The organism is Kamptonema formosum PCC 10802, from assembly GCF_000332335.1.
In the GTDB taxonomy this organism is placed as follows: Bacteria; Cyanobacteriota; Cyanobacteriia; order Cyanobacteriales; family Oscillatoriaceae; genus Oscillatoria.
Genome location: NZ_KB235949.1, coordinates 52909 through 107372, shown reverse-complemented (window position 1 = coordinate 107372; position 54464 = coordinate 52909). Strand labels below are relative to the sequence as shown.

The 54464-nt window shown below is 53.2% G+C and carries 43 protein-coding genes and 1 pseudogene; 17 read left to right on the top strand and 27 right to left on the bottom strand.

The features are described 5' to 3' along the window. The 3 genes and pseudogenes from OSC10802_RS51660 to OSC10802_RS51655 form a co-directional block, all read right to left on the bottom strand. Nucleotides 1-691, bottom strand: a pseudogene (locus OSC10802_RS51660) (hypothetical protein); the annotation flags it as partial. Between the two features lie 106 nt (nt 692-797). Continuing rightward, complete coding sequence (locus tag OSC10802_RS55965; RefSeq protein WP_255349209.1) at nt 798-926, bottom strand: hypothetical protein; 129 nt, start codon at nt 924-926, stop codon at nt 798-800. A 45-nt stretch (nt 927-971) separates the two neighbouring features. Beyond that, nucleotides 972-1241, bottom strand: a complete 270-nt coding sequence (locus OSC10802_RS51655; protein WP_155968927.1) for a hypothetical protein — start codon at nt 1239-1241, stop codon at nt 972-974. Between the two features lie 37 nt (nt 1242-1278). Between OSC10802_RS51655 and OSC10802_RS0131045 the strand changes: the two genes are divergently transcribed. From OSC10802_RS0131045 to OSC10802_RS51645, 4 genes are all read left to right on the top strand, one after another. Beyond that, on the top strand, nt 1279-5250 hold the full coding sequence (locus tag OSC10802_RS0131045) for a S8 family serine peptidase (protein ID WP_155968925.1): 3972 nt from the start codon (nt 1279-1281) through the stop codon (nt 5248-5250). Between the two features lie 442 nt (nt 5251-5692). Further along, nucleotides 5693-6571, top strand: coding sequence for a DALR anticodon-binding domain-containing protein (locus tag OSC10802_RS42700; RefSeq protein WP_017720664.1), 879 nt, complete (start codon nt 5693-5695; stop codon nt 6569-6571). Between the two features lie 112 nt (nt 6572-6683). Then, nucleotides 6684-6827, top strand: a complete 144-nt coding sequence (locus OSC10802_RS51650) for a hypothetical protein (protein ID WP_155968923.1) — start codon at nt 6684-6686, stop codon at nt 6825-6827. Then, nucleotides 6824-6979 (top strand): hypothetical protein, encoded by a 156-nt coding sequence (locus OSC10802_RS51645; protein WP_155968921.1) that lies wholly within the window; start codon nt 6824-6826, stop codon nt 6977-6979. Before OSC10802_RS51650 ends, OSC10802_RS51645 begins: the two co-directional genes overlap by 4 nt. Nucleotides 6980-7332: 353 nt before the next feature. Here the strand turns inward: OSC10802_RS51645 and OSC10802_RS55960 are convergent, their stop codons facing one another. Continuing rightward, entirely contained in the window at nt 7333-7461 is a 129-nt protein-coding gene (locus OSC10802_RS55960) for a hypothetical protein (protein WP_017720661.1), read from the bottom strand. Nucleotides 7462-7516: 55 nt separating this feature from the next. Between OSC10802_RS55960 and OSC10802_RS0131020 the strand changes: the two genes are divergently transcribed. Together OSC10802_RS0131020 and OSC10802_RS0131015 are read left to right on the top strand one after the other, a co-directional pair. Beyond that, nucleotides 7517-7837, top strand: coding sequence for a nucleotidyltransferase domain-containing protein (locus tag OSC10802_RS0131020; RefSeq protein WP_017720660.1), 321 nt, complete (start codon nt 7517-7519; stop codon nt 7835-7837). Then, the gene (locus OSC10802_RS0131015; protein WP_017720659.1) at nt 7834-8229 is read left to right on the top strand and encodes a HEPN domain-containing protein; all 396 of its coding nucleotides are present in this window, start codon (nt 7834-7836) and stop codon (nt 8227-8229) included. Before OSC10802_RS0131020 ends, OSC10802_RS0131015 begins: the two co-directional genes overlap by 4 nt. 510 nt (nt 8230-8739) lie before the next feature. Here OSC10802_RS0131015 and OSC10802_RS0131005 read toward each other — a convergent pair. Further along, nucleotides 8740-9276 carry a pentapeptide repeat-containing protein gene (locus OSC10802_RS0131005; RefSeq protein ID WP_017720657.1) on the bottom strand — a complete coding sequence of 179 codons (537 nt, stop codon included), beginning with the start codon at nt 9274-9276 and terminating at the stop codon, nt 8740-8742. Nucleotides 9277-9418: 142 nt separating this feature from the next. After that, the gene (locus tag OSC10802_RS0131000; protein ID WP_017720656.1) at nt 9419-9673 is read right to left on the bottom strand and encodes a hypothetical protein; all 255 of its coding nucleotides are present in this window, start codon (nt 9671-9673) and stop codon (nt 9419-9421) included. A 2-nt stretch (nt 9674-9675) separates the two neighbouring features. Between OSC10802_RS0131000 and OSC10802_RS0130995 the strand changes: the two genes are divergently transcribed. Then, nucleotides 9676-11199 (top strand): SagB/ThcOx family dehydrogenase, encoded by a 1524-nt coding sequence (locus OSC10802_RS0130995; protein WP_017720655.1) that lies wholly within the window; start codon nt 9676-9678, stop codon nt 11197-11199. A 179-nt stretch (nt 11200-11378) separates the two neighbouring features. Here the strand turns inward: OSC10802_RS0130995 and OSC10802_RS0130990 are convergent, their stop codons facing one another. Then, the gene (locus OSC10802_RS0130990) at nt 11379-11639 is read right to left on the bottom strand and encodes a PhoD-like phosphatase N-terminal domain-containing protein (protein WP_082218465.1); all 261 of its coding nucleotides are present in this window, start codon (nt 11637-11639) and stop codon (nt 11379-11381) included. Then, nucleotides 11546-11812, bottom strand: a complete 267-nt coding sequence (locus OSC10802_RS53470; RefSeq protein ID WP_232731886.1) for a hypothetical protein — start codon at nt 11810-11812, stop codon at nt 11546-11548. Before OSC10802_RS53470 ends, OSC10802_RS0130990 begins: the two co-directional genes overlap by 94 nt. Before the next feature lie 436 nt (nt 11813-12248). Here OSC10802_RS53470 and OSC10802_RS51640 point away from each other — a divergent pair, with 436 nt between their 5' ends. Both OSC10802_RS51640 and OSC10802_RS42695 read left to right on the top strand, forming a co-directional pair. After that, the gene (locus tag OSC10802_RS51640) at nt 12249-12437 is read left to right on the top strand and encodes a hypothetical protein (protein WP_155968919.1); all 189 of its coding nucleotides are present in this window, start codon (nt 12249-12251) and stop codon (nt 12435-12437) included. A 54-nt stretch (nt 12438-12491) separates the two neighbouring features. Then, the gene (locus OSC10802_RS42695; RefSeq protein ID WP_017720651.1) at nt 12492-14309 is read left to right on the top strand and encodes a serine/threonine-protein kinase; all 1818 of its coding nucleotides are present in this window, start codon (nt 12492-12494) and stop codon (nt 14307-14309) included. Between the two features lie 266 nt (nt 14310-14575). On the opposite strand, the gene mnmE is transcribed toward OSC10802_RS42695, so the two are convergent. The 3 genes from mnmE to OSC10802_RS51635 form a co-directional block, all read right to left on the bottom strand. Further along, complete coding sequence (gene mnmE / locus OSC10802_RS0130970) at nt 14576-15970, bottom strand: tRNA uridine-5-carboxymethylaminomethyl(34) synthesis GTPase MnmE (protein ID WP_017720650.1); 1395 nt, start codon at nt 15968-15970, stop codon at nt 14576-14578. Nucleotides 15971-16339: 369 nt separating this feature from the next. Beyond that, nucleotides 16340-18610: a calcium-binding protein gene (locus OSC10802_RS56220; protein ID WP_017720648.1), complete on the bottom strand. Its 2271-nt coding sequence runs from the start codon at nt 18608-18610 to the stop codon at nt 16340-16342. A 1093-nt stretch (nt 18611-19703) separates the two neighbouring features. Then, the gene (locus OSC10802_RS51635) at nt 19704-20018 is read right to left on the bottom strand and encodes a hypothetical protein (protein WP_232731885.1); all 315 of its coding nucleotides are present in this window, start codon (nt 20016-20018) and stop codon (nt 19704-19706) included. Between OSC10802_RS51635 and OSC10802_RS0130955 the strand changes: the two genes are divergently transcribed. The 3 genes from OSC10802_RS0130955 (at nt 19902) to OSC10802_RS42685 (ending at nt 28602) form a co-directional block, all read left to right on the top strand. After that, a complete protein-coding gene (locus OSC10802_RS0130955; protein WP_017720647.1) occupies nt 19902-22106 on the top strand; it encodes a tetratricopeptide repeat protein in 2205 nt (734 codons plus the stop codon). The genes OSC10802_RS51635 and OSC10802_RS0130955 overlap by 117 nt on opposite strands. 334 nt (nt 22107-22440) lie before the next feature. Then, nucleotides 22441-24642, top strand: coding sequence for a serine/threonine-protein kinase (locus OSC10802_RS0130950; RefSeq protein ID WP_017720646.1), 2202 nt, complete (start codon nt 22441-22443; stop codon nt 24640-24642). Nucleotides 24643-25323: 681 nt separating this feature from the next. Next, on the top strand, nt 25324-28602 hold the full coding sequence (locus tag OSC10802_RS42685) for a CHAT domain-containing protein (protein ID WP_082218434.1): 3279 nt from the start codon (nt 25324-25326) through the stop codon (nt 28600-28602). 401 nt (nt 28603-29003) lie between these two features. Here the strand turns inward: OSC10802_RS42685 and OSC10802_RS0130930 are convergent, their stop codons facing one another. The 9 genes from OSC10802_RS0130930 to OSC10802_RS53460 form a co-directional block, all read right to left on the bottom strand. Next, complete coding sequence (locus OSC10802_RS0130930; RefSeq protein ID WP_155968915.1) at nt 29004-30200, bottom strand: ATP-binding protein; 1197 nt, start codon at nt 30198-30200, stop codon at nt 29004-29006. 102 nt (nt 30201-30302) lie between these two features. Next, nucleotides 30303-30620, bottom strand: a complete 318-nt coding sequence (locus tag OSC10802_RS0130925) for a hypothetical protein (protein ID WP_017720641.1) — start codon at nt 30618-30620, stop codon at nt 30303-30305. 11 nt (nt 30621-30631) lie between these two features. Then, nucleotides 30632-31180 (bottom strand): hypothetical protein, encoded by a 549-nt coding sequence (locus tag OSC10802_RS0130920; protein WP_155968913.1) that lies wholly within the window; start codon nt 31178-31180, stop codon nt 30632-30634. A gap of 555 nt (nt 31181-31735) precedes the next feature. Then, on the bottom strand, nt 31736-32497 hold the full coding sequence (locus tag OSC10802_RS42680) for a DUF928 domain-containing protein (protein ID WP_017720638.1): 762 nt from the start codon (nt 32495-32497) through the stop codon (nt 31736-31738). After that, entirely contained in the window at nt 32494-34785 is a 2292-nt protein-coding gene (locus tag OSC10802_RS0130905; protein WP_017720637.1) for a CHASE2 domain-containing protein, read from the bottom strand. Before OSC10802_RS0130905 ends, OSC10802_RS42680 begins: the two co-directional genes overlap by 4 nt. 120 nt (nt 34786-34905) lie before the next feature. After that, nucleotides 34906-36345 carry a DUF1822 family protein gene (locus OSC10802_RS0130900; protein ID WP_026098971.1) on the bottom strand — a complete coding sequence of 480 codons (1440 nt, stop codon included), beginning with the start codon at nt 36343-36345 and terminating at the stop codon, nt 34906-34908. 26 nt (nt 36346-36371) lie between these two features. Beyond that, nucleotides 36372-37757, bottom strand: a complete 1386-nt coding sequence (locus tag OSC10802_RS0130895; protein WP_017720635.1) for a sigma-70 family RNA polymerase sigma factor — start codon at nt 37755-37757, stop codon at nt 36372-36374. 74 nt (nt 37758-37831) lie between these two features. After that, nucleotides 37832-38380, bottom strand: coding sequence for a type III secretion system chaperone family protein (locus OSC10802_RS0130890; RefSeq protein WP_017720634.1), 549 nt, complete (start codon nt 38378-38380; stop codon nt 37832-37834). Between the two features lie 83 nt (nt 38381-38463). Then, nucleotides 38464-38793, bottom strand: a complete 330-nt coding sequence (locus OSC10802_RS53460; protein WP_198525326.1) for a hypothetical protein — start codon at nt 38791-38793, stop codon at nt 38464-38466. Between OSC10802_RS53460 and OSC10802_RS0130885 the strand changes: the two genes are divergently transcribed. Beyond that, entirely contained in the window at nt 38787-41054 is a 2268-nt protein-coding gene (locus tag OSC10802_RS0130885; protein WP_017720633.1) for a TRAFAC clade GTPase domain-containing protein, read from the top strand. The genes OSC10802_RS53460 and OSC10802_RS0130885 overlap by 7 nt on opposite strands. 174 nt (nt 41055-41228) lie before the next feature. On the opposite strand, the gene OSC10802_RS42670 is transcribed toward OSC10802_RS0130885, so the two are convergent. Beyond that, complete coding sequence (locus OSC10802_RS42670) at nt 41229-42611, bottom strand: calcium-binding protein (RefSeq protein ID WP_017720632.1); 1383 nt, start codon at nt 42609-42611, stop codon at nt 41229-41231. A 297-nt stretch (nt 42612-42908) separates the two neighbouring features. Further along, on the bottom strand, nt 42909-43148 hold the full coding sequence (locus OSC10802_RS51630; protein ID WP_155968909.1) for a hypothetical protein: 240 nt from the start codon (nt 43146-43148) through the stop codon (nt 42909-42911). 126 nt (nt 43149-43274) lie between these two features. Here OSC10802_RS51630 and OSC10802_RS51625 point away from each other — a divergent pair, with 126 nt between their 5' ends. Next, nucleotides 43275-43472 (top strand): hypothetical protein, encoded by a 198-nt coding sequence (locus OSC10802_RS51625; RefSeq protein WP_155968907.1) that lies wholly within the window; start codon nt 43275-43277, stop codon nt 43470-43472. A gap of 264 nt (nt 43473-43736) precedes the next feature. Then, complete coding sequence (locus tag OSC10802_RS0130875; RefSeq protein WP_017720631.1) at nt 43737-45908, top strand: tetratricopeptide repeat protein; 2172 nt, start codon at nt 43737-43739, stop codon at nt 45906-45908. A 63-nt stretch (nt 45909-45971) separates the two neighbouring features. Here OSC10802_RS0130875 and OSC10802_RS42665 read toward each other — a convergent pair whose 3' ends face one another. Together OSC10802_RS42665 and OSC10802_RS0130865 are read right to left on the bottom strand one after the other, a co-directional pair. Beyond that, complete coding sequence (locus OSC10802_RS42665; protein ID WP_017720630.1) at nt 45972-46445, bottom strand: tetratricopeptide repeat protein; 474 nt, start codon at nt 46443-46445, stop codon at nt 45972-45974. A 293-nt stretch (nt 46446-46738) separates the two neighbouring features. After that, nucleotides 46739-48223, bottom strand: a complete 1485-nt coding sequence (locus tag OSC10802_RS0130865; RefSeq protein WP_017720629.1) for a protein adenylyltransferase SelO — start codon at nt 48221-48223, stop codon at nt 46739-46741. A gap of 315 nt (nt 48224-48538) precedes the next feature. Here OSC10802_RS0130865 and OSC10802_RS0130860 point away from each other — a divergent pair, with 315 nt between their 5' ends. Continuing rightward, nucleotides 48539-48973, top strand: a complete 435-nt coding sequence (locus tag OSC10802_RS0130860; RefSeq protein WP_017720628.1) for a CAAD domain-containing protein — start codon at nt 48539-48541, stop codon at nt 48971-48973. A gap of 648 nt (nt 48974-49621) precedes the next feature. Here OSC10802_RS0130860 and OSC10802_RS0130855 read toward each other — a convergent pair. Both OSC10802_RS0130855 and aroA read right to left on the bottom strand, forming a co-directional pair. Continuing rightward, nucleotides 49622-50047: a hypothetical protein gene (locus OSC10802_RS0130855; RefSeq protein WP_017720627.1), complete on the bottom strand. Its 426-nt coding sequence runs from the start codon at nt 50045-50047 to the stop codon at nt 49622-49624. A 577-nt stretch (nt 50048-50624) separates the two neighbouring features. Beyond that, nucleotides 50625-51971 carry a 3-phosphoshikimate 1-carboxyvinyltransferase gene (aroA, locus tag OSC10802_RS0130850; protein WP_026098969.1) on the bottom strand — a complete coding sequence of 449 codons (1347 nt, stop codon included), beginning with the start codon at nt 51969-51971 and terminating at the stop codon, nt 50625-50627. A gap of 314 nt (nt 51972-52285) precedes the next feature. Between aroA and OSC10802_RS0130845 the strand changes: the two genes are divergently transcribed. Further along, a complete protein-coding gene (locus OSC10802_RS0130845; protein WP_017720624.1) occupies nt 52286-52777 on the top strand; it encodes a hypothetical protein in 492 nt (163 codons plus the stop codon). A gap of 530 nt (nt 52778-53307) precedes the next feature. Here the strand turns inward: OSC10802_RS0130845 and OSC10802_RS0130840 are convergent. After that, complete coding sequence (locus OSC10802_RS0130840) at nt 53308-53808, bottom strand: BAR domain-containing protein (protein WP_017720623.1); 501 nt, start codon at nt 53806-53808, stop codon at nt 53308-53310. Nucleotides 53809-54464 lie beyond the last annotated feature (656 nt).

Sequence of the window (54464 nt, the reverse complement as noted above, 5' to 3'; positions counted from 1 at the left end):
ATTCCGATAATTCCCACAGACGAGCCGGTTGAGTCACCCGCTGTCGCGGAGATTCCGACAGTCGAGCCGGTTGAGCCACCGGCAATAGGGGAAATTCCGACAAGCTCGGCGGTTGAGCCACCGGCGGTAGGGGAGATTCCGACAATTGAGACAAGCGAGCCGGTTTCACCACCGGCTTTAGGGGAAATTCCGACAAGCTCGGCGGTTGAGCCACCGGCAATAGGGGAAATTCCGACAAGCTTGCCGGTTGAGCCACCGGCAATAGGGGAAATTCCGATAATTCCCACAACCTCGGCGGTTGAGCCACCGGCTTTAGGGGAAATTCCGACAATTCCCACAATTGAGACAATTCCCACAAGCTCGCCTGTTGCGCCACCGGCAATAGGGGAAATTCCGACAATTCCGACAAGCTTGTCGGTTGAGCCACCGGCGACGAGCACCACTCCGATAACCTCGGCGATTGAGCCACCCGTGGTAGCGGAAATTCCGACAATTCCGACAAACGAGCCGGTTGCGCCAATCGCGCCGGTTGAGCCACCGGCAATAGGGGAAATTCCGATAATTCCCACAGGCTCCCCGGTTGCGCCACCGGCTGCAGCGGAAATTCCGACAATTGAGACAAGCTCTCCGGTTGCGCCAATCGCGCCGGTTGAGCCACCGGCAATAGGAGAAATTCCGATAATTCCGACAATTAAAACAATTCAGACAATTCAGACAATTCCGACAAGCTTGCCGGTTGAGCCACCGGCAATAGGGGAAATTCCGATAATTCCGACAATTAAAACAATTCAGACAATTCAGACAATTCTGACAAGCTTGCCGGTTGAGCCACCGGCTGCAGCGGAAATTCCGACAATTGAGACAAGCTCCCCGGTTGCGCCAATCGCGCCGGTTGAGCCACCGGCAATAGGGGAAATTCCGATCATTCAGACAATTCAGACAATTCAGACAATTCAGACAATTCAGACAATTCAGACAACCTCGGCGATTGAGCCACCGGCAATAAGCACCACTCCGACAACCTCGCCGGTTGAGCCACCGGCAATAAGCAGCACTCCGACAACCTCGGCGATTGAGCCACCGGCAATAAGCACCACTCCGACAACAAACCCGGTTAAGCCACCGGCTGTCAGTAGCACTCCGACAAGCTCGCCTGTTGCGCCACCGGCGACAAGCGCAGAAATTCCGACAGCTGACAACCCAGTCGCACCGGCAATTGTTACCGCTGTCTCAACCGCCACTCAGCCAATTCAGCCGGCACCTGTCACGCCACAAGTCTTGACAAATTCTCTAATTTATGTTAATGAAGCGCAACTTACAAATAAGCCGGTTGCGCCGGCGGACACTATGGCCCAAGTGGCGGTTGGCCAGCCCGTTGCGCCAAATAGCGGTACTGCTGATGTACTGACGGGTCAGGCAGTTGCGCCGTCAAATGGCACTTTACCTGCAGGGCAGACAGTTGCGCCGGCAGATGTATTGACAAATAAGCCGGTTTATGGTAATGCAGGCGGATTGACAAATGGGCCGGTTGTGCCGGCTGCTCCAGCTGCAAATGTCCCTACAGTCGGGCTGCCGGTGCAGGACGTTGTTAGTACAAATGCAGTAACTGTTAATAAGCCGGCTGTTTCAGCTGCGGCGATTGCAGACATTATTACCGGCAGCAGTCAAGGGATTGCTGCTAGCGCGAGTGGGGCAGCGCCGGCATCTGCTCCCAAAAAGACGAGTGTCGCTGCGCCTGTCAAGCAGCCGGTGTTCGACTTTCCGAAACAGAATCAGCCGTTAGTGGGTGTGATTGACACCGGTTTTGCTGCGAATAATCCCGATATTGACTATTCGCGGATTACTTTGGGGCAAGATAGGGTGGATGGGGATGCGAATCCGTTGGTGAGTGCCGGTGAAAGCAACAAGCCGGTAAGCCCCGCGTTAGAGATTATTGGGGCCACTCAGAACAATGGCAAGGGCATTGATGGTATTAATGATGATGCGCCTCTGTTCGCAGCGCGTGCCAGTGGTTCTTCTGAGCAATGGGCGCAGTCGCTGATTGAATTTGTGGATGCGGCTAAGGCAGACGCACAACCTAACGCAATTGTCAATATCAATTTGAATTTGACAGAAGTTAAAAAAGATGGGACGATTCTGCCGCGCGAGCTGAAACCGGCTGAGCGAGCGGCAATCGCCTACGCGCAGAAACACAATGTCTTGGTTGTAGTTCCTGCTGGGGATAATCCAGGAAAAATGTCTGCCCTGGGTCAATTGTCCAAGGAATTTGACAATGTGATAGCTGTGGGGGCGGCGAAACGGGTTAACAACGCGGTGGCGCTGTCCAAAGCTTACGCGCCGGCGGATTATTCCGGCAGCGGGGAAGCCCTGGACATCTTAGCGGACGGCACTAGCGGCAACACATCTGGGACTTCTGTGGCAGCAGCCAAAGTAGCCGGTGCTGCTTCCCTAGTGTGGGCGGCAAATCCGAAGTTGAGCTATCGCCAAGTTATTGATATTCTGCAACGCACCGCAACTGATTTGAAGACTCCCAACTGGGACGAAGAAACTGGTGCTGGGTTGCTGAATATTACAGCGGCAGTGTATTTAGCCAAAGTCACCCCCGCAGTCGATGTTGATGTCCCTGTCAGGTGGGTGGACTTTGAGGATAAAAATCAGCCGCTCATTGGCATTATCGACACGGGTTTCAATGGCAAGAATCCAGATATTGACTACAGCCGGATTATTCTGGGACGTGACCTAGTGGATGGCGATAACAACCCCTTACTGGAAACGGGAGAGGGCAACGAACACGGCACCCATGTCTTAGGAATCATTGGCGCGACTCAAAGTAATGGCATTGGCATTGATGGCATGAATGACGATGCGCCGATTTGGCTTGGTCGTGCGGTTGGTTCGGGTAAGTGGGCGGAGTCTCTCCGGGAGTTTGTCGATGCAGCTAAAGCATCCGGTCAACCGAATGCAGTGGTGAACCTCAGTTTTGACTTAACCCAAATTAACCCCGATGGCAGTGTCACCACGCGCTACGAGTTGACACCGCAAGAACGGGAAGCCCTGGAATATGCCCGTCAAAATGGGGTGATGGTTGTAGTGGCAGCGGGGAATGATGGGGGAACCATGTCTGCCCTCGGTCAGGCTTCTCAGGAGTTTGACAATATTATTACAGTTGGCTCAATTGACTATAACGGTAATCGCGCTGAATACTCCAGCTTTGGGGATGGTTTAGATATAGTGGCGCGTGGAGGTACGTCCGATCAGCCTATTGTTTCAACTGTAGGTGAGGGGGCCGATCTTGATGGGTTCAGCAGCAATGACGAGATATCAGAAGATGAAATGTCTGCGATCGCCAACGCTACTTTTGAAGGAATCTTTGGCTCTTCGCTCGATACTGGAGCGTCCGAACCTGACGCAGTGCCACCAGAAGAGCTGAGTTCTGAAGATCGGCAAGTCTTGGAACAAGCGATTGCTGAACTCCAACAGCTATTGTCCGATGGCCTCGATCCAGATAAGGGCTTAATATCTCTGGAATTGCTAGATGGATATTTTAGTGCTGCTCTGGATGCAGTCAGTCAATTCTTAGATGCCTTTGGCGAAGATTTCACAGATTTGATTGTTAACGCTTTAGAAGCTTTAGAAAAAACGGTAGACGATTCAGATGTTTCAACTCTAACTGACGATTATTTTTCCATGTCCTTTGACTTTGGGGTTGGTGAAATGGCTGGCACTTCTGTAGCAGCAGCTAAAGTCACGGGCGCAGTTTCCCAAGTTTGGGCAGCCAATCCAGGTTTGAGCTACATCCAGGTCAAAGAAATTCTCAAAAAGACTGCTGTGGATCTCAACGCGCCTGGTTGGGATGAAGAAACAGGAGCGGGTTTGGTTAACATAGCGGCAGCAGTAGAACTAGCAAAACGCACTCAGCCACAAACCTATCAGCCTCAGCCTCTGCTATCTCCCTTGACTTGGAGCGGAGAAGGTGCAGTAACGCCATCAGAAAGACCTGTAGAAGTTACTCAGTATAACGGCAAGTTTTATCAGTGGGTTCCATATACTGTCCGTTCCGGCGATAATTTGTCGGCAATTGCTTCCCGAACTCTTGGGAACGGCGCTGGTTGGTCTTTAATCTTTGAACGCAATCGTAATGTTATCTCTAATCCCAACCTGATATATCCAGGTCAGCAGATTCTTGTGCCAACAGAAGACTTTGGATATTTGCAACAGCAAGAAGAGGAGCGCCGACGACAGGAGGAAGCACGACGCAAGCAAGAGCAACAGCAAGAAGAGGAGCGCCGGCGACAGGAGGAAGCACGACGCAAGCAAGAGCAAATACAAGCAATTATCAATCAAGTTACGAGAAAAGTAGGCGCATTAGGCAATCCACTCAGAAGCTATCTCAGTAATGGTGTGACTGTCTATCACTTTGGTAAAGGCATTCTGTACGTTCAGCCTGATGGCAGGTATTCTTTCTACCAGACATTGAAGAAAGGTACCCAACAATACAGAACTTTATATGGTCGAGTTCAGAACGTGTACAATGCGATGTACAATGCGAGCTCTAATTTATACAGACTAAGTAAGACAGATCGTATGCTGGTCAGTACCAAAGGGACAGCTAAAGTTGTTTATGAATTTGGCCGTTTTCTCAATAACAAACCTGGATTTGCCAATAAAGCTAACTGGGCCGGCAGGTTTTCTAATTTCGCCAATAAACAGCTAGTTCAAACCAAGGTTTGGTTGCAATTTAAGGCGAGGAGAGCAGTCCTCGAAACCAGAAAATTCTTGCTTGGTAATAAATTTGGAAGAGGGCTCGCAAGTGGGGCTAAGTTTGTAACGAAGTTTGTAAGGAACGTTACTAAAAAGTTTCCTTGGGTTCCAAAGGCTGCTAGAGTGGCTGGCAAGGCAATTAGGTTTTTGGGACCTCTGGCTCATGGCCTAAACTTAGCGTTAACGGTTGGAGATGTATTCACAGCTAAAACCGAACAAGAAAAACGCAGAGCGGTGCTTAAGGCAGGGGCAAGCGTTGTTGCAGGAGCAGTAGGTATGCTTGGTGGTCCTGGTATGGCGCTAACAGCAGCATCGATTACAAGTACGGTTTTTGATTTCGGTTATTGGGCTGCTGACAAGTTGGGTTATAAGGATAAGCTTGATAAGACTATAGAGACGGGCTTTAATAAAGTAACTGAAGCGGCAAAAAGCGTCGGTAATTTCTTCTCTGGCGTTGGCAATAAAATGAAATCATTGTTCGGCTGGTAGCTGAATTTCAAAACTATATTGTCCAGCGATTGCCCCTCTAATATGAAGGACAATCGCCTTTTTATTCTGGGGAGAGCCATCGCCTTTTTGTTCTGTTTATAAGGGAAGCACCTATTTGTTTCTTTTCACGATTCGCTCGCCTTTTTGGAATGGATAGAGCGATCAGATTTTCAAACTTTATTCCGAATAAGATCCCCCAATTATCCTCCCTCACTCCAAAACAACACAATGAACCCAAACCCAACAAACCTACCTCGATACTCTACCCACCCCCCCAGAACAACTCACCTCATCAGCCGACCTGCGCTGTACCCTTACCGACCCCCTCAAAACCCTACTCCAACAAACCAACCACACCCTCATAACCCCTTCCAAACCAACCCCCAACCCCGAAACCTTCCTCGATAGCCTCAAAACCCATCCCAAAATCTACCAAGCCTCGATGTCGCGCCAGTTCGCCGCCGACTTACCCCCTGACATCGAACAAACCACCCTCAAAGACGAACCCAAAGACTGGTACATCAAAACCGGCGACTTTGGCGACGACTGCGACAGAATTCTGCAACACCGCGACGGCGAATTCACCCAACTCCTAGAAGACATCACCCGCTATCACCAAATATTCCAACAAGGCTATGACAAAATCATCCTCTTTCGTCCGCCCATATACACCGGCTATGACATCCAACTCACAGCCGCCATGCAATGCTTAGGCTACACCAAAGAGCACTTTCAATTTATCATCGTTCAGCCTATCAAACTCTACGCCTTTCACCAACCCACCCAGAAAATCCATCCCTTACCCGACATCCCCACCGATGAACTCATCAAAGCGATCGGTATGGATGCTCTGCGCTGGCACAGTTTCCGCGTTCCTTTAACCGGCGTTGCTCCTATCAATATTAGCACGGCGGGACAGCCTACTTTTGAGGATACCTTGTATCGCGTTCAATCTGCCCATGCCCGTTGCTGTACCCTGCTGCAAGAAGCGCACTGGCAAGGTATTATAAAGCTAGACACGCGACACTGGCAAATCGCACCGGCACCCCAACCCCTAAACGAATGTGTCTGGAATTCTGCCGATGCTTCTAAACTTGCCAACCTCCTGCAATTAACTCCTAAAATCCTGCAAGAAAGTGCGGCAGAAATTGCCCCACATTTAATTTGCCAGCACTTAGAGGCGATCGCTCAAACGTGCGCTCGCTCTTTTGCGGACAATATACCCAACCGGCAAGATTGCGCCCTCCTCTTAGCCGCCAAGCAAACGATTTTTGACCTGCTGGAGAATATTCTGGAAATTGCCGCACCAGAATCGCTCTAGAAAGGACGATCGCCGTTGGGGTTTTGGGGCGGCGGGATGGCGGGGAATCTCCGTGCCGGTGGCGGGGTTAGAGGGAAGGGCGGCGCGAGATGCCGGTGGGTGTGAGTGAGGGGTGAGTTCGCCCTCTGAAGTAGATTATTACTTCTCTGCGGTTCATATACTTAATCCGATGACCGGCTATTTCAATGAGCCGGCACCGGCATTGCGGTTTTACTGCAACACCGGCACCCCACAAAACCCCCGCCGGCGGGTGTGAGTCAGGGGTGCGCTCGCCTCGCCTCCCTGGCGCTCCCCCTTTCCCAGATACCGAGCGAGCGCCGGCACTCGCCGGCAAGCGGCTCAAAAAACTCCCCGATTACTTCCTACCCAACCGGCATCACAAAGTCTTTGGTAGACTTCAAGCTATGATAAAGGAGAAAGTCTAGTAATATGAAGTAAGCCCCATGACTGATGAAGAACTCAAGCTACTGGTTGAAAGTAATGCCAGAACCGCCCAAGCGATCTTAGACGCGATGACTGAAGCTCGACAAGAGCGCCAATAACTCCGAGAGGGGATGATGCAACTTCAAAATGCTGTCGTTCGTTTAACGAATGTTCAAGAAGGCATTGCTAACCTACTCGTTTCTTTGGATGACGACCGCCCTACAATTCTTAGGAAGCTAAGCTCAATAGAGAACAAATTGGACAGACTCTTGGAACAAGAAGACACTTAATCCGAGCGCGGGTTATTTCAAGCCGCCGGTGCCGGCATTGCGGTTTTACTACAGCACCGGCACCCCACAAACCACCCTTGATGCCAGCGGGTGTGAGTCAGCGCTCGCCTCCCCTCGCCGGCACTCGCCGGCAATCGGCTCAAAAAACTCCCCGCTCGCTCCCCACCCAACCGGCATAAAAAGGTTATAATTAAGCTACTTCCATCAATCTACAGGCACCCCCTAAACTCTGATGAAAGAAACTCTCAAAACCATCTTAAGTCAAACCAGTCAAGGGATCAAAAAAATTTATGGCCCCCATCTTGACAAAATTATTCTCTATGGTTCTCAAGCCAGAGGTGATGCTGAACCAGACTCCGACATCGATATATTAATCGTCCTAAACCGAGATTTCAACCACGCAGAAGAGAGCAATCGCATTAGTCTTTTCATCGCCAACTTGTGCTTAAAATATAATATTTTGATAAGCTGCGCTTTGGCAAGCAGCCGACAATTTCACGAATATAACAACAGTTTCTTTCGCAATATCCGCCGGGAAGGAATCCCCCTATGACACCAGAACAGCAAAAACTGCTTGACAAAGCCAATCGCAGCCTGCAAGCAGCCAGAGAATTAAACAGCAATGGATTTCCAGATTTTGCCGCCTCCCGCGCCTACTACGCCATGTTTTACATCGCCACAGCATTTTTAGAAGCCGAGGGGCTTTCTTACTGCAAACACTCAGCGGTTATAGCAGCTTTTGGAACGCGATTTGCCCGCACGAAGCGCGTTCCGGTGGATTTGCACCGCTATCTCATCGATGCAGAAAGAACCCGTTTGAGAGCCGACTACAATACCGAACTAGATATCACAGAAGCAGAGGCAGATCAACTCATCTCTCGTGGAGAAGAAATGCTAAATTTTGCTTTAGCTAATATTGATTCACTGCCACCTCCTTCTCCATAAATTATATCATGTCCGGGAGCATCTTGTGTTTGGCCCTCCGTAGAGATAAGGGTTATCGCCGACCGCACATCTTGTATGAACTTTGTATGAATAATCGCATCTCTACCGAGACTCCGGGACATGATATTACATCCGCTTTTCCTCGGTTCGGGGATATTGTCATAGGCTAAATATAAATTTGTCATTTAGTCATATTTATGATGACCTAAGTTGCTAGTTAAAGAGGCAGAGCCTCCAAAGTGACGTTCCCAGGCAGTGCTTGGGAACGAGGGATCTGCGCGTTTTTGCGCAGATTTTGAGATAATCGCTATTCTATGAAAGCCCGCGCAGGCGGGCTTTGTTTGTATAGCCGCGATTTACAATCGCCTGTAAAATAGCAACATAGCCAAAAATATAACCCTTCATCAATTGGCGATCGGCATCATTCCATTCACCGGCAACCTCAATCGCCCGGCTATATTCCCTTCACCCAAACCCGCCCTAATTAATATCAATAAACCTCACACTCTCTCAACCCCCATCCCCCCGATACCCGTCCGGGCGAACCGTTCTGTCATCCAGATAAGCCTCCGAGAAATCCACCATCCTCGCCCGGTAACAGTTGCAGCCACCCATTTGCGCCTTCCCTAACTGAGCCCGCTCTAAATTAGCGCGGCTCAAATCCGCATCCCTCAAATCAGCCTCACACAAATCCGCATCATATAAATTCGCTCCCAGGAGATTCGCCCCCGACAAATCAGCCCCCCGCAAATTGGCGCGGCGCAAATTCGCTCTAGACAGATTCGCCCCCCGCAAGTTAGCGCCAGACAAGTCAGCGTGATAAAGCTTCGCGTCACTCAGTTCAGCCCGGCTCAGTTGAGCGCCGGCAAAATTAGCCTTGCTGAGATTAGCGTAAGGCAAATAGACTCCGGTCAGATTGCTCCCCTTGAGGTCAATTTCTCGCAAATCAGCTTCAAACAGATCCGCCTCCCTCAAATCAATCTCACCAAAGTCCCTTTTCCCACCAGCATACCCATCCAGTAACTCCTTCGCGCTTACCTTTTGCATATTGACTGTTCGCCAAAAGCAGCGACCCCCACCAGCCAGGCAGACTGGATGGGAAACTGCATGTTGCTCCTTCCCTTTTTTCTTCACCTCGCTTTACATTGTTAAGTAACGTTAAGAAAAACCTGGCAAGCTTAATCTTTTTTTAGGTTTTCGGGGGAGCGTCCCACCAAAGCCAAGGCGGAACATTTCTCCTCCCCACTCCCCCCGCCCCAGACCGCAAGGGGGTGAAGTCCCACCCCCCCGCCCCCACCGGCACGCCCCCGGCACCGGCACCCGAGCTGGAGACCGGAGGGACTTTCATGGCCCTAAAGCGTACAGCATCACCGGCAGCCCTGACAAGATTGCGGTCGGGAATGTCAAGATCGAGGCAAAGCAGAAGTGTCCTAAAATTACCCATCTATGCCAGAACTTCCAGTCTCCATCGCTCAGCACTATCACGAGCGCACCAAATATGACCCCCAGACCCTGGCGTCCAAAAGTCAGGGCTTGGACTGGGAAAAACAGCCCGTACCCTTCAAAGAGTACAAGATAGGCACATCCTTCGACCTCAAACCCTATCTCAAAACCGACGTCACTGACCCAGAGGCCAAGTGGTGGCGGCGGCTGTCCCGGTTGCTGTTTTGCAGCTACGGACTGACAGCCCGTGTGCCAACCATGACCGGCAGCCCCATGTACCTGAGAGCCGCACCCTCTGCCGGTGGCTTGTACCCAGCAGAAGTTTATATCATTTCTCGCGGCACACCCCAACTGCCTGCCGGGCTCTACAACTACCAGCCCCTCACCCACTCCCTGATCCATTTTTGGGACAGCCACGTTTGGTCAGCCCTGCAAGCCGCCTGTTTCTGGCACCCCGCCCTAGAGAGCACCTTCCTCGCCCTCGCCACCAGCGCCATCTTCTACCGCTCAGCTTGGCGCTACCAAGACCGAGCCTACCGGCGCATTTTCCTGGACACCGGCCACCTCCTGGGCAACATCGAACTCGCCAGCGCCTTCACCGACTATCGCCCCCACCTGATTGGCGGATTTAACGATGAAGCCCTCAAAGACCTGCTCTACCTCGACAGTGACAGAGAGGGTGCCATCACCGTCATTCCCCTAGCCGACCAGCTGGACTTCCAGCAAAACCTGCCCCTGTTCCGCACCGCCTTACCCTCCCCCACCCAAACCGAATATCCCAAAATCCCAGATGGGGAACTCCTCGCATACTTCCACAGCGCCACCGAACTCACCGCTGACCCCACCGGCACCGCCGGCTGGAAACTAGACCCAGACCCCAAAGAAGAGCAGGACAAATACAACTTCCCATTCTGCACAAAAGTCAGCACCGTCACCCCATCCATTTTCTGGGGAAAAGACCTGCAAGGGCTCGAAAGCACCATCCTCCGGCGTCGCTCCACCCGCGCTTACAGCGGCGCAGCCCTCACCCTGGAAGAACTCAAAGCCCTCCTCGACTTCACCTACCAGCCCCATCACTATATCGACCAGGGATTGGATAGCTCCCCAGACTATTTCGATCTAAACTTGATAGAGACATTCATCGCCGTCTGTGCAGTCACCGGCTTAGAAGAAGGCTGCTACTACTACGCCCCCAAAGCCCAAGAACTGCGGCAAATCCGGTTCAAAAACTTCCGGCGGGAGCTGCACTACCTCTGCTTGGGGCAAGAACTGGGTCGGGATGCCGCCGCCGTGCTGTTCCACACCGCAGACCTGAAAAAAGCCGTAGCCCAGTATGGCGATCGCGTCTACCGCTACCTGCACATGGATGCCGGTCATCTCGGACAGCGGCTTAACTTAGCCGCCATCCACCTCAGTTTGGGCGTCAGCGGCATCGGCGGCTTCTTTGACGACCAAGTGAATGAAGTCTTGGGCATCCCAGCTGATGAAGCGGTCCTGTACATCACCACCCTCGGACGCCCCCGGTAACTTGGAATTTTCAATTTTGAATTTGCCCTGAAGCCTGGGCGGGTTTATTCAGGATATCTGCTGGTGGCAAAGGATATCTGTGAGCCCGCCCCAACTGGAATTTTAAAATTTAAAATTCTTGTTCTTAACAGCTCAATAGATGCTGGTCAATAAACACAATGATCGCCGTAATTGTTGATTTATAAATAAAAAGTTACGTCACAAATAACCGGGAACCAATAAAATCTTTGCTGTAGGGCCCGCAGAGCCGAAAGATAAATCCGCGTGAAGTCGCTGTTCTCCAAGGCAGCCGGCCCGACAGCACGCTGCGCGTTGCGGAAAGATTCTGTGGTATAATACTCTACAATCATGCGTGCGGGACGGTCGCACCAGCTCCAAATCGCAGCGCTGGTGCCGGTGATGTCGCCGGTGGCCACACCGCAGGGGATTTGCGGGCGCATCCTGTCTGAAACGGCAGTAGCGGGAGCGCCGGCGCGCACTCACTGGGATTTTCCCAGAAATTGTCCCGCAAGAATCCCGCTGCCGGCAAGCGCTCTAATTTAGCAGCGAACCAGCGGCGGCTCACCGGCAGAGAAAATTTGCCATCCATAAATTTGAAAGTCGCGGGCTTCAAAGCTAAATTAAATATAGCAGCTCTAAAAGATTTGTGAAATCCTCTCTCTTTTCTTTTCTTGGCGCTAGGGCGTCTTGGCAGTAAAAAATAATTTCACATCAATTAGAGCGCTATGTATTAACTCTAACTTGGCGCGGTCAAGAGAGTTAGGAGAGCGGAAGAAGTCCTGTCGCGCCGGCTGGAACCGCGATGGGGGCTAGCGAAATCGCTACCTTGAGCGGGGGCTGGCAGCAACCCAACTTGAAAAATAGCAGAAAAAAATTGCATTTGACCTCCAAACGGCGGAAACTTTACACAAACTGTAGGGGAATGGCTCAGAGCGAATCCTTCGCCACAGCCCAATTTGTTTTGTTAAGGATTAATATCGGGCAAAATCAGAGAGGGATTGGTGATTGATAGCTTTATGCAGGCGTGATAATTTTTTAGGGATTGTGTGATGCTTGTCACCAGCACGGATAACAGCCAGCAGCAAGCGCCGGCGTCCCCCGAACAGACCGGCGACCTTCAGGGCGGCGCGCCGGGACAGGCTCCCGACGCCCCAGCACCGTGGGGGTGCCGTACCGTGAAGCTTCCCCAACCACAGGTTCCGCGCCTCGGACCCCCTCCGGAAAGCGCTGCGCCCTGACAGGAAGTGCGTATGTTATGTCATAATCAACCCAAAGAGCGTTGGGTTTGTGCTATGGTTGGTCAGTTTTTGCAGGAACGTTATGAAATTGTGCAAGTCTTGGGCAGCGGTTCATTTGGTCAGACCTATTTGGCAAAAGATATCAAGCGTAGCGGGAATTACCAGTGCGTGGTTAAGCAACTGCGCCCCGTAAATAACGCCCCTCAATTCCTCACAACAGCCCGCCGGCTCTTTAAACAAGAGGCAGAAACCCTAGAAAAATTGAGCCAGCACGACCGCATTCCCTCTCTCCTGGCGGCGCTAGAAGAAAATCAAGAATTCTACTTAGTTCAAGACTTCATTTCGGGGCGTCCCTTAACCCATGAGATTTTGCCCGGTCAGCCCTGGAGCGAGGATCGAGTTATCAGCCTCCTGACAGAAGTGTTAGAGATTTTGGTGTTCGTGCACCGGCATGGGGCGAACCACCAGAACATCAAGCCGGCAAATTTAATCCGACGCCAGACAGACGGCAAAATAGTCCTGATTGACTTTGGGGGAGTTAAACAGCTCGGCGCTCAAATGGCACAGGGGCAATTCCTCCGCGCAGTTATCGTTGGCACTCCGGGCTATATGCCACTAGAACAAGTGCATGGACAGCCGCGATTGAACAGTGACATCTACGCTTTAGGAATGATTGCAATCCAGGCGCTCACCGGCATGAGTGCGGAGGAGCTAGCAAGACTTCAAGGAGCTGACAGCCCCAACACCAGCCAGCTCCTCTGGCGGGAGCGAGTGCGGGTGAGCCCCGAGCTCGCAGAGGTTATTGACAAAATGGTGCTCCCGGGGTTCCTGCGGCGCTACCAATCGGCTTCTGAAGCCCTCGCTGACCTGAAAAAAATCCGCGCTAGCTTTAGGATGCCGGCGCTAACGCCAGAGACAGCGTCTTCTGTTTCTTCTGTAGGCTCAGCGCTCCAGTCAGCGATAAAGTCAGCCATAACTTCTTCTATCGACAAGATTCGCGAGCGCGTGACTTGGAGAGAAGGCCGGTTCATTTTGGCCGGTACAGCTGCTCTAATTGTAGTGGGCGGGCTGGTGGCGAACCTGCAGCCCAAGCTAAAGGCTAAAGAGTATTACAGCCAAGGGCTGGAAAAGTTTGACAGGGCAGATAAGCAAGGAGCGTTTGCGGATTTCACCGAGGCCATCGGGCTCAATCCCAAAGACCCTCAAACTTACTACGAGCGCGGTAGAGTCCGTTTCTTCCTCGAAGAATATCGGGGAGCAGTTGAGGACTGGAACAGAGCGATTGAGCTCAACCCCAACTACGCCGACGCCTACGTCCTGCGGTGCAGCGCTCAGCGCATTCTCGGCAAGTATTCAGAAGCCCTCGGGGATTGCACCGAGGCGGTGCGGCTCAATCCCAAGGATGCTGAAGCCTACCTCAACCGGGGAAATACCCTTTACAGCCTGGGAGACTTTAAGGCAGCGATTGAGGATTACAGCCGGGCGATTGGCATCAACCCCAACGATGCCAGATTCTACAGCAGCCTTGGCGCTGCCCGCAATGAACTCCGAGACTACAAGGGGGCAATTCAGGAGTACAATCAAGCGCTGCGGCGAAATCCCAAATATGCGGAAGCTTACAACGGTCGGGGTAATGTCCGCTCCAACCTGGGAGATAAGCAGGGCGCAATTGAAGATTACACCCAAGCGATTCGGCTCAGGCCCAAGTTTGCCAATGCCTACTTTAACCGGGGTCTGAGCCGCGCTGATTTGGGACAGGAATCCAAAGCGATTGAGGATTTTCAGCAAGCCGCAAAAATCTATTCTGAGCAAGGGCTGACCGCTGACTATAACCGGACGCAGTTGCAGCTCACCAAGCTTCAGCAGTATTAGCCAAAACCGATTTTGCGCATGGCGCATTGGGCATGGCGCATTGGGCATGGCGCATTGGGCATGGCGCATTGGGCATGGCGCATTGCGGCGGGAGTGGGGCGCGCCGCTCCTACGGAGCCGCAACGCTTACGCATTGGCCTTAGAGCGTATTTGTCAAGTAATTGTTAAGCCTGATCGGTGGCCTGAAACCGGGTTTCTTAAAGACCCCCGGTTTCTTGTTCCAAACTGAAAGCCATTTTTTATTATAAAACGCCCACTACTTCTAATTATTTCCCAATACAAAACCGGCTGAAAATTCGGTCGAGAACTGATTCAGTCACCTCCTCGCCGGTGACTTCTCCCAAGGCTTGAATCGCCAAGCGCAGGTCAATCGTCCAGAAATCGAGAGGCAGCTGATTCGCAATCGTAGCGCTCACTTGCTGTAGGGACGCTTTGGCGCGAGTCAGAGCGGCAGCTTGCCGCTGGTTAATCGCAAAATCTAAATTAGCGGCTTGCAGGTTGCCGGCGCTCACCGCTTCCAAGATAGCTTTTTCTAGCTCCTCAATCCCTCGGTTGTGGGCGGCGGCTGTCGCCACCACGCAGCCGATGCTGTCAGGGTACTGTACAGATGCCAGATTTTCCCCTGAAGCCAGGTCGATTTTGTTCACCACCAGAATCAGCTTTTGGTGGCGCACCTGTTCATAAATCTCCCCATCTTCCGGCGTCCAACCGGCACCTGCGTCAACCGTCAGCAGCACCAAGTCAGCGCCTAGCGCCACCCGCCGGGAGCGCTCCACCCCAATCTTCTCCACAACGTCCGCCGTCTCCCGAATGCCGGCAGTGTCCAGCACCTGCACCGGCACCCCCCCCACCGCCAGCTGCGACTCCACCACATCCCGCGTCGTCCCCGGAAGCTCCGTCACAATCGCCCGGTCGCACCGGCTCCAGGCGTTCAGCAAACTCGATTTCCCCACATTCGGACGCCCCACAATCGCCACCTTCAAGCCGGTGCGCAGCAATTCCCCCCGATCTGCTGTTGCCAACATTCCTGACACCTCTGCCAAAACCCGCTCGATTTGTGCTATAATATACCCCTCATCCAGCGGCGGCAAATCTTCCTCAAAATCAATCCGAGCCTCAATCTCGGCCAAGATATCCAAACAGGAGGCACGCAACCGGCGGATGGGAGCCGCCAGCTTCCCCTGCAGGCCGGCGAGCGCCGCAAGGGCTGCAGCCGGCGAGCGAGCGCCCACCAAATCGGAAATGCTTTCCGCCTGAGTCAAGTCCAGCCGGCCATTGAGAAACGCCCGCAGCGTAAACTCCCCCGCTTGCGCCAGTCGCGCCCCCCCCTCCAGACACAGCTGCAACACCTGCTGCACCGGCATAATGCCCCCGTGACAGTGGAACTCCACCACATCCTCGCGCGTGTAAGAGCGCGGAGCCTTCATCACCAGCAGCAAAACTTCATCCACCACCTGTTGGGTTTGCGGGTGGCGGATGCAGCCATAAAGGATGCGGTGACTTTCCCAGACTTGCCGCTTGCCGGCGGGGTGAAAAAGGGTTTTGGCAATCGAGAGCGCCTCCGGTCCCGACAGCCGCACAATACCGATGCTGCCCTGTTGCGGCGCGATTGCTGTTGCGATCGCCGCGATGGTTGTCCCTGGTGTAAATGTTTCGGACATCGTTGCCTCGGCTTCTACAAAATCTAATTTTCAGCAAGCACTGCCAAAAACCCCCCTATATAAAAATAGCGACAATCGCCGGCAGCCGGTGAAAAAACAGGGCTAATAGGGGTTTTCAGTTGGATGGAGTACATGCCAGAAACCCGGTTTCTTTAAGAAACCGGGTTTCTCAGTACCTCACCTCGGATGAAAACCGCGCTCAAGCTGTTACGCTTTTAATCTGCTTTTAATAAAAATGAAATGCAGCCTCCATAGCCGCTCTCCCAGACAGAGCCTGGGAGCGAGAAAATAGAGGTGGATAGAGCAAATTAAATGCGCAACCGCTAAGAAATTGTCCAGCCCGGGTGAAACGAGCGAAACGAGCGAGATTTACAGGGGGCTGATTACCGGCCCGCCAAGAGAGCCGGATCTCTCCTCAATGATGAAATCGGCAGCAGTGAGGGCGGGGGAGCCGGTGAGCGCCGCAATTTGACCCCCGTAACCAAAGCCTTCTGCAGAGCCATCCGTGTTGTAGAACAAGTTCCCGCTGCCGGTGCTGTAAACAATCGTCGCACCGCTCGTGGAAGCGCCGGCATCACTTTCGACAGTGGCAAACTCGCCCGCCACGCTAAAACCGGCACCGGGAGCGCTGGTGAGCGCGTAGAAATCCCACTTCGAGAGAAGAATTTTGTCAGCCTCCGCAGCGCTGAAATCGGCAATCACGTCCGCACCGTAGGATTTGAGGCGGAACGAATCGCTGCCGGCACCGCCGGTCAGGGTGTCAGTGCCATTATCCCCACCGTCGAGGGTATCATTGCCTTCCAAACCGCTGAGGGTGTTGCTGTTCGCATTCCCTGTAATCGAATTGTTGAGCGCGTTGCCGGTGCCTCTCACTCCGTCCCACAGGACTAAATTCTCCAGATTCGCCCCCAGGGTCCAGCTGCCGTTCGAGTATACCGTGTCTGTGCCGGCACCGGCATCCTCAATCAATTGGTCAAGCGTGCCGCTGGGGTTGTAAACATCATCGCCGGCACCTCCGATCAGGGTGTGATTCCCCCCATACCCGTCAAGGGTGTCATTGCCTTCGCCCCCGATCAGGCTGTCATTGCCGGATGAACCGCTGAGGTTGTCATTGCCTGCGCCCCCGTCGATGGTGTCATTCCCCGCACCCCCGTTCAGATAGTTGTCGGTGGCATTGCCGATTATAGTGTTATCCAGTTCGTTGCCGGTTCCGGAGATAGGGCCACCTCCGACGAGGATCAGGTTCTCGACGTTGGCTGCTAGGGACCAGATGCTGGTAGAAGACTGAACTGTGTCTGTACCGCTATTGTACTGCTCGGAGATTTGGTCGTAGGAGTAGGAGTAGGATGGGCCACCGCCGTTGGGATTGATGATGTAGAGGTCATCGCCCGCGCCCCCTGTGAGGGTGTCGCTGCCGGCACCTCCGTCTAAGGTGTCGCTGCCTGCGCCTCCGTCTAAGGTGTCGCTGCCTGCGCCTCCCATGAGGCTGTTGTTGCCAGCACTGCCGGTGATGGCGTTGTCCAGGGAGTTGCCGGTGCCGCTGGTGTTATCCGTGCCGGTGAGGGTGAGGTGTTCCAGGTTGTCGCCCAGGGTCCAACTGACGGAAGATTCCACCGTATCGATCCCCCCGCCACCGGCAGGTTGGGGCGGGAGGATGATGTCGCTAGCCGGTGTTGCGCCAGAACCGGCATCGTCCATCTCCACAACGGAGTCACCGGCACTATCGACGATGTAGAGGTCATCGCCCTCACCCCCCGTGAGTGTGTCATTGCCGGCACCGCCGTTGAGCGTGACATTGCCCGGCACGGAGTAGTAGTAATAGTCAAAGTCATTTTTGGAGAGGTAGTCATCGCCAGCGCCACCGTCGAGGCTGTCATTGCCGCCGCGACCGATGAGGGTGTCGCTGCCCTCTAGCCCCTCCAGGATGTTGTCGGTATTATTTCCCCGGATGGTGTTGTCGAGGGCGTTGCCGGTGCCTGAATAGGCTCCCGACCATCCAAGCTCCAGGTTCTCCAGATTGGCTCCCAGGGTGTAGCTGACTTCCGAGTAAACCGTGTCCGTGCCGGCACCGGCATCCTCGGTTACTGTGTCGAGGGTTGTGTCAACCGAGTAGTAGTCATCGCCTGCGCCCCCAGAGAGGCTGTCACTGCCCCCATTGCCGTAGAGGCTGTCATTGCCCTCGCCCCCGATCAGGCTGTCATTATCTTCTCCACCGTCGAGGTAGTCATTGCCGGCGTTCCCGTATAGGGTGTCATTGCCGGCACCCCCAGAAAGCCAGTTGTCGCCGGTATTGCCGGTGAGATTATTGTCTAGTTCGTTGCCAGAACCGCCGATCGGGTCGCTTCCTGTGAAGAGGAGAGTCTCCACGTTAGCCGGCAAGGAAAAGTTAACGGAAGACTCAATTGTATCCGCACCGCTGTCGAGCTGCTCGGTGACTGTATCGTTGGAGTAAGAGTAGTAGGAGTACGGATCTGAGCCGTCGGCACTGATAATGTAGAGGTCATCGCCCGCTCCCCCGTCTAGGGTGTCATTGCCTGCGCCCCCATCTAAGGTATCATTGCCTCCCAGGCCGGCTAGTGAGTCGTCCGACTTCTCGCCCACGAGGTAATTGTCGAATTCGTCTCCGATGAAAATTGCCATTAGAAACTTTCCTTTGATGCGAAATGTAGAGTTAGCTTGAGAAAAATGCGGGATTCCTGCTAATGCACCTCAGGCGGTTTCATCCGTATTTTCGCGTAAGTAATTGCTGAGTTGCGTCACCGGATATCCGTAGTTTCACTATAGCGCTGCGGAAAGCTAACCCCCCATTCTCCGTAATATTTCGGTACATTTGGCACCGGCAATTCTTCTGAGGGTTCAGTGAAGTGTGCGGTGGTTTCGGAGGGGGGTGAGGTGTTTCCCCCTTTCTGAATGCGGCTAAAAGGTCGCAGCTGCAGCCGGTGGTGGGTGCGATATCGCGCTTTGTCGCATCCCCCACTCAGGCAATGTGATGCCAGATTGAGGCGATAAGTAGGCCGGCAAAAATCAAGGGAAAATCAAGAAACCAGGTTTCTTAAAGAACCCGGGTTTCTGGCCTGTTTTTCTGGCCGGATATAGCCTACTAAAGTAACGTGATGTAGCTGGTGGCGCTCTCTTTTTAGAGGCAATCTAAATGTTGATAGCTCTCCATTCATCCCCTAAATACCTTTAGTTTTAAGGATTTGGATGCAAGCGCAAACGATAGGAATTAGTCTAGGGGGCTAGCCGCACGGCTGCGCTTGAGAAAATGGGGAAAGTTCACCAGCCGTTAGAGGCAGTTGACCGCCGGCGGAAAAATCTAACAAACAGGGGAATCTAGCTGGGGGGATAGGGGAGTGGATGGTTTGTGAAGTAGAATTGAAAAGGGGTTAAATATCTGCTCTGTCCGGGGGGCTGGATTGGAAGAAATCGGCTGAATCTGTTCAGGAAATATTGCTAGACTGGTGGCAGGCTGCGGTCGTTGCTGAAGGGGATCGAGCGGGCGCGCGGCACAAAGGGTTCCAGCTTTCCGGGCACAGGCGTCACTTTGAAGTAGTTAGGACTTACGCAGGGGCGGGTTCTGCAGGACGCGCCCGGCGGTATAGCAGTAGGCAGTCAGTTTAGGACACGGGCAGGACGCTGTCGCGTCCCGCTTCGCTATGGGAGGGAAGGCGTAGGGCAGGGGTCTGGCCTGCCCTCAATATCTCTGGGACAGGCGAGACGCCTACGTCCTAATCTAAGTGGCTACTGCTATAAAGTGCGTTTCGCCCAGTCGCGGCGTGCCAAGCGGCTGGGCGCGTTGAAAAGCTGCCTGTCTGCCCCGATCTCTAGCACCACCGGCACCCCCTCCCTTGCTGAGGGCGCGATTGAGAGCGGGCGGGTTGGGCAACAATAGAAAGAGGGAGGGTGATTCGCGCTCCGGCGTCGAGCCGGTGTGGATCTCCCGCAACACAACCGACCTGTAGCAGGCTGGGGTGCCGCCGTGATTGGTAAGCTTTTGGATGGACGTTACCGCATTCTTGAAGTTCTGGGCTCTGGTGCCTTTGGACAAACATATCTGGCAGAAGACATTCGCCGCCCCGGTCTGCCCAAATGCGTGGTCAAGCAATTGAGCCCGATCAGTAACGCTTCTCTATCGCTGCAAGCAGCGGGCCGGCTCTTTAAACGAGAGGCCGAAATCCTGGAAAAGCTGGGGAGACATGACAAAATTCCCCAACTTCTGGCTTATTTTGCGGAAGGGCAGCGATTTTATCTCGTGAAAGAGTACACTCCTGGCCATCCGCTGACGGAAGAGATTCTCCCCGGAGCTAACCTGTCAGAGCAGGCGACGATCGAGATCCTGTGTGAGGTGCTGGAGATTCTGGTGTTCGTGCACGGGAATCGGGCGATTCACCGGGACATTAAACCGGCTAACTTAATCCGGCGCGACTCAGACGGGAAATTAGTGCTGATCGATTTTGGGTCAGTGAAAGAAATCAGCTCGGCCCTGTCTCAGGGGCCAGCGCCGTGGACGATAGCGGCTGGGACGCCGGCTTACATGCCGGTGGAGCAATTCCAGGGGAACCCGCAATTTAATAGCGATATCTATGCTTTGGGTACGATTGCCGTGCAGGCGCTCACCGGCTTGCCGGCGGTTGACTTGCCGAAACTGCAAGACCCCAATACGGGGAAAATTATCTGGCGGCACCGAGCCCGAGTCAGCCCGCAGCTAGCAGATATCATCGACAAAATGGTACACCACCACTATGGCCAGCGCTACCAGTCAGCGGCTGCTGCCCTGGCTCACCTGAACAAGTTGCGCGTCCCCTCGCAGGTGCCAGCGCCGCCATCGACTATCATCACCGAGCACGAGACGATTCCCAGACCCCAGCTGCCGGTGCAGTTCATCGTCGCAGGGGCGGCGGCGCTGATCGTGGTGCTGGGGCTGCTGCTGCTGCTGCAGCGCCCCGACCGGACAAAGGCGGAAGCGTTTTACAACCGGGGGCTGGAGCGGGCGGAGAGCGGGGACCGGCGCGGCGCGATTGGCGATTACACCCAGGCGATTCGCTTCAATCCCAGCGAACCCCGGGCGTATTACCAGCGGGGCAATGCCTACTATGACCTGAAGGAATTGGATGCCGCGATCGCGGATTACACGCGGGCGATTGAGCGCAATTCCAACTATGCCGAAGCTTATTACAACCGGGGTTTGGCCAAGTATGACCGGCAGGACCCGCGCGGCGCGATCGAGGATTTCAACCAGGCGATCCGGCTCAATCCCAAAGAAGCCGGGGCATACTACCAGCGGGGTCTGGCGTACCACGACCTGAAAGACTTCCGGACAGCTATTGAGGACTACAACAAAGCGATCGAGCTGGCTGCGAACGACGCTAAAGCTTACCAGGCGAGGGGTCTGGCTCGCTCTGCCACCGACGACAAGCAGGGAGCGCTCGACGACTACACCAAAGCGATTCAGCTCGATCCCAAAAATGCCGGCGCTTACTACAGCCGGGGCAGAGCTCGCTTTTTTCTGGCAGACTATCAGGGGGCGATGGAAGATTACACCGAGGCGATTCGCCTCGATCCCCAGCACGCCCAGGCTTACAGCAACCGCTGCGGCGCTTATCTCAATCTCAACGACTATCGCAAAGCGATTGAGGACTGCACGCAGGCGATTCAGCTCAATGCTAAAGAGGTTACCGCCTATGACAACCGCTGTGTCGCCTACCTGAATCTTGGAGAGCACCAAAAAGCGATTGACGATTGCACGCAGTCGATCCAGATGCTGCCAAACAAAGCTAAAACCTACAGCAACCGGGGGCTGGCTCGCGCCGCCGGCAATGATAAGGCGGGAGCGATTGAAGATTACACCCAGGCGATTCGCTTGAGTCCCAGCGAGCCTTTGGCCTACAGCAATCGCGCCGCTGCCCAATCGGATCGGGGAGACTACGGCAGCGCTATTGCCGATTACGCTCAGGCGATTCGCCTCAATCCCAGCTTTGCCAGCGCCTACTACGGTCGGGGTGTGGCCCGGGCTCAGCTGGGGGATAAAGCAGGAGCGATGGAGGATATTCAGAAGGCGGCGACCCTTTATCTGGAGCAAGGCCGGCTGAGCGCCTACAAAGACGCCGTGCAGCAGCTCAGCCAGGTGCGGCAGTAATCGCGCCAGCTGTGGGGACAGGGGGCTCTGGCGTCTGGTGCGGGACGCCCAGGGGGTTTCGGGAAAGGGGGAGCGGGGGTAAAATTCTTGTATTCTGCAACCTCTCCCGAATGCGCACCGGCAACCTCAAAGTCCAAAATAGAGATCTAGCACTAGCCACTTAGGGCACGGACGTAGGACAGGCGTCTCGCCTGTCCCAGAAACCTTAAGGGCAGGCGAGACGCCTGCCCTACGCCTATACTTCGTATCAGGGGAATTATATTATACCATTTTTCACGGAATCCGAACATGTCAAATCTAACATCTAAAATCTAAAATCTATTGGGGTGCTGTGATGATTGGCCAACTTTTAGACCGGCGTTACCGGATTATTAAAGTTCTGGGTTCCAGCCCGTTTGCACAAACCTATCTGGCTGCGGACACGCACCGGCCTGGATACCCGCAGTGCGTGGTTAAGCAACTGCGCTCTCCCAGCAACCACCCCAGAACGCTGCAAGTCCTGGAGCTTTTATTTAAAAAAAAGGCAGAAACTCTGGAAAAACTGGGGAAACACGACCATATTCCCCAACTTTTAGCTGTTTTTCAGGAAAATAAAGACTTCTACCTGGTTGAAGAATTTATTGCTGGGCAGACTTTGGCTGCGGAAATGGCGACCGGTCAGCCCCTGCGGGAGGACCAAGCGATCCGCCTGCTGGAAGAGATGTTAGAAATTTTGGTTTTTGTGCACCAGCACGGGATAATCCACCAGAACATTCAGCCCGAGAATTTAATCCGGCGGCAGTCAGACGGAAAATTAGTTCTGCTCGACTTTGGGGCGTTTAAAGAAATCAGCGCTCAATTACCAACTCCCCCGAAAACGCCGCCTTTGTCTGGTGGGAAACCGATTTCTAAAAGTTACAAACCGATTGAACAAGTCCAAGGCAACCCACTGCCGGCAAGCGACATCTATGCCACCGGCATGATTGTCATCCAAGCGCTCACCGGCTTGGGTGCAGAAGATTTGGCCTCCGTGCGAGATCCGGGCTCTTCGGCTGCAGGCGAACTCTTCTGGCGGCACCGAGCTCAGGTTAGCCCCGAACTGGCAGAAGTGATTGACAGAATGGTGCGCTACGATTTGAATCAGCGCTATCAGAGCGCTTCAGAAGTCCTGGCGGATTTGAGAAGAATCAGGCGCAGGGCTGGAGGTAGCCAGTTGGGGCTGCCGCTAACTGTTGTTGAGCACAGTTACTTCCGATTGCAGCAGCACTTGAGGGGGATGGGCAGCCGGCGCATGCTGTCCCCGCTCTTCGCTGTGCCGGCAGCACTGGTGGCTGCCGGCGGATTCGGTTTGAGTTTCTATCTTCAAACTCAGAACATCGCTGGGGATTTGAAAAGCCGTGGGGTGGAAAAAGCTACGCGAGGCGATCGCACCGGCGCGATTGAGGATTACAACCAGGCGATTCGCTTCAATCCCAATGACGCGGAGGCTTATTACAAGCGGGGAAATGTCAACTACGATGCGGGGAAGTTGAAGGAGGCAAAAGAGGACTACTCTCAGGCGCTCCGGCTCAATCCCAACTTTGCTAATGCCTATTATAACAGAGGTTTGGCGAATTACGACTTGAAAGAGTATCAAGCGGCGGTGGATGATTATACGGAGGCGCTCCGAATTAATCCCAATGACGGGGAGGCGTATTACAAGCGGGGTCTGGCTCACTTGGAGTTGCGAGAATATCCGGCGGCGATTGAGGACTGCACGCGGGCGATTCAGCAAAATCCTAATGATGCGAAATCTTATATCAGTCGCGGACTGGCTCGCGCCGCCAGCGGGGACCAGCGGGGAGGATTAGCAGATTTTACGCAGGCGATTCGGATTGATTATAATAATGGGGAGGCTTTTTACAATCGGGGGAAGGTTCGCTTTTCTATGGCGGACTATCAGGGGGCGGTTGAGGATTATTCTGAGGCGATTCGGATTAATCCGCAGTATGCCGGTGCTTACAGCAGCCGCTGTGAGTCGCAGTTGAATCTGTCTGAGTTTGAGAGGGCGGTTGAGGATTGCTCGTCAGCGCTGAAGTTGAATCCGAATGATGCGGTTGCTGCGGAAAACAGGTGTGTGGCTTATTTTAATCTCGGCAACTATCAGAATGCGATTGAGGACTGCACTCAGGCGATTGCGCTGAATCCTAATAATTCTCAAGCGTACAGCGATCGCGGGCTGGCTCGCTCTGCCGGTGGGGATAAATCTGGGGCGATTGAGGATTATACGAGAGCGATTCGCATCAATCCTAGCGATGCGGTTGCGTACAGCAAGCGTGCGGAGGCTCACTTGGATTTGGGAGACAGCAGCAGCGCGATTGAGGATTACACGCAGGCAATTCGTCTGAAGCGCGAGCATGAGGGGGCTTATTATGGGCGGGGGCTGCTCCGCGCTCAAATTGGGGACAAGCAGGGGGCGATTCAGGATTTGCAAAAAGCTGCTAAGCTGTGTTTGGATCAGGGGAATACGGGGTGCTATAATGATGCGCAGTTGCAGTTGAAAAAGTTGCAGCCGTAGGGGGATAGGGGAGTGTGCCGGTGGGGGAATTGTGGGAGGATTTCCCGATAAACCGGCACCGGCAGGTTGTCATTGCTAGTTCCCTGGCGAATAGCTACTTTCCGGGTGATTGGAAAGAAGCTGTTGGCGAATTAAGGGGGGGTTAGACCTACAGCTAGTTCCTCCGCGATTAGCCCAGGTTCCTGGCGATTGGAAATCGCGGCTATACAGACAAAGCCCGCCTTCGCGGGCTAAGAGTATAGCGAGACTCTCAAAATCTGCGCGGTTTTTTCCTGTTTACCTCGTTCCCAGGCTCCGCCTGGGAGCGCTCTGCGATCAGCTCCACCGGCAGCGAGCGAGTTGCAGGGTAGGGCGGGTTTATAGATAAGCAAAGCCGGTTACAGATAGGTTAGATAAACCGGCACCGGCATTCATGGTGTGGGGGCGGGTTTATGACAATCCTGCGTTGGGTGGCTTGTATTTCGGACGAACCCGCCCCTACAGGCATTCGTGGGGTTGGGGCGGGTTGGTGCCGGGGCGGGTTTATGACAATTCGGCGTTGGGTGGCTTCTATTTTGGGTTCACCCGCCCCTACAGGCATTCGTGGGGTTGGGGTTGGGGCGGGTTTATAGATAAGCAGAGTATTGCGGTGGGGGGTGAGTCGGGATATAATTTGTGTCAAATTTCTGCGGAGGTGGCGGTATGGGTGGGCGTTGGGACGGGGATTGGCGTGTGTGGGGAGGGGTGAGGCGGATGAGAGGGGCAAGAGTGGCTGTTTTGGGGATGGCTGCGGTGTTGTTTTGGCCGGCGGTGCCGGTGGGTTCGCGCAGTGTGCCGGTGGGGGGGGAAAGTGGCTTCCACAAAGCGATAGATGGTTCGCAGTCTGTGTCAGAAAATAATCAGAGCCAGTTGGCTCAACAGCAGACTGGGCCTTCCGATAGCACTCGGGCAGCAGCCCAACGAGCCCTTGATGAAGGGATTCGGCTATTTGAGCGAAAAACGCCTGAATCCTTGCGACAAGCGCTCCCAAAGTTTGAAGAGGCACTGCGTCTGTGGCGGAATGTGGGCGCTCGCGATCGGGAAGCTGCAGCCGTCAATCGTATGGGTTTGGTTTACGAATCCTTGGGGGAAAAACAACAAGCGCTCAACTATTTTCATCAGGAACTAGAAATTTGGACAGGTTTGGGCAACCAACCCTGGCAAGCTGTGGCTTTAGACAGAATTGCTAGTGTCTATCTCTCCCTAGGTGAAAAGCAACAGGCGTTAAACTACTACAACCAAGCACTTCCGCTTTATAGAGCTTCGGATAATCGTCAGGGAGAAGCAGTTACCCTGAACAGTATTGGCTCTCTATATCAATCATTCAAAGATGGAAGAAAGGCACTATATTACTACACTCAATCGCTGCCGCTATGGCGGGCTTTAGGAAACCAAGGTTGGGAAGCTACCACACTCAGCAACATCGGTGAAATGTACGCCTCCTTAGGACAAAAACAACAGGCGTTAAACTCCTACAATCAAGCACTTCTGCTATGGCAGGCTTTAGGAAACCAAGGTTGGAAAGCCTTTACGCGCAGGAGAATTGCTGAAATATACGGCACCTTGGGTGAAAAACAAAACGCAATCGACTCCTATAAGCAAGCTGTGCTGCTTTATCGAGAGATTGGTGACAAACGGCAGGAAGCCTTTACGCTTAGTAGCCTTGCTGGAATATACGGCACCTTGGGTGAACAACAGAACGCAATTGACTCCTATAAAAAAGCTGTGCTGCTTTATCGAGAGATTGGTGACAAACGGCAGGAAGCCTTTACGCTTAGTAGCCTGGCTGGAATATACCACACCTTGGGTGAAAAAAAGAACCAAATCGACTCCTATAAGCAAGTTGTGTTGCTATATCGAGAGATTGGTGACAAACGGCAGGAAGCCTTTACTTTTGTGGGCATTGGAACAATATACCATTCATTAGGGGATAAGAAAAATACGATTGAGAACTGGGAGCAGGCAGTGCTTCTCTTTCGCTCCCTCAGAATGGACAATTTAGCTGGGAATATGTTGGTTAATATCGCGGCTATATATAATCTTTTGGGAGAAAAGCCAAAAGGGATTGACTTTTTAAACGAGGCCCTGCCTTTATTACGGGCTACGAAAGATCGAGTTAGAGAAGCAGAAACTATTAGAGCTATCGGGTTATTCTATATAGAATTGGGACAGCAGCAAAAGGCAAGAGAATACCTTAGCCAAGCGGTCGCAACCTGGCAGGCTTCGGGAAGTCGCAGTGGCGAAGCAATGACGCTTTTGGATATTGCTAAACTGGAGCGGAGCTTGGGACATTTAAATGAAGCTTTAGCTCAAATAAAAGCGTCTGTTAAAATTCTTGAAAATGAGCGTCAAAAACACAAGTCTAGTCCTGAAGAACGCGATTTGATATCGGAAGGATCGTGGAAATATTACAACTTCTACATTGACCTATTGATGCAATTGAATCAGCAGCACCCAGATGCCAGGTACAATTTAACAGCTTTTGAAGTAAGCGAACGCGGTCGCGCTCGCACTCTTCTCGAACTCTTAAACGAAGCGCGTGCCGATATCCGACAAGGAGTTGATCCAGCGCTGCGAGAGCAGGAACGCCAGTTGGAACAACAATTGGCTGCCAAAACGCAATACCAATTGCAACTGTTCAGTAGTCAACCTACGGAACAACAAATCGCTGCCATCAGCAAAGAGATTGCACAGCTCCAGCAGCAGTATCAACAAGTCCAATATCAAATCCGCGCCACCAGTCCCCGCTACGCTACCTTAACTCAACCGGAACCTCTCACCCTCAAAGAAATTCAGCAACAAATTGTGGATGCGGACACCATCCTGCTGTCTTACTGGCTGGGTGAAGAACGCAGCTATCTGTGGGCTGTCACCCCCACTTCCATCACCGCTTACGAGCTGCCCAAACGCGCCGATATCGAAACCGCCGCCGAAGAATTCATCAAATACTTGGCACCTCGGTATAGCGGTTCAGCCGACGCCGATGTCAAAGCCGCTACCCTGAGCAAAATAATTTTAGCGCCGGTTGCCGAGCAGTTGCAGCAGAAACGCTTGCTGATAGTTGCTGACGGCGGACTGCAATACATTCCTTTCAGCGCTTTGCCGGTGCCGGTGCAGCCTGCAGCGGGCGAAAGTCCCCAACTCCTGATAGCAGAACACGAAATTGTCAGCTTGCCTTCTGCCTCGACTCTCTCTATTATCAGGCGGGATACTGCCAATCGTCAACCCGCCCCCAAAGCTGTTGCTGTGCTGGCAGATCCGGTGTTTGGCGCTGAAGATCCGCGCGTGAAGGGAACCCCCACACCTCAGACACCGCCGCTGTTAACCCCCAATCTTACCCGAGGTACTGACAGTGAGGGGAAAACTTGGAATCCACTTCCTGGCACCCGCCTGGAAGCGGAAAGAATTTTATCTCTGGTGCCAGATTCTGAGAAAATGCAGGCATTTGATTTTGACGCGAATCTTGACAAAGCAACGGACTCTGTGCTAAGTAACTATCGGGTCGTGCATTTTGCCACTCACGGCTTTCTCAACTCCCAGAACCCGCAACTATCGGGGATCGTTTTGTCTCTCGTCAACCAGTTTGGCGCAGAGCAAAACGGGTATCTGCTCACACCGGCAGTGTTCAATTTGAATTTGCCGGCGGAATTGGTGGTGCTGAGTGGCTGTGAAACCGGCAAGGGAAAGGAGGTTAAAGGGGAAGGAGTTGTGGGGCTGACCCGAGGGTTCATGTATGCCGGTGCCAAACGGGTGATGGTGAGTTTGTGGACTGTGAGCGATGGTGAGGGTACGCCGGAGCTGATGAGCAGATTTTACCAGAAGATGCTGAAAGATGGGCTGCCGCCGGCGCGGGCGTTGCGAGAGGCGCAACTGTCGATGATAGCAGAGGGGAAAAAGCCTCATTACTGGGCACCTTTTATCCTGCAGGGCGAGTGGAAATAGATTGAATTTCTCGTTTGTTGTTCTTAGGCGGGGGCTGGGAGTGAGGAAACATTTAGAAACCCGTAAGGGGCGGGCACAGGGGCACATTGGTGTCAACTTAAGCTCCTGGCGAATGGAATTCGCGGCTATACAAACGAAGTCCGCCTGCGCGGACTAAAAGAAGAACGAGACTCTTAAAACCCAAGCCGAAGCGGGTTTTGTCTGTATAGCTGAGGTTTCAACCGCCGAGAGACTGCCGGACACAGCCCTCTATGGCAGAGAGCTGGTTTCGCGCCAAGGGGAGCGAGAAAATGCCTTCATATCGTCTATCAGAAAGACGGGAGGCAGAGCCTCCTTTGTCCTCGTTCCCAGGCAGAGCCTGGGAACGAGAAATCTTTCAGAAGTTGCAATTCGTGGGCCAGTTATTGCGAATTGGTAGAATTAGGTTTGCCGTTATTATAGAGAGGGGTTTCTTTATCCTGCGATTCTCCCTGCTTGGCTAAAGCTGACTGCACTGTTTGGCGTACTTCCTCCTTCTCTGTTGGGGTTAAATTGCTGGTACGCTGGTTAATACGTTCCGCCTTTTTGCGAGCAATCGCTTCAAGCAAATCTGTCATTGCAACAGCACCCTGTCTGGGATGTTTCCCTTGCTTTTTGGCTTTCAAAGCCACTCGATTTGCTGCATCGAGTACGGCTTCCCGGATTTCTCGCCCGCAGACATCTTCAACTTTGGCCAACTCATCGAGGGAGACATCAGCTGCTAGAGGCAATTCTGCCGGCAGGTGCCGGTGCCAAATCTCGCGGCGGCATTTTTCATCGGGCATTGGAAAGTGGATATGCCGCACCCGCGTCTCGAATGCTTTGTCATAGTTCTCAACCAAGTTTGTTGCGAAAATGACAATGCCGCGAAACTGCTCTAAGCAAATTAGTAGCTGACTCCGCATCGAGTTAATAGCTTGCTCTGAGCCAGAATTGACTTCTGTTAGCCGCTTTGAGAGTAAAGAATCCGCTTCATCAATGAAAAGCAGGGCACCATCTCGCTCAGCTGCGTAAAAGATAGCCTTGAGATTTTTAGGGCCATCTCCATGAAATTTGCTTTCAATATCAGCGTAGCTAGCCAGCAAAATCGGTTTTCCCAGTCGGGCGGCGATAGCGTGTGCAGCCAATGTTTTGCCAGTTCCCGGAGGGCCATAAAAGTTCAGAACTGTGCGCGGGTTTGGCTGAATTTTTCTCAACCCCCACTCATCAAAAACAGTAAACTCCACTTCAATCGCATCCACTGCAGACAGGAGAGTGTCCAGCACTAAGTCAGGAACTACCAATTGCTCAAAATCATACAGTGGTGATTCAGCTTGGTACTGACGCGCACGTTCAGCAATTGAAGAATCATTACTGTCTCCACTTTTGCCAAGATTGGCTGCTGTTTTAAGGTGGCTAGTGACACTGCCGCCATTTGGCATTTGCAATTCTGTCCCGATAACCAGTTTGATATCTTCTACGCCGGTTTGGTCAAGCAGTTCATTAACTGACCTGATTAGTCTTGAGCGGAACACTGCCGCATCAGGTTCTGGTACAATTTCTGGTATGCCGTGAATTCGGAGCTTCCGAGTTTTGCTCATTACTTTAATCCCTTTGTTCATCAGATAGGCAATGGTTCTGTAACACCTTGTTTGGAAAAGACTGGTGAGGAAAGAGAACCCCCCCCACCAGATTTGTGGGTTCTACTGGTAAATAACCAATTCGTCGTAGCGGTGAGCGTCTGCCACCTGATGGTCAACACTATCGGAGTTTATGGTTCTCGCTTCATCCAGGTTCTGAGACTCCGTATCGAAAATACCCTGGATAGTTTTGAATTTATTTGCGCTGATTTTTTGCTGGAGCGTAAATGCCACTTTTCGCTTGTTGATACGGCTTTGCCGGTTGCGAAACCAGGTAGCGATGTCGCTAAACGTGAGGTAAGCGATGTAGACAGTAATGGCTATATTAGCTGCAATCGAAGTAACTAAACTAATCAGCCAAAGAGTTTCCAAAAAGGCCACTGGATTTTCTCCTATTCAACAACAATTAAATTGTCATCACCAAATGCTTCGTTTAGCTCTTTGTCCAATTTCTTCACCGTCAGTTGTCGCCCGTATGGTGTACCATTAGGTTGGCACACCAACTGGTTGTCTTTGTCCAAAAATATCTGGATGAATAGCTGACCATGACGAGAGCGCTGCCGCATAATCGCTCCTTTTTTGACCTTTGGATCTTTTGGGCGCTGAGTTACGAAGTACCGCATCGCGTCGTCATAGGTCATTACGGGAAGGATTTCTGGTTCGGACGGCAGAAAGTTCCGCACCTCTGCTAACAGTTGGTTGATCAAGCCAGTCAAATTCTGGTAGAATTCCTCTAGGGTCTGTTTTTCTTGGGGCTGGGATTTATTTTTCATGGGTGCTGTCGTTTTTGAACTGGTTACATCTATATATCGGGAGTGGTTTAGAGAAATATGCAGGTTTCCCAGAAATTTGTTTTGTTGGGCCAAGCTGCGGATTTCTCCAATGGACTTGCCGGTGTGTAAGACTTTAGCTAGTATCCGGGCGATTAGAAACTCACGCAAAGGCAGACTTTCGCCCGTGCTGAGTGGGGCTAGAATGCAAGAGGGCATTCTCTTGGCCCAGGATTCTGTTTGGCTGTAGCCTTCTATAGATACATCAGGCTGGCTAAACTGTTTTATGCGGGGGGTGGGAAAAAAATTTCTCGAATTGTGGCAAATTCCAAATAGATCCTGGACACTCGGCTTGGCCAATCAGGGTGAAAGCCGCCCAGTCTCTGGGTGGGGGTGGGATTGTGGCGCGGAACGCAGGCGGTAAAAAACCGCAGCCTACCACCGAAAACCCACAAGGCAAGCAGAAGTCCGCGCAGGCGGACTTCGTTTGTATAGCGCCAGACTTCAGTCTGGCGGTTAAAACTTCGGGCGGTAAAAAACCGCAGCCTACCACCCAAAACCCACAAGGCAAGCAGAAGTCCGCGCAGGCGGACTTCGTTTGTATAGCGCCAGACTTCAGTCTGGCGGTTAAAACTTCGGGCGGTAAAAAACCGCATCTACACAAACAAAACCCGCCTGCGCGGGTTAAAGAAGTCCCCGCAAGCGGATCTGCACTGCGGAATTACATCACGGAACAAAAGGCTCTGTGGCCATATCTGCCAACCCAACATCCCCCAACAAATCCGCCCAGTCCTCGGCAAAAGTTTTATCCTCCGGGGAACGGCGGCGGAGTTCGGCCAAAAGTGTCACAGCCTCGTACCACAAACCATTCTCAGCATAAATGATAACGCGGTCGCGTTCCGAGGTGGCTGCCTCTAATTGGCTCTGAACCTCAGGCTTAAGCGCCTCTCGCGTCACCTTCCCTTCCACGAAATCATCTTTCATGCGGTCGGCTGAATCGCAAATTACAGTGAAAACCCACTGGTATGTTTTGCCACTCTCCAGCGGCGGCACTGTTTCCGGGAGGGGGACACTCACAATCCCCTTTCCCGGAACCGGCAAAGTAGTCTGATAAACGTCTTTTTTCCGGTCGTCCCGCAGCACAAACTCTGCCGAAAATCCAGGTTTGGAAGCATAGGGAATATAAAACCACAAAGTCGGGCGCTCTGAGACAGTTAACCCTATGAGTTCCTCCGTAACTAAGGCTGTAATCTGCTTTTCCGCTCCCCGGCAATTATTATCGCCCCGGCTTCCCGCACTTGTTCGGCGGGTCGGGTTTTTCACCGGCGCACTGACAAAGCGCACTCGCTTTCTTTTATTTTGAGCGATTGAGGTGGCGTTGAATAATTCTCCAGGGACAGGCTGTGCCGGCACTCCTGTGGGGGTGCCGGGTAAGTTAATCAGCGCCAAGGTGAGCGTGAGCCGCGTTATTTTGTTGGCCCGGTTCATAACCCCTTTTTTATCGATGCACTATAAACTACCACAATCCCTCCAGTCATTCCCAAGGCCAGCGCTGAGGGAACAAGCGGCACCCAACTGCCCTGTATCAAAAGAATATAGCAGATTCCAGACAAAATGACAAGAGCGCCGGCAATTGCCACCCCTCGATGTAACGGCTTGCGCCACCCCCAAACCAGCGCACCGCCCGCAAATGACCACCCCCAGATCCAGATAGTTTCGCCCCATGCCGGCCAAACTCCCAACAGGGGGCGCTTGTCCAGAACCGCACTGAGAATTTGACTCACCATCTGCGCCTGAATCAGCACTCCGGGCATTGTCTGGTACGGCGTCGGGTGATTGTCAGGTTTAGTTGGGTCAGTAACGCCAATCAGGACAATTCTATCCCTTACCCAATTCGGGTCAAATTGGCCATTCAAAACATCCGCGATGCTAACTCGCCGCGCCACGTCTTTGAAGGTGCGGTAATTCAGCAAAATTTGATAGCCCCGCAAATCCGTATGGCGGTAGCCACCGGCACCGGCAGGCTTGTCTGGATTGATTTGCAAAGGTTTGAAGACAGTCTTCCTTAACGTTAGATATTGAGTGAGGGCAGGGGCGATGCCCTCTTTTTCATCTAAGTAATCAAGTGCCAGCCGCAAACTAAACGAATGGTCAGCGCGACAGGGAGAATTAAACTTTGGATCGAAAAACAACAAGTGCCGGCGGATAACCTTGTCCGAGTCTGGTACAATATCGCTAAAGCCGTGCCGGTCTTCATCAGTCACTGCAGGAGGCGGTGGGATGCCGGGGTCATTCTCTTGAGGAACTTGACAGATGACAATAAGCCGGTCATTTTGCAGCTGTTTGACTAACTCAGCATTGCCAGTTCCCACCGGCACGTCGCGATAGATATCCAAACCAATAACCGGCGGCTGATGCGAACCTATCTTTTCTATCACCCGCGCCAGAATGCCATCGGGTAGCGGAAAGCCATATTTTTTGATATCATCAGAAGTAGCTTCAACCACCAGCAGTCGCGGGTCAGCTCCTTCGTCGGGGCGCACTTGCATGAGTTGGTCAAATGCCTTAAGTTCCAGTGTTTCTAGCCCCCCTAACTGTCGCACCCCCAGCACCAAGCTAGTGGCTGCCAAACTTGCCAGAAACGCCGCCCCAAGTTTGACCCAATTATACCGGCTTCCGCGCTCACCGCTCTTCCCACTCTTCCCATATCGCAACTCCTCCCAAGTCGGAGGCACTTCTGCCGGATTCTGGCAAATCACCGGCATCCAGCTAGCACAGGGAAACTCACGCTCTAACCCGTGCAACCTTTCCCGCGCCGAGCGCACCGCCATATATAAAGACGTGCCACCGGCAAACTCTTCCAAAAAATACTTCAAAAACTCCTGCGCCACTTTATCCGGCACCGGCTCTCGCATCACAATAACTTGCGGAATTTGCAAATCTGCCAGCTGCTGCGCCAACCCCAACCCATCGCAAGAGTTGAAAATCGCCACCTGCAAACCCCGCGCAATCGCTTTTCTAAACCCATTCTTTAACTCGTCAATCGTTAGACTGTCCTCCTGATTAATATAAAGACGCCCCTTTTTGTCTTCAGTGCGGCTGTGCCCCGCAAAAAACAATATCTCCCACGACTGCTCCCAAAGTTTGTCATTTATCTCCGTTAGTGCCGGTTCTGGCAGAAAAACAGGTTCAGTGTTGGGCAATTGCTCCAGCAGCGCCCGGTCTGCTTCGATATTAATGTCGGTGCTGTCCCCTAAAATCGCCAGAATGCGAACTTTCGCTCCCGCCGGTGCCGCTTTTTCTTGGCGCTCATATTTTTGGGCGCTCAAAGAAATTTCCGCCTTGGGATAGCGCTCAAAAAAGTCCCACAAATCCCAGGGAAGTCGCTGCAATCCCTCCTCAGCTTGAATGATTACTCTCACTTCATCAGAGGGCTGCAATTTTTCCAGCAAAGTCTCTCGAATCGAGCGAAAGGGTTCGGAATTCAGCCAATCGCACAAAACCTTCTTCAGCCTCTCGGCAGCATCGCGACAATCCTGGACAGGAGAAATCTGCGTTACTTGCGCGACTGGTTTATCCAGTCTGACCCGCAAACTCAATCGCCGGTACTTGGACTGCCAATCGTCATAAATCGCGGGTATTGTGGGGGCAGGGGGCAACTTGCCGTTGATTTCGGTGTCGGGTCCGCTCCCCTCTTCCCCAATCTGGAGAATCACCGGAAATCCTTGCTGAAAATCTCCCCCCACCAACTTTAAAAAAACTAATTTCCTAGCCATTGCCCTCCTCTAGCGTCCTATTTCTTTATACCGGAACGCTCGCCCTTTGTCAACCCTCAATGTCAACCCTCAAGTTTCGGAAACCCAGTTTCTCCTGTCAACCGGGTTTCCCCAGCGCTTTCAGATAACAAAACTTTCCGAAACACTCACCCCCTCTAACCCTACTTTAACACTGAACCACTCTCCCCGCGTTCCGCCCAACTTGAGCTGAATCCACTCATCAGCATCCCGGGCTTGCACTTCTAGAAAAATATCACCTTGTTCATCGAGTACCGTCAGCCCCAACCCCGGCGGCAGAGAAGTCTTGCCCCCCAGAGGATACACCCGCACGAGAATGGCAAGTTTTCCTTCAGCTTTGGGCAAAGCCGCTACCATCAGTGCTACGGCATGACCGGCTATCTGCATCCCCAAATCCTTTACCCTTCGGACACCCGATGCTGGATTGCCTGGATCTATTTTCCACAAGCTTTCAGCCGCCGCCCAGCGGGTTTCCTCATCAGTAGTTTTGCCCAGCAGGTAAATTAAAGCCTCAACAGCTTGGGGGGAACCCTTTCCAATTTCCCCCAATCTCTGCGCCGCAATTTTAAGCAGCCCTTCATCAGAAGTGGTATCAATCAGGCGAATTTTATTAGCGATGGCTTCAGTACCGCCTGATTCACTGCCTCGACTGCGAAACCCCCGGGCTAAATTGACTTCAGGTACTCCAAAAAGTTCTTCAATGGTCTGCCAGCCGGCCTCAACGACATTCTCAAACCACTGGCTTAAGTTGACTAATGTGCTAGCAGGTGCCGGTGCAACAGCTGCTGCAACAGCTGCTGCAACAGCTCCCGCAATAGCTAGCATCCGCCGCTTATACAGCTGCTGTCTCCAACTCCCATTATCCAGCAGCGCCCCCCACTGCTCAAACCCCACATCCAGGCGAGGCGAATAAGGAGAATGCCGGCTCAATTGCGCCAGCAGATTTTCTGCCGACATTGTATGCAAAACCGGCAAAGACTTCACCGGCACCCTTTCATCCGCACCGACTTCCACCGCCACCCACATCACATTCAGATTTTCAATTGCATCCTCCCGCCGCAAATAATAACACCGCTCCAACTCATCATATATCCCCTTACTTTTCAGCATCTCGTGGGTAGCGTACCCCCACACCCGCAACCAGCCCCCATCCGGGTTAACTTGCACCGCCAAATAATAGTCACCGGCCCAACTCGGAATATCCACCCACTCCTGCGGAACGCAGAACTCTGCAATATCCAGCGCTTCACTCGGAATCAGTATAAACCGCGTTTTATCAAGCGCAACAGCCGTACCATTTACCACTTCCCAAATCCCCGGCAAATCCGCCTCACTTGGCCACACTTTAGCAGCCAATCCACTCTCTTCTTCCAGCCACTGAATCACAAGAGTCAGACACAAACGGTTCAGAAAAGCATTCCAGCGAGCCGCATTATAAGAGTATTCCCCATCATTTGGCCATGCCGCTGACCGCTCCCTGCGGTCGAACTCCAGCCACAGCTGCTCTGGGAATTCTACCATAAGTTCAGGCACTGTAAACATTGAAATTCCTCCGAATTTACTCCAAATTACTCCAAAAAATTGCTCCAGTCTCTCACAAAAGCCCCCAGCCGGTTATCCGCCTGCGGGAGTTGCGACAGAGAAATCTGCAAGCGGGATTCCACATAGAGTTTCAATTCATCCCGCAAGCTGCTGCGCACCTCTGCAAGACGTGCCTTTGCGCCGGCTTCCGAAATTTTCATCTTTGTGAGAGAGGAAGCTAAGAAAGCGGCATAAGGCGCTTTGCAATGCTCTTCCAGCCACAGCTTCATCAGTTGGCCTTTCTTGTCAATCTCTTTTGACTTCTTGCCAAGCTTTGACTTTCCCTCATATTTCCCCAGCTCTTTTAACAGCTGAGTCAAGAGAACCTTGCCCTGCTTTTTCATTTGCCTGGAAAACTTCTCCTGCTCCCAGCCGAACAAGCCAGCCACTTCCTTCTGGGTAAAGCCCAGCCCCAGCCAGAGTTCAAACATTTTACGAATCTCTTTTGGCAGCAATTGGAAGCTTTGAGATAAAATAGAATTGACTCGCTCCCTTTCAAATTCCGGGCTGTCGTCTTCGCTGATATCATTATATATCAACGGCTGGGGAACCGGCATTGAGGGGGTCAGAGCTACCTCAAGGCTGCCGGCTGACGCGGGGGAATTTTGGGATTGCCGGCGAGCCGCATCAACAACAGTATTCAGCAAATTTTGCAGCTCTTCTACACTAACCTCTGCTTCCAATTTTAACTGACCGCGCAACTGGTTGTAGCGACCGGCAATCTCCTCCCACTTGACGGCGCTGGGTGGCTGCAGCTTCCGGCTCCCTTCTGAAGAAGCCGGTGTGTAAATGTCTGTGAAGCAGCGCCAAGCCAGCCGGTAAAGAGCAACCTGCGACTCTGTATAGCCGCAGTTTTCTAAAGCCTCTTCCAGAGAAGTTTTCCTCAGCGAGCGCAGCAGCGCCCAGTCAGAATATTTCTCCGCCTCTCTCCCCCGGCGCAACTCGTCTAGCAGATAACTCCTGAGTCTCATTTGCGCATAAGTCTGGACGCTACTGAGGCGAGAGTCATAGTTAGCAAAGAGTTTCGCGGGATTGCCGGCAAAATCTCTGGCAATTTGAAAGCAATCTGTGGGAGTGTGACCCCTATCAGAAAACTGCAGGCAAATTTTGACAGCTGTCCAATAGCAGGCGGTTTCCAGGTAAGCGGACAAGTGCCCTTTCGCCGGCGGATAGAGGGCAACTGGCACAGCCTCTTTCAGCCAGTGCAGCGCCCAAAAATTTTCGTTCGCCCCTGGATCTAGCTCAACCATCCTCTGCATACTGCGCTTCAATGCCGGCTCATAAACCCACCGGCTGATAGCAAGAGAGCCGGTGCGCTCTCCCACTATAGCAAAAGTGGAAAACTTGTCAATGAGAGTCTGACGCTCGCACATGGTGCACCTCACACTTGTTTTACGCTCGCATCCCATTTTCCCAGACTGGGGTAAACAGCAACTCATCACCGGCATTATCTCACACCTCTTTGCTTGCGAGCGGCGAGCGCTTTTTCCAAATGGGTGAGCGCTCCAGACGGCCACATTTCTTGCAGCGCCAGCAACAGCCGTTCGCCCAATTCCGCCTCACCGGGATCAGTGCCGGTTTCCAGCACCGCCAGAAGTCTCGGCATCGCCACCGAATCTACCAGATAAATCAGACCGTCCAAGCACCGCTCAAACTGCCTTTGAGTCAGGGTATTATCTTCTAAGGGTAACTCAATTGCGGCGCGGATTTCCCCATCCATCGGATTGTACTCCCAGCGCACCATCTTAACCTGCCAAGAAAGGGCCAGCAGAGTTTGAAACAGCACACCTTTATAGATATGCTCTCTGACATTGAGCAGCTGTGGCGCACCGAGCGAGAAATACTCTCCATCTTCCTTTAAGGCGATCGCAAGCAAAAACCGCTCCACGTTTTCCGCTCTCACGCCGGTGATGATGCGGTCATGTTCCGAATCTACCTCGTATGTCCAGTTTCGCTCGTCGAGATAGCGAGCGATCTGCGCTAGGGTCGTGGCCATAATCACCTCTGGATGTTCCTCTTACCTTCTGTATGTTCATCGGGAGAGGGTAGAGGAATTATGCAGCACCCCCCAAAAAATTTTCAAATTGTTTGAAACTGGCATTTGAAACTGGCACCGGCGTCTCCCCCAGGCGTAGGACAGGCGTCCCGCCTGTCCCCCCTGTCCCCGCCGGTCCCTACGTCCCGCCTGTCCCCCCCTGTCCCCCCCCTGTCCCCGCGTCCCGCCTGTCCCCGCTGTCCCCACCTCCCCCCTGTCCCCGCCGGTCCCCACGTTCCCCCTCTCCCGACGTAGGACAGGCGTCCCGCCTGTCCCGACGCATCTTTTAAAATTTTCCAGCTACCCCTTGCATATTTTCCCGCGCGTCTCCCGATAGAGACACAGAAGTCAAACAGAGATTCGCACCATGACATCCAACACCGTTAAAGACTTTCTGGAAACAGTCAAACCCGGACACAGTGGCATCACCTGTCCCGCCTGCGGCTCAATTCTCGGCATCCGCAAACAGGGAACTTACAGCACCATCCTCACAGAAAATGCCCGACTGGAGCTAGATGGCTCTATCACCAACTATCGCAGCTTCCTAGAAGGCATTGAAGATGTCCTCGAACAGGTCAACATTGCCGGTTTTACCTCAATTAAAGCCAACTCACCCTACAAGAAAGACCAAACAGACCATGCTGCCATGCGAGAGGGGGGTGTCTACACCGGCACACTGGGAGCCGAAGCAGTTGAGCAATTCATTCGCAACAACATCGACTATTTCGAGTGGGCGCAAAACTTCTACTCTTTCATGCGGCGAACTGAATTCTCAGAACGGCTTGACCAACCCCTTTCCGACGACAGCAAAGCCTCAATCCAGAAACTCTACAACCGCACCAAAGAGATCCTGGTTGCCGGTCTTGAGCCCCGGTCGATTTCTGGCCCCTTAGTCGATTTAATTCTCGAACAAAAATACGTCTCGCAGTGGATGAAAAAGTGCAGCGCATCGCGCCATGCCTTATACGACCTGCTTCAAGAAGTTTGCCCCAACATTCAGGGGTACTTGATGCAGCTGCTCCAGCTAGACCGGCACCTGAACCAAACCCCTGACCCCAATTTAGAAGAAGGAGTTTTAAGGGTTCAGTTTATTCTGGCCATCGTCCTCGGGCATAAAAGTGCAGCGCACATCAACACAGTGGCAGACTTAAGCATCCAGACCAACGTACCCTTCACCCTTCCCCGCTTAACCCTCGTCTCCCCCAAATTGCTGCAAAAACTGCTCTCTTCGGAAGTAGTTTTGGGCAATCCCAATCTGGGCTGGGATGCTAAATTTGTCGAAGCTGTGCGGCAGGGCAACGCCAACCCCCAACCCAATGGTAGCGTTTTTGGTGCCGGCTTGCAAATCGGAAACGGCTCCCCTGACGCAGTGGATAAAATTATCGAGATCCTTGGCGACCAAATTACCAAGTTTGTCCACTTTACCTGCACCGGCCCAATTGGCGACAAACCCGGCGACACAGCCGGTGCCGAACATACCTCACTCAAGTGTGGCTGGTATCCCAAACCCGAAAAAACTCACTCCGTCATCCTATTAGGAAGTCCTGGCACTGGCAAATCTTCCGTTTTGCTCACCGGCTTTACCGCCTTTTATAACAATGTCTCCGCCTTAGGAGCGACAGTGAGCTTTGATTCCCCAGATGACGAAGCTCGCATGAAGGAATTAAGCGAGAAATACTGGGCCGGCCAAATGCCCAAACCAACCCAGCACGGTGCCCGCACAAGTATCAAACTGTCCATTGAGTTCCCAGCCGAACCCTACCGCCCAACCAACTTTGTTTTCACCGATATTCCCGGCGAAGTTGCCGCGAGCAGCTTAACAGAGTATGGCTCTAACCCCGCAGTTCTCCGGACTCTTAAAAAGGCAGAAACCATTATTTTCTTCTTTGACCTGTCTGTGGAGCCCTGTGTCCGGGAAAAGCTGACAAAAGGCGATGATAGCAACGTTTGGAAAGTATTGGAAGACAACTACAAGCGGGTCAACGATTCCCGGAAACAAGTAGCGGGAGTCAGCCAGCTGCAGCTGCTGCAAAAACTGGTGCGGGATTTAAAACTGCAAAAAGGAGCGGACACCTTGCAAGGAACCAAGTTTATTTGCGTGATTCCTAAGTCGGATTTGTTTGCTAATTCAGAGGAGCCGGAGATGTTCTTCTTAACAGAGTTTTACAAATCTCTCCAGCAGCGGCAGATTTTAGTTTCATCCCGGCAGCACCGCAGCGAATCTTTTGCCGGTCTTTATTCTCTGGGGGGTGCCGGTTCGCAAATTGCTAACAGTCGGGGAGTGGAGTTGCAAAAACAGATTGGGCAGCTGATTTCCCAAGAAGCGCTCTCGTGCCTTGCTAAAATTGGCAATGCGTTAGGAGACGAGCCAGAGCTCGCGCCGCTCAAGAAGTCCCTGTCAGAGACGATAGCTGTGCGTCTTGTCGCCATGCTCAAACAGGCATTTGGGGAGGAAGATGCCGTTTATTTCCTGCCGGTTTCCGCGCAAGGAGAAGATAGCAAATCCATTGAGTTGGGGCATCCGCCCAATCAAAAGCTCTCGGAATATGTGTTCATTTTGCCCATCGCTCTCAGCGCTGAGAAGGTGGCACAGCCGGCAGCAACGCAACAGCAACCCGCATCGCGTTTCCGATAAGCGCACACCCATCCAAAACTGAGAAAAGCCCAGAAACCCGGTTTCTTTAAGAAACCGGGTTTCTCATATCAGATAAACCGGCACCGGCATTCATGGGGTGGGGGCCGGTTTATTGCAATCCTGCCTTAGGTGGCTTCTATTTCAGGCTTGCCCCGCCCCTACTGCATGGGGTTTCTAGACGTAAGAGAAGGAAGAGCTGGTAAGATTTAGATTGGAAACATCTTGCACAATTGCAATCAGCTCATCGGACTCGGAACCAGGTTTGTTGATATAAATCCCTGTGTCGGCTGCGGAACCGCCAACAGAGAACGGTGCGGATGTGAGGATATAGTCATAGGAGCTTCCTCGGAGTTGAATAATATCCTCAAACTTGTTGAAGTCAGCAATTAGAGCGTAGTCACTCGTGCCATTTGACCAATAGTAGTTGTTGCTGTCATCATAGAAGACTTTGCTCTCAGTCCCGAGAACGAACTTATCTGCCCCCAATCCGCCATTCAGGCTGTCAATTTCATAGAGTCCAGGAGTGGCTGCGTTTTGGTCAGCACCAATCAGGGTGTCCGCACCCTCACCACCGTTGAGGTTGTCGTAACCGGCACCGCCATTGAGGCTGTCATTATTATCGCCGCCTAATAGCAAATCCGTACCGGCACCCCCTGAGACTATATCATTGCCAGCGCCGCCATACATGTAGTCGCTGCCGTCGCGACCGTCTAGGGTGTCTGTACCGTCGCCGCCATGCATGGAGTCGCTACCGGCACCGGCAGACAAATAGTCGTTCCCGCTGCCGCCATCGAGGACGTTATTCCCATCGCTGCCATCGAGGAAGTCGTTGCCGTCGCCGCCATCGAGGAAGTCGTTACCGGCGTCTCCATTCAGGTAGTCGCTACCGGCACCGCCTTCTAGGAAGTCCGTACCGCCTCCGCCATGCAAGAAGTCGTTCCCGTCATTGCCTTCTATGAAGTCGTTGCCGTCGCCGCCATCGATGATGTCCATCCCAGCGCCGCCATACAGGTTGTCGTCGCCGGCTTCCCCATTTAGGAAGTCTGTACCGGCACCGCCAGACAGGTTGTCCGCACCATCCCCGCCATAGAGGTTGTCGTCCCCGTCTTGGCCATACAGGATGTCTGTGCCACTGCCGCCATAGAGGTTGTCGTCTCCCGCGCCGCCATCCAGGTAGTTCGTACCGCCGCCGCCATACAGGATGTCGTTGCCGGCACCGGCATTGAGGTAGTCGTCACCTAATCCGCCATCCAGGTAGTCGTCACCCTCTTCGCCATACTGGTAGTCGTCACCCTCTTCACCGTACAGGGTGTCCGCACCTGCTCCGCCATACTGGGTGTCGTTCCCGTCGCCGCCATCCAGGAAGTCCGCACCGGCACCCCCATACAGGGAGTCCGCACCGGCACCCCCATCCAGGGTGTCGCTATCAGCGCCGCCATCCAGGGTGTCGTTGCCGAACAGACCGAAAAGAGAGTCGTTTCCCGCATCACCCACGATTGAGTCATCGAATTCAGTCCCAAAAAGGGTGTCGCTTTCAGGGGTTCCAATGATCGCCATTTTGGTTTCTCCCGGTCGTTTCAGAGATGTCCGCAGAGGTGGCTGTCAGGAGGGCCCAAGTCTGTTTACTTAAATCAAAGCCGTATCGGGAATCTCGCAGGAGGCCCTGTCAGCCGCCTCTCACAAATCCGCAATTCTACTGTTGACTTCTGCGAATTTATGCTTTTCTATTTATGAGTCAGTATTTTTGCGGATTCCGTTCGCTTCTTTTTTGGGTGCTTTCCGGAAAGGTCTTATTCGGATATCCGTACTTGACAAAAGTGAGAGCTAGGTTATATTCGCCGGCGATCGAGGAAATTACTGAGCCGGTCTGAAGGATTGCCACAGCAGCGGGTGAGAGCCGGTGGGGAAAATGCCCGGAGTGGGGAGGCGATGTCTGGAGACACCGGCACCTTGGGGAGGTGCGGTCTCGGAGTGAGTTGCTTTTCGTCTTGCGCACCCCGCTTTGGCGAATTGCCAATTGCCGATAAGAAATAGGTCAAGGGGCTCCCCCCACCGGCACTCCCAGTTGGGCGCAGGGGATATAGCAGTATGCACTTAGATTAGGACATGAGCATCACGCTGGCATCACGCTGGCATCATCGCATTGGTGTGAGTCTTCCCCATGCGCCATACCCCATGCGCATGAGCCCCAGACGCCATGCCATGAATGTCCTAACCAATATGACTGCTGCTATATCTGGCGCTGTGAGACGCCGGCGGCATTTTCAAACGGCCTGCCGCCACCGGCAACCGCCGGCAACAGTCCCCCTTGACAACCGCCACAACACCGGCACCGGCTGCTCGCTCTCCGCCGGCAGGGGATTGAAAGCCTCCTCTCCCGAAAAAGATCCGATATGGCACCTTGACAAATCTCTATAAATGCGCTATCATAAATTGACATTCTGTGATTGGGGAAACTATGGAGCCGGCCTGACGGTCTTGGCCGTCTGGTGGTGAGCCCGCCGGTGGGGCTAAAGCCCAACTGCTTTCCGGGGCTGGAACCATACTACAAACGGGGCTAAAGCCCTACTGCAAACGGGAGCCTCGGCAGAAAGGCACCTCGGCACATAGGGGAAACAGGGGACAAACAAGGGGTGCTCCTGCAACCTAGCTGCGACCTAACCAACGGCAACTAGGGATTTTGTGGCAAAATCAACCCAAAGCTGGTTGGGTGGCTTGTTTGTGATTGGCAAACTTTTAGATCGACGTTACCGCATTCTTGACTTCCTGGGCGCAGGCTCATTTGGAAAAACTTATCTGGCAGAAGATATTCGCCGCCCGGGTTGCCCTAAATGTGTCATCAAGCACCTGCGCCCCATTCGCAACACATCTAAATCGATACTCGCCGCCCGCCGCCGATTTCTCAGAGAGGCGCACAGTTTGGAAAAGCTGGGAAAACACGACCGAGTTCCCCAGCTGCTGGCGTATTTTGAAGCAAAGGAGCACTTTTTCCTCGTCGAAGAGTTCATTCCCGGTCATCCCCTCTCCGACGAGATTGTGCCCGGATCGCCCTTGAGCGAAATCCAAACACTCGCCCTGCTGCAAGAGGTGTTAGAGATTTTGGACTTCGTGCACAGTCAGGGGGTGATTCACCGGGATGTGACGCCGGCAAACATCATCCGCCGCGAGACAGATGGCAAATTAGTTCTCATCGACTTTGGGGCGGTTAAAGAAATAACCGCTGAGCTGCAGGAGGGGGATTACCGGACAATAGCCACCGGCACCCCAGCGTACATGCCGGTGGAGCAATTCCGGGGGCAGCCCCAATTTAACAGCGACATCTACGCCTTGGGCACAATCGCTATCCAAGCCCTTACCGGAGCCAGCGTCAAAGATTTACCGCACCTGAAAAATCCCAGCAATTCCAGCAGCGGTGAAACTCTGTGGCGGCTGCAAGCCCGCATCAGCCCAAAGCTAGGCGATATCGTCGATACAATGGTGCGCGACGACTTCAAGCAGCGCTACCAGTCAGCCAGAGAAGTTCTCGAAGACTTGCAAAACATCGCCCCCACAACCGCCCCGCCCGAACTGCCGGCAACTATCATTGATTTTCCCACAACAGAGCCCCCTTTGGCAGCCCAAGGCAGCCCACTGGGGGAGCAAACAGATTCGCTGCTGCGCAAAATCACCACCGCCGGCGTAGGAATTTTGCTGGCGGGCGGGCTGATTCTGATTTTCCACAGCCAAATCCAGATCCAAGCCAACCAGTTTTACAACAGAGCAGCCGAGCGAGCCAAGCAAGGCGACGCCCAAGGGAGCATAGAGGATTACACCCGCGCCATTCAATTCAATCCCAGCGATGCCGGTGCGTATTTCAGCCGGGGAAAAGTCCGCTTGCAGATGGGAGACTTTCACGGCGCGCTAGACGATTGCAGCGAAGCGATCCGGCTCAATCCCAGCGACGCCTCCGCCTACGAAAACCGCTGCGTGGCGCACCTGCATCTCAAGCAGCTGGAAGAGGCTCTCTCCGACTGCACTCAGGCGATTCGCCTCGCCAGCAACCCCACCGCTTACAAGAACCGCTGCTCAGTTCACTTGCAGCTGGGAGCTTCTCGGCGAGCGATAGAAGACTGCACTCAGGCGATTCAACTCAATCCCCAAGATGCCGGTGCCTACAGCAACCGGGCGCTGGCTCTCTCTGCAGTCGGAGAGCAGAACTTGGCAATTGAGGACTTCACGCAAGCTCTGCGCCTAAATCCCAGCGATACCGGCACGCTTCCCGTCACCAGCGATCCTGCCGGTGCCGGTGCTTACTTAAATCGCTGTATCGCCCAAGTGAATCTCTCCAATTTCCCCGCCGCTGTCTCCGACTGCACCCAAGCGCTACAGCTCAATCCCGATTTAGCCGCCGCTCACTCGAGCCGGTGCGCCGCCGAGATCAATCTCGCGCAGCACCAAAAAGCCATTGTTGACTGCTCCCGCGCTCTTGAATTGAACCCCAGCGATGCCGGTGCCCACAGCAACCGGGGTTTGGCTCGCTACGCACTCGGCGATAAAGCAGGGGCGCTCGAAGATTTCACTCAGGCGATTCGCCTTGGCAGCAGTGCCGGTGCCTACAGCAACCGGGGAAATACTAACTATGACTTGGGAGATTACAGACAAGCCCTTGCGGATTACACGCAGGCGATTCAGCTGCAGCCCGACTCCCAACAAGCTTACTACGGTCGCGCCAAGACCCGCCTCCAGTTTGGGGACAAGCCGGGAGCCATTCAAGATTTTCAAAAAGCCTCCCAACTCTGTCTTGACAAAGGGCTTACCGCATGCTATAATGCATCGCAAAATCAGCTCAAACACCTTCAGAGTCAGGTGAATTAAACCTTAAAACTTAAAAACTCTTCCAATTTTAATATTTAATTTTTAATTCTTTGTCCGGAGCCTCTACTCAATCTCGTCATCCTCACAGGCAAAACCCAGTCCCAACTGTTTGAGCAAGCCACTCAGATTATTCTTCGCCGTGGTGTAGCTGGGGTCGATCTCTAGGGCGTGATAATACGCAGCCATCGCTTCTGCATATCTTCCTAGCTGCATCAGCGCAAAGCCGAGGTTATTCCAAGCTTTAGCCGAATTGGGATCGAGCGCTAGCGCTCGTTCGTAAGCGGTCAGGGCTTGTTCGTAATCTCCCATCTGGCGCAGTGCGAAGCCCAGGTTATTCCACGCTTTCGCATACTTGGGATTGATGGCCAAGGCCCGGTTGTAGGACGCTATCGCCTGTTCGTGGTTTCCTAGCTGCATCAGGGCAAAGCCTCGGTTGTTCCAGGCTTTAGCGTGCTTGGGATTGCTGTCCAAGGAACGGTCATAGACAGCCAGCGCGCTTTCGTAGCTTTTCAGATGCGCCAGTTCGGTGTTGTTCATCGCTCTGTCCCTGGTGTAGAAGTGAGCCCACTTCTATCAAAGCACGGACATCAGTTGCCATGCCACCGCGTTGTTACGGTATTTCAACTGTCCACTGGGGGATAGGGGATCGGGGTTAGGGAATAGGGGTTAGGGGTTAGGGGAAGAGGTTTCCGGTTTGAGACTGCCCGCAGCAGCCGAGAAAGTCTTTTCCATGCGCATGAGCCCCATGCCCCATGCCCCATGCCCCATGCCATTAATGTCCGTTCCCTAAGTGCCTACTGCAATACCACCTCACCCCTCACCCCTGACAGTCAATCCCCAGCCTGTATGCGCTTTAACAGCTCGTAAAATGGCTGCCAGTTATCCTCAACCGCAATTGGCTCCCAAACCGCCTCAATCTCCGGTCTGACTAACAAGGGATAGGGATTTTGCCGGCGCAACCGGCTCGCCATTTCCTCCATCTTAGCTGTTGACAAACCCTGCAAAATGTGGTAATAGAATTGCCGCCAAGGCTGAAATAATTCTGCCGGCTCAGCCGCACTAAAGATGAGACTGGCATCATCCCGCCAAGCGGGGGAAAACTGTTCCCTCAGCTCAGCAAAGAAATCCCCATACCCCACCTGGGTGTCTCTCAGCAGCTGCAGCGTCAGTCGCAGCATCTCCGACCCCAGTTCGGCAGGCAGCGAGGCAAACCCCAGCCGGTTGAGCATCAGCTGCCGGTAAGTGACGTCACAGCGATCGTCAAACTGGGCTAGCGCCGCCTCCATGTCACCTGGGTCAATCGCAGCCGAAAGCGGGCCCTGGAGCATCTCTAAATTTAACCGGCAAATCCCCGGCTGATTGCCGTAACTGTAGCGCCCGTAATAGTCAAAATAGGCGGCGGCAAACCCCGGGTTATAGGTTGGGATAAATGCATAGGGTCCATAGTCGAAACTCTCGCCGGTAATTGACATATTGTCCGTATTCAGCACCCCGTGACAGAAGCCGGCAGCCATCCACTGCGCCGCCAGTTCCGCCACCCGCCGCACCAACTCGGCATAAAACAGCGCGTACCGCTCAGCTTTACCCTCCTTTTCTTCTCCCCCTCTCCCCTTGTGGGAGAGGGGGTTGGGGGGTGAGGGGAAGTAATACTCCTCAATTACATGGTCGAGCAGCTTCTCGATTAAATCCTTGCGGCGGAAAAAGTGCAGGCGCTCAAACGTGCCAAAGCGAATGTGGGAGCTGCTGAAACGCACCATCACCGACGAGCGCGTGGGAGAGGGCTCATCTCCCCGCCACAGCTGCTCGCCGGTTTCAACTAAGCTAAGACAGCGGGAGGTGCGCACTCCCAGCCGGTGCAGCGCTTCCGCCGCCAGCACTTCCCGCACCCCGCCTTTGAGAGTCAGCCGCCCATCCGCACTTCTGGAGTAGGGGGTCCGCCCACTGCCCTTGGTGCCAAAATCGTACAGCTGGCCATCCGCGCCCCGCACCTGACCGTAGAGAAAGCCCCGCCCGTCTCCCAAATAGGGGTTGTATTCGCCGAACTGATAGCCGTGGTAGCGCAGCGCCAAAAAAGGCCGCACCCCCTGAAACTTGCCAAAGGCTTCGATGAAATGGCCATCGGTAACGGTTTTGGGGTCTAGCCCCAGTTGGGGCAGCAGGGCGTCGTTGCGCCAGCGCAAGATGTGATCGGGGAATTCCGCAGCGGCGACTTCATCGAAATAATCGCCGCCGAGGGATTCTAGCGCCGGCTCGTAATCGAGCAACCGCAAGGGATTGGGAGAATTTGAGGTTTCGGGCTGGCAGGGATTGGTCATTGAGGGCAAAGCTTGACTCGTCTCTATCCATCTTGCCAGTTCTTGCCCACCCTGATATGGGACTGGAGTGTGGGGGTGGGGGCTCGGTAGGGGGTTCGGTGCCCTTCCAGAAGATTTGCTCTCTAATTTGGGCCAGACAGCGGCGGCAAACCCTGTCTGATCTTAGAATCGGAGAAGATCCTTCCTCTCAGACGCCAGAGTTGCCGCTTCCCGCAGGGTGCGCATTAAGACATTCCAAGGGCTGAGGCTGTTGTGCGGCTGACAGGGGTAAGATATTCCAGCTATCATCATCGGGGGTGTTACCCGCATATCCATATGAATCCAGAACTCAAACAAGCTGAAACCGAAAAGACAAGAGTGCAAGTCAATGTCGAGCAAGCCGGTGCCATCACCAAAGTCAGCGCTACCGAGGAACCGGCTCAAGCGTGGCAGCGAATCAGAGATCAGGTTCTCCAAATTCTCTCTGAGCTGCCAGAGTACGTGGGCGGATTCTTTTCAGACTACCAAAAGCCGATTATCACTCTCGTCCTGCTCCTGTCGGGTGTGATTTCCGTCAAAGTGTTCCTGGCTGTGCTGGATGCGATTAACGACGTTCCCCTGCTAGCGCCCACCTTTGAGTTAATTGGTCTGGGCTACACCACTTGGTTCGTCTACCGCTATTTGCTCCGCGCCAATACTCGCAAAGAGCTGTCTGAGGAGTTGCAAGCCTTCAAAGAACAAGTCGTCGGTCAAAACTCCCCGAAAGCTTAACAAAACGTAACAGCTGGGGGCCTGCGGCACACCCCACAAGTGGGCCGGTCGCCAGCACAGGAAAATTGCCTTTGTGCCAGAAACCCGGTTTCTTTAAGAAACCGGGTTTCTTCATTGCGCCCCTTGACACTTCGGTTTTTTTATGCGCTCCTATTCAGGGCATGGGGCATGGGGCATCGGGCATCGGGCATCGGGCATCGGGCATCGGGCATCGGGCATCGGGCATTGGGCATCGGGCATTGGGCATCGGGCATCGAGATGCGTTCAAAACACTCAATTCCCCATCCAAAATCCCAAACCCAAAATCTAAAATCCAACATCCAAAATCTAAAATCTAAAATCTAAAATCCAACATCCAAAATCTAAAATCTAAAATCTAAAATCCAACATCCAACATCCAACATCCAACATCCAACATCCAACATCCAACATCCAACATTTATAGCAGCAGTCATATTGGTTAGAACAATAGAAGCTTCGGGAGCTCTAGAGCAAGGGAGGCCGGAATGTAGGTTTCCTAAATGCTTACTGCTATATAGACGTAGGGCAGGCGTCCCGCCCCCCCTGAAGGTCTAATGTTCTAACCTAAGTGCATACTGCTATAAAATCTCCCAATGCCCAATCCCCAATGCCCAATGCCCACCCCTATTAAGTTGGGTTGATGGCCAGAAGTTGGTGATTCAGAAACTTGACAAATTCTTCCACCGTAGAAAAGGCAGACACGTCAACCCGCTCGCTGATATCCACCCCAAAACAGCCCAGAAAATCCTCACACAAATTCATTTGCCAGTCGAACCAGCACACCAGTGTGAGCTGCAAATCTTGCTCGAGCCGGTCGCAAGGTCGCAGCCGCCCAATCTGCAAGCCGGAATATTTTTCCAGGTAGGTGTAAACAAAGGCGACAACCGGCCTGGTCATCCCACGAGGTCGCCAAAAAAAATCAAACCACTGATCTAGGTTTAGGGCTTGGCGATCGCGCAATGCCTGATTTACCTGCCGCCTAGCCTGAACATCCGGAGTGAGCTCTGTGTAGGTGCTGAAATTGAGAGCGATTTCTTTGAGCTTGCGCCACATCTTGCCGGTAACACCAACCGCATGGATCTGAGGGTTTTCTCTAGTGTTCCCAACTCAGCTTTGTGCTATCGGGGCACTGGGCACTGGGCATCATCGCATCATCGCATCATCGCATCATCGCATCATCGCATTGGAAGCCCCATGCTGGGTGCAGATGGGACGCCAAGCCCTCAAATTTAGAAATATCCGAAAGAAAGGTTTTTACAAAAACACGACTGCAGACCGGTTTTGTATATATGCTTTCTTCCGGAAGTTATAAATTTGTATCGCTTTTTCACCAAAGAGTCATGGGCCATCGGCTGAAATTTGGCCCTTGGACACTGGATCTATGCCCCATCCTGGGTGTTAGGGGACGCCAAACCATCTAATTTTGGGATATCCGGAAGAAAAGTTTTTACAAAAACCCGACTTTAGACGGGTTTTGTATATATGCTTTCTTCCGGAAGTTAGAAAGGTGTGCCAGGGTTTCACAAAATAGCCAAGGGCAGTTGGGTGAGATCATCCCAATGCCTCATGCCCCATGCCCGTTTGCGCCATGCGCCATGCCCCATGCCCCATGCGCCACGCCCCATACCCGCTAACCGCAAATTTGTTGCAGGGTGGGGGTGAAGTTGGGGTAGGAGATAGCCGCAGCTTCGGCGCGGTTGATGGTAGTGGTGCCGGTGGCCATCAGACCGGCGATCGCCAGACTCATGGCCACGCGGTGGTCGTCCTGGCTGTCCACCTCGGTGCCGGTCAGGGGAGCACCGCCGGCAATCTCCAGTCCGTCGGGCAATTCCGTGACGCGAGCACCGAGCCGGCTCAGCTGCGCCGCCATCACCGCCAGCCGGTCGCTCTCTTTCACCCGCAACTCAGCCGCATCTCGAATCACTGTGGTGCCTTTGGCAAAGGCAGCCGCCACCGCTAGAATCGGAATTTCATCAATCAGTCGCGGTATAATGTTACCGCCAATTTCACAAGCCTGTAGCTGCCCGGATCTCACCCGCAAGTCCGCCACCGGCTCGCCGGCGACAAGGCGCAGATTTTCCTGCGCAATATCGGCACCCATCATCTCCAAAGCATCGAGGATGCCGGTGCGGGTGGGATTGACGCCGACATTTTCAATCAGCAGCTCAGAATCGGGCACAATAGAAGCAGCAACCAGCCAGAAAGCCGCTGAGCTGATATCACCTGGCACAACCACCGGCTGGCCAGCGAGCCGGGCCGGGCCGGTGACAGTGACGCTGTGGGTTTCCGGATCAGTGCTGATTTCGGCACCAAAAGCCTTGAGCATGCGCTCGCTGTGGTCGCGGGAGAGCGCCGGTTCCGTCACCGTCGTCTGGCCCTCCGCCAGCAAGCCGGCCAGCAAAATGCAGGATTTAACCTGAGCGGAGGCAATCGGCGAGCGGTAGTGAATTGGTCGCAGCTGCTGCCCAGCAATCGCCAGCGGTGCCAGAGAGTCATTCTGGCGTCCCCAAATTTGCGCACCCATTTCTCGCAGGGGTTTGACCACCCGCGACATGGGGCGCGAGCGCAGCGACGCATCGCCGGTGACGCTAAAGAAGCGCCCCTTTTGGCCGGCGAGCAAACCCAGCATCAGCCGGATAGTGGTGCCAGAGTTGCCGGCATTGAGGACATCAGCCGGTTCGCTCAGCTGCCCGATCCCGACACCCCGCACCCGCACCAGTTCGGAGTTCAGTTCAGAAATCTCTGCGCCCAAAGCGCGAAAGCAGCTAGCAGTGCTGCGGGGATCTTCTCCCAAAAGAAGTCCTTCAATCGCAGTTTCACCTGTGGCTATCGCGCCCAGCATCAAGGCTCGGTGCGAGATGGACTTATCCCCTGGAACGCGAATCCTCCCACAAAGGGATAAACCATGCGCCGGTCTTTGAATGAGTAGCTGCTGCTGAGAGTCCGTAATATTGGCGATCGCGATCGGGGCAGGCATTGGGATAAACTGATGAGGGATTGCGCTAGCTATCCTACCGTTTTCTCAGCTCAACCGGCGCTCTCTGTGCTGTTAGCTGTTCGCTGTTATTTGTTTGTCCGCTGTCAGCTGTCAGCGGTCTGGCTCTGGGCGGGGTCTCAAGTGCTGTGTGAACTGTGATGTTTGTTTTCCCACTGACCCGAGGCGGGACGCCCGGGGGTACTGACTGACCGCTGACCATTGCAATAACCGGTGCCCTCTTGACCGATGACTTTTTGACCGGGAACCCGTGACAGCGCGCCTGAAATCTCTTTCGTCAAAACTCCTCACACGTTATGCTGACGCATCATCGCAAGCCCGTCTGCCTGTCACTGCTGTCCACAGACCTGCCGGTCTGGTCTGTCATTGAAACAGCCGCCACCGTCTATCAAAAAGACCAAGACCGGTTCCACATCCTCTTGACAGAACCGGCAATCTATGATATTGCAACTCCCACAGGCATTCCAGAAGTGGCCACCTTGCCCGCCGGCAAAACCTCCCGGCTCCTGTGGCTGGAGATATCGCCCTACCGCGCGATCATGACAATGCAGGGTAACGGTCAGTTCAGCTACCGGCACCTCTGGGAGCGAGGCATGTATGGCATCAGCCGCTTTTGGCTCCAGGGCGACACACTGGGCGCAAACAGCCAGATTCGTCTGCGCAACTACACCCGCAGCTTGACACTCACCGGCAAACCTTTACCAGAGCATCTGCGGCTGGAATACGAGCTGTGGTCAGACAAAGTGCAACTCGGTCGCTACATCTTAAATTTAGAGATCCATCAGTGATAGGGTGTCAGGTTGAATCCCCGGAATATATCTGAGGGGCAGTGCGCATGGCGCATGCATGGCATTGCTAGAAACATGATATTAGGGACAATTAACCCGACTTCATATGAGCTGCAAAATCGTTCATTACGGTACGTTGAAAGCTTATCCGAAAGCTCCCACAGCCGTCAGAAACATCCAGAAACCCGGTTTTTTTCAGAAACCGGGTTTATTGCGGGCGGTTTTGGGCCGACTGCCTGTTAGGTTTAATTCTGGGATTTCTGACAGTAGAGACGCGACATATCGCCTCTCTACGAAACAGGGTTTTCCCTAGCCATAACTCCGGTTTCTCCCCATTGGTGATATAGCAGTATGCACTTAGGTTAGAACATTAGACCTTCAGGGGGGGCGTCCCGCCTGCCCTACGTCTATATAGCAGTAAGCATTTAGGAAAACTACATTCCGGCTTTCCTTGCTACCCCGCTCCCGAAGCTTCTATTGTTCTAACCAATATGATTGCTGCTATAACTTTGAGTGCGGGCGAGCGCACCCTATATTTTGCTGCAGTAGCTGTTAATTTCAATTGCTAAAGCGTCTGCCTTCTTAGCGGCTGACTCAGCAACTTTACCAGCGGCTTGCACTTCCGCTTTTGCCTTTCGCACTGTTTCCCCACCGGCAGGGGTGGGAGGAGCGCCGCTGGCGGTTTTCAGCGCCTGACCCGTCGTGCGGAATGCTTGGCTCAGATCCTGATATATCTGAGTGAAGCGTTCCTGAAAGCCTTTGAGTTTTTCGTCTTTTAACTCGACCTTTTGCAGTTCCCCAATCGTGGCTTCGAGATCCCTAGCAAGCTTATTGGCAGCTGCCGCATCACTGGCCTGAAAATTGGTTACATGATTGTGCCCTTTATTGATCGGGTCAATCAGTTTATTGCACTCAGCCACCTGGCTGTTGCCGCAACCGGCCACCAAGAAAGCAACAAAGGCGCTAACTGTAACTGTGGGAGTTTTAGGAAGAAACTGCTTCAATGCACTCCAGGGGAATCTGTGAATCATGCCTATTTTGGATTTTGGATTTTGGATTTTGAATTTTGGATTTTGGATTTTGGATTTAACACCGGCAGGAAAGCCGTTTTAGCCTGAGGGAAATACTATCTATACGGGGTTTAATTGATCTGGAAAAGTTATTTTTATAATTCTCCGCTCCCGTGAAGGAGCGCCAAGGTAAGAAAAGTGAGAGGGCTCTCACAAATCATTTAGGGTGCGCTCCCACCGTCCGGTATAGCAGTAGCCACTTAGATTAGAACATTAGACCTTCAGGGGGGGCGGGACGCCTGCCCTACGTCTATATAGCAGTAAGCATTTAGGAAACCTACATTCCGGCCTCTCTTCCTCCCCGGCTCCCTTGCTCCCGAAGCTCCTATTGTCCTAACCAAGATGACTACTGCTATATCTTGCCAGGGGATTTGTTGGGGAAAATCGCTATAGAAGTTTTATTTTTTACAAAACTTATAGCAGTATGCACTTAGGTTAGAACATTAGACCTTCAGGGGGGCGGGACGCCTGCCTTACGTCTATATAGCAGTAAGCATTTAGGATCTCCACCCGCTCCCGAAGCTTCTATTGTTCTAACCAATATGACTGCTGCTATATCTGGGAAATGTCCGCCCTCCCCAAGAGCGCTGAAACCGATTTTGTGGGCGGCACCGGCG

Coding starts and splice junctions, on each gene's coding strand:
- OSC10802_RS0131005 (WP_017720657.1), bottom strand. CDS start 9,276: ATGCAAAAGGTAAGCGCGAAGGAGTTACTGGATGGGTATGCTGGTGGG.
- OSC10802_RS55960 (WP_017720661.1), bottom strand. CDS start 7,461: ATGCCGGTTGGGTGGGGAGCGAGCGGGGAGTTTTTTGAGCCGATTGCC.
- OSC10802_RS42680 (WP_017720638.1), bottom strand. CDS start 32,497: ATGAACCGGGCCAACAAAATAACGCGGCTCACGCTCACCTTGGCGCTG.
- OSC10802_RS55965 (WP_255349209.1), bottom strand. CDS start 926: ATGATCGGAATTTCCCCTATTGCCGGTGGCTCAACCGGCGCGATTGGC.
- OSC10802_RS42665 (WP_017720630.1), bottom strand. CDS start 46,445: ATGAACAACACCGAACTGGCGCATCTGAAAAGCTACGAAAGCGCGCTG.
- OSC10802_RS42695 (WP_017720651.1), top strand. CDS start 12,492: ATGGTTGGTCAGTTTTTGCAGGAACGTTATGAAATTGTGCAAGTCTTG.
- OSC10802_RS0130950 (WP_017720646.1), top strand. CDS start 22,441: ATGATTGGCCAACTTTTAGACCGGCGTTACCGGATTATTAAAGTTCTG.
- OSC10802_RS0130905 (WP_017720637.1), bottom strand. CDS start 34,785: ATGGCTAGGAAATTAGTTTTTTTAAAGTTGGTGGGGGGAGATTTTCAG.
- OSC10802_RS51640 (WP_155968919.1), top strand. CDS start 12,249: ATGCTTGTCACCAGCACGGATAACAGCCAGCAGCAAGCGCCGGCGTCC.
- OSC10802_RS0130890 (WP_017720634.1), bottom strand. CDS start 38,380: ATGGCCACGACCCTAGCGCAGATCGCTCGCTATCTCGACGAGCGAAAC.
- OSC10802_RS42685 (WP_082218434.1), top strand. CDS start 25,324: ATGGGTGGGCGTTGGGACGGGGATTGGCGTGTGTGGGGAGGGGTGAGG.
- OSC10802_RS0130995 (WP_017720655.1), top strand. CDS start 9,676: ATGCCAGAACTTCCAGTCTCCATCGCTCAGCACTATCACGAGCGCACC.
- OSC10802_RS0130885 (WP_017720633.1), top strand. CDS start 38,787: ATGACATCCAACACCGTTAAAGACTTTCTGGAAACAGTCAAACCCGGA.
- OSC10802_RS56220 (WP_017720648.1), bottom strand. CDS start 18,610: ATGGCAATTTTCATCGGAGACGAATTCGACAATTACCTCGTGGGCGAG.
- OSC10802_RS0130900 (WP_026098971.1), bottom strand. CDS start 36,345: ATGTTTACAGTGCCTGAACTTATGGTAGAATTCCCAGAGCAGCTGTGG.
- aroA (WP_026098969.1), bottom strand. CDS start 51,971: ATGCCTGCCCCGATCGCGATCGCCAATATTACGGACTCTCAGCAGCAG.
- OSC10802_RS0130840 (WP_017720623.1), bottom strand. CDS start 53,808: ATGATTCACAGATTCCCCTGGAGTGCATTGAAGCAGTTTCTTCCTAAA.
- OSC10802_RS0130895 (WP_017720635.1), bottom strand. CDS start 37,757: ATGTGCGAGCGTCAGACTCTCATTGACAAGTTTTCCACTTTTGCTATA.
- OSC10802_RS0131015 (WP_017720659.1), top strand. CDS start 7,834: ATGACACCAGAACAGCAAAAACTGCTTGACAAAGCCAATCGCAGCCTG.
- OSC10802_RS0130855 (WP_017720627.1), bottom strand. CDS start 50,047: ATGTGGCGCAAGCTCAAAGAAATCGCTCTCAATTTCAGCACCTACACA.
- OSC10802_RS0131000 (WP_017720656.1), bottom strand. CDS start 9,673: ATGGGTAATTTTAGGACACTTCTGCTTTGCCTCGATCTTGACATTCCC.
- OSC10802_RS0131020 (WP_017720660.1), top strand. CDS start 7,517: ATGAAAGAAACTCTCAAAACCATCTTAAGTCAAACCAGTCAAGGGATC.
- OSC10802_RS51625 (WP_155968907.1), top strand. CDS start 43,275: ATGACTGCTGCTATATCTGGCGCTGTGAGACGCCGGCGGCATTTTCAA.
- OSC10802_RS0130930 (WP_155968915.1), bottom strand. CDS start 30,200: ATGAGCAAAACTCGGAAGCTCCGAATTCACGGCATACCAGAAATTGTA.
- OSC10802_RS0130845 (WP_017720624.1), top strand. CDS start 52,286: ATGCTGACGCATCATCGCAAGCCCGTCTGCCTGTCACTGCTGTCCACA.
- OSC10802_RS0130865 (WP_017720629.1), bottom strand. CDS start 48,223: ATGACCAATCCCTGCCAGCCCGAAACCTCAAATTCTCCCAATCCCTTG.
- OSC10802_RS0130860 (WP_017720628.1), top strand. CDS start 48,539: ATGAATCCAGAACTCAAACAAGCTGAAACCGAAAAGACAAGAGTGCAA.
- OSC10802_RS42700 (WP_017720664.1), top strand. CDS start 5,693: ATGTCGCGCCAGTTCGCCGCCGACTTACCCCCTGACATCGAACAAACC.
- OSC10802_RS0130990 (WP_082218465.1), bottom strand. CDS start 11,639: ATGCGCCCGCAAATCCCCTGCGGTGTGGCCACCGGCGACATCACCGGC.
- OSC10802_RS53460 (WP_198525326.1), bottom strand. CDS start 38,793: ATGTCATGGTGCGAATCTCTGTTTGACTTCTGTGTCTCTATCGGGAGA.
- OSC10802_RS42670 (WP_017720632.1), bottom strand. CDS start 42,611: ATGGCGATCATTGGAACCCCTGAAAGCGACACCCTTTTTGGGACTGAA.
- mnmE (WP_017720650.1), bottom strand. CDS start 15,970: ATGTCCGAAACATTTACACCAGGGACAACCATCGCGGCGATCGCAACA.